The following is a 45,396-nucleotide window of genomic DNA, read 5'->3' as shown; positions in this document are numbered from 1 at the left end:
GCGACAGAAAGTGCGACCGGAACGGATGGGGTGACTCCTCCACGGGAGGGGGTTGAGTGAACACTGAACGCGTGTTAGGTTTTCGCGTGTTGAGTGCGCCGTGATCAACGGCGCCGTTCTCGATGAGGAGACGCGATGAAGCGATGGATGAGCACGCTGGCGACGGTCGGACTGGTCGTCTCGGGACTGGCCCTCGCGGGGCCGGCCGCAGCGGGAGACGGACGCCAGGGCAACGCGGAGCTCAAGCGCTGGGCGCAGGACACCTGGGGTTCCCTGGTGGCGATGACCGACGAGGAGACGGGTCTTCCCGCCGACAACATCACCGGCGATCTGCAGACATCCAGCGCCTACACCTCACCGACGAATATCGGCGGGTATCTGTGGTCGACCGTCACCGCGCGCGACCTCGGCATCATCAGTGCCGACGAGGCGCGGGGCCGGTTGTCCGCCACGCTCGACACCCTGCAAGGGCTCGAGCGCAACGAAGCGAGCGGGATGTTCTACAACTGGTACTCGCCGACGACGGGGGAGAAGCTGACGACCTGGCCCGATTCCGGGGACCCCGTGCATCCGTTCCTCAGCACCGTGGACAACGGGTGGCTGGCCGCAGCTCTACGCATCGTCGGTGAGGCCGATCCCGCGCTGGCTGCGCAGGCGGACGCCCTTTACGACTCGATGGACTTCGCCGCGTTCTTCGACCCTGCCGGTGCCGCAGGTCTCCCCGCCGGCACGAACCGCGGCGGCTTCTGGGAGCAGGCCCCGCCGGACTGCAGCGTTGCAGCTCCGATGTACAACGGATCGGGGGAGACCGCGTACTACACCTGCCACCACTACGACACGACCGTGAGCGAGAGCCGCATCGCCACCTACCTCGGCATCGCCAACGGGCAGATTCCGGCGACGGCGCTGTACGGCACGCACCGCACAATGCCGCCCGGCTGCGACTGGGCGTGGCAGGAGCAGCTCCCGCAAGGGGAATACCGCACCTACAGCGGAGTCGAGGTCTGGGAAGGCGCATACAGCTACGCGGGGATGTCGTTCGTTCCGAGCTGGGGTGGCAGCATGTTCGAGTCGCTGATGCCCGATCTCCTGGTCCCGGAGACGAAGTGGGGGCCGAAGTCCTGGCGGCTCAATCATCCGATCACCGTGGCCGTGCAGAAACAGCACGGTCTCGACGAGGCCGGATACGGGTACTGGGGGTTCTCGCCCGCGAGCAACCCGTTCGGTGGCTACGCGGAGTACGGCGTCGACATCGCGGGAATGCGGTCCGACGGCTACACGTCCGACGCCGAGAAGACCGACGTCGACATCGATCGGCCGGGGTGCGCGGCGGGCACGAATCCCTCCCCGGATTTCGGGGACGGCGTGGTGACCCCGCATGCGGCGTTCCTCGCGCTCCCCTATGACCGCAAGGGCGTGCTGAGCAACCTCGAGAGCATCGAGAACGACCTCGGCGCCTATGGTCCCGGCGGCTTCTATGACGCGGTCGCCGTGAAGAGCGGCACGATCGCCGAGCGCTATCTCTCGCTCGACCAGTCGATGATCATGGCGGCGATCGGCAACGAGCTCACGAAGGATAAGCTCAAGGATTACTTCGTGGATCGCGAGATGGAGAAGCTCCTGCGTCCCGCGATGCGACAGCAGGACTTCAGCTCGTCGTGGGGTGCGGGAGGCGACGGTCACCAGGGCTGAGCCCTCGCTTCCTCGCGTCGACAGACAGGAGCGCGCGGTGGGAACGGACGGGCAGTCGACGGCGGGGCGAGGCTCTCGCGGCCCCTACGCAACGGGGCAGGCGCGGCGGCAGGCGATCGTCGACGAGGCGCTGGTCGTCTTCTCTCGGACCGGGTTCCACGGCGGATCCCTGCGGGAGATCGCGAAGCGCGTCGGCGTGACACCCGCCGGGCTCCTGCATCATTTCGCCGACAAGGAGGAGCTGTTCACCGAGGTGCTGCACCAGCGCGACGAGAAGGTGCGGGCGGCGGCAGGCGACCCCGCCGAGCACACCCTGGTCGAGCAGGCCAAGCGGGTCGTCGCGCACAACCAGACCTCGCGCGGTCTCACGTCGCTCTACGCCATCGTGTCTGCCGAGGCGACCGACCCCGAGCATCCGTCGCATGCCGATTTCGCCGCGCGCTATCGGGCGCGTGCCGATGAAGCCGTGGAGATCCTCCGTCGCGGGCAGGAGGCCGGAGAAGTCCGGGATGACATCGACCCCGCGCTCGCCGCACGTCTGATCAGTGCGGTCATGGACGGCATCCAGCTGCAGTGGCTTCTCGATGAGTCGGTCGACATGGTTCCCCTCTTCGACGAGTTCGTCAGCCGCTACCTCTACCCGGCTGACGCGCCCCAGTCCTGACTCGCCCCGCTCCCGCTTCGCCCCGCTCCCGCTTCGCCCCGCGTCCTCGAGCGCACGGGATCCTGCCGAGTGCACCGCCTATTCGCGTCAACACGCCGTGCGCTCGGCGCGAAGCCGTGCACTCGACGTCTGGGCGGGCGGGGGTGCACGCGTTCCCGCCCCGTTTAGTTTGATCTTGCTTAGTCAATCTTGACTATGTTACTTTCGACGAGCCATCAATGACGAACGGCCGAGAAGGGACCCTCATGGCTACTTCCTCTGCGGAAACCCGATTCCGCATCACTGCCACCCTGACGTGCGTTCTCGCTGCCACGCTGACGCTCGGAGCATGCTCCGCGCAGACGCCAGGCGGCGATTCCGCCCCCACGAGTGCGAGCGACACCGACGCCTGCAAGCGCAATCAGGATGCCGGCACCATCACCTACATCTCCGGCTACGGCTACTCCGCCAGTGCCGGCCAGCTCGACGTGTTCCTCGCCGAGGAGCTGGGCTACTTCGACGACCTCTGCCTCGATGTCGAGATCAACGCCTCCGGGGCGAACGGGCAGCAGCTCGTGGCATCCGGTCAGGCGCAGTTCACGGCTCTCGGCTCGGCATCCGACGTGATGCTGGCAGCCGCGAACAGCAAGAACCTCACGGCAGTCGCCACCTACGGCACGACCCCGCCGTTCTCGATCTTCGGCAACGAGAAGCTCGAGAGCCTCAAGGATCTCGAGGGCGGATCGCTCGGCTACTTCATCAACCTGACCCCGATCGCCTCGGCCATGCTCGACGAGGCCGGTGTCGACGTCTCGAAGGTCGAGATGGTGAAGATGACCAACTACGACCCGACGGTCGTCGTCCGTGAGCAGGTCGACGCGATCGTCGGCTACGCCTCCAACCAGCCGCAGTCGCTCAAGGCGCAGGACCTGCCGTTCAGCGAGTTCCTCCCCGCCGACCTCGGCGTCGAGGGCACCTACAACGTGATGGAGGTCAACTCCCGATTCCTCGACGAGCACCGTGAAGTCGCCGCCGACTTCATGCGCGCGAGCCTGAAGGCGCTGCAGTACTGCCTCGACGAGTCGGATGCCTGCATCGACAAGCTCGCGAAGCTGGCGGAGGACAACAACCAGGGTGCCGCGTTCCCGCGCGATCAGTTGGCCCGCACGTGGGAGGTGGAGTCCGCCTGGGTGCGCGAGAGCGCCGGTGGCAACCCCGGTGTGCAGAACGAGTCCATGTGGGAGCCCGAGTACGCACTCGTGAAGAAGTACGGCGGCGTCAAGGACCTGCCCGCGATCGCCGACATGATGGACGCCGACCTGGTCGCCGACCTGTACGACGGCGACACCCTGACCTGGACCGCGAAGTGATGTCGGTCGCACAGGGAGCAGGCGTCGAGGTCAGAAACGTCTCGAAGTCCTTCGGCGTCGACGGTGCTCGGGTCACGGTGCTCGACGACGTGAGCCTCACGATCGGCATGGGCGAGTTCGTTTCCGTGATCGGCCCGAGCGGCTGTGGCAAGTCCACGCTGCTCAAGGTGGTCGCGGGTCTCCTCGACGCCGATTCCGGGACCGTCACGATCGATGGGGAGAGCGTCACCGCGGCTTCGCGCGACAAGAAGATCGGGCTCGTGCCGCAGTCTCCGGCGCTGCTGCCGTGGAAGACGGTGCGCGAGAACGTCGAGCTGCCGGTGCGCATCAACGCCAAGGCGAACTCCGGACGCGCACTGCGCGACCCGGCCGAGCTGCTGGCGACCTTCGGGCTCGGTCAGGCGATGAAGAAGTACCCCGGCCAGCTCTCGGGCGGCATGCAGCAGCGCGCCGCGATCGCGCGGGCGTTCGTGTTCGACCCGGCCATCATGCTGATGGATGAGCCCTTCTCGGCCCTCGACGAGATGAACCGCGACCTGCAGCGGATCGCCCTGCTGGAGTTCTGGCAGTCGAACCGCAAGGCCGTCATGTTCGTCACGCACTCCGTGCCGGAGGCGATCATGCTCTCCGACCGCATCGTGGTGATGGCCGCCCACCCGGGGCGCATCGCCCAGGTGATCGATGTGAACCTGCCGCGGCCGCGCACCGAGGAGGCCTACGCGACGGACGAGTTCCGCGAACTGGAAGCAGTCGTGCGCGGTGCGCTGCGCGCGCAGACGGAGAAGGCCCATGTCTGAGCTGACGATGAGAGACACCACCGCGACCCTCGCGACCGCCCGCCTGAAGGCGCAGCCCCGCCGCGGCGTTCCGACCTGGCTGCGCTGGGGATCGTGGGGACCCACACTGATCACCTTCGTTATCGCCGCTCTCCTCTGGCAGGTCGTGGCCTGGACCAACCCGTACGTGCTCCCGACGCTGGAGGCGATCGGCGTGAGCCTCGTCGACGACGCCGGCATGTACTGGTCGAACTTCCTCGTCACGCTGCTCGAAGTCGTGGTCGGCGCTTCCGCCGGCATCCTCGCCGGCTTCCTGTTGGCCGTGGTCATGGCCGAGTTCCAGATCATCGAGCGCGCCGTGATGCCGCTCGTGATCATCGTGATGGTGACCCCGATCGTGGCGATCGCCCCGGCGCTGGTCGTGGCGTTCGGCTTCGGCATGGTGCCGAAGTTCATCGTGACGGGGCTCGTGGTCTTCTTCCCGATGCTCGTGAACTCGCTCGCGGGGCTCCGTGACGTCGACCAGAAAGCGCTCGACGTCTTCAAGACGCTGCACGCCTCGCGGTGGGAGATCTTCCGCGAACTGCGCTTCCCCGGCAGCATGCCCTACGTGTTCGCGGGACTCCGCATCGCCCTGCCTCTCGCCGTCGTCGGCGCCGCGGTCGCCGAGTTCGTCGCTGCGGGACAGCAGGCCGGACTCGGCTCGCTCGTCACGACATCGGCTGCGCAGGCGAACCTGGCCGTCACCTGGGCCAGCATCGCCCTGCTCTGCCTCCTCGGCGTGCTCCTGATCATCGTGCTCGCCCTGGTGCGCAAGCGCGTGCTCTGGTGGAGCGACGGCGAGGTCACGGCGAAGGGCTGACGCGGCATCCGCATCCCGGGACGGACCCCCGTCCGTCCCGGGGTTCCTCCGGCGTGCCCGGAATCACTCCACAACGAACAGATCCACCCCCAAGGAAGGCACCCGCACATGACCGATCAGAACACCGTCAAGCAGCTGCGTCTCGGCCTCTTCGAGAACGCGCAGGCGAACGACTCCGGCACCGCGACCTGGCGGCACCCCGATAACGGGCGCTACCTGTTCGACAAGCTCGAGTACTGGCGCGACACCGCGCGCCTGGTCGAGGACGCCGGGTTCGACTTCCTGTTCCTCGCGGATGCCTGGGGCTGGGCCGACGTCGCGGGCGAGCGTCCGGACATCTGCTCCGTCGAGGGCCTCGATCTGCCGCGTCTCGACCCGGCGATCATCCTGGCCGCGCTCATCCCCGAGACCACGCGCCTGGGGCTGGTCGCCACCGGATCCACGCTGCTCGAGCCGCCCTACTCGTTCGCGCGCCGCATGGCGACCCTCGACATCCTCTCCGGCGGACGCATCGGCTGGAACGTGGTCACCACCGGCACCGCCGACACGGCGGTGCAGGGCTTCGGCGTGCCGATGGTCGGCCACGACGAGCGCTATCTGATGGCCGACGACTTCATGCAGCTCGTCTACAAGCTCTGGGAGCAGGCCTGGGAGGACGGGGCGCTGGAGCGCGACAAGTCCGGTCGCTTCGCCGACCCCTCCAAGGTGCACCGGATCGCACACGACGGCCCCTACTTCCGCTCGCACGGCTACGGCAACACGCAGCGCTCGCCGCAGGGCACCCCGGTGCTGTTCCAGGCCGGCGCATCGCCGGCTGGCCGCGAGTTCGGCGGCAAGCACGGTGAGGCGATCTTCGTGGGCAGCGGGTCGGTCGAGCAGCTCCGCGCGCACTCCTCGGCGATCCGCGAGGAGGCCGTGAAGAACGGCCGTGGAGCCGACGAGGTCAAGATCATGTCGGCGTTCGCCGCGATCGTCGGCAGCACAGAGGAAGAGGCGCAGCGCAAGTACGCCGAGGTCGCCGACGCGCAGAACCCCGACGTCACCGTCGCCTCCTACGCCTGGTTCACCGGCCTCGACCTGTCGGCCTACGCGCCGAACACGCCGATGTCCGAATTGAGCACCGAGCTGTCGCAGACGCAGGTCGCCCGCTTCGCCGACAAGACCGTCGGCGACGTGCTCGGAGACTGGCACGCGCACGGTGTCGGCGCCCGCCCGATCGTCGGGACCCCCGAGCAGGTGGCGGACCGGATGATCGAGCTCGCCGACGGCGCCGACCTCGACGGGTTCCTCTTCGCCCCCGTCATCCCGCCGGCATCGACCGTCGACTTCATCGAGCACGTGCTGCCGATCCTCAAGGAGCGCGGCGCGATCGTCGAGCCGTCGGCCGAGCCGCAGTCGCTGCGTGAGCGCCTGATCGGCACTCCGACGCCCGCACTCGCCGACTCGCACACCGGATCGCAGTACCGGCGGACGATGTCGCGTGTCTGACACCCTCATCGGTGTCGCCGTCGTGGGGAGCGCGAACCTCGACCTCGTGGTCGAGGTCTCGCGCCCCCCGCGCGTCGGCGAGACGCTCCTCGGTCGGGCGGGAGGCCGCTTCTCCGGAGGCAAGGGGCTGAATCAGGCCGTCGCATCCGCCCGCAGCGGAGCACCGACCCGATTCTGCGCGGTGGTCGGTGACGATGAGGCCGCTGACGTGCTGCTGCAGACCTTGACGGATGCCGGGGTGGGGGCGTCCGTGCGACGCAGTGCCACTGTTCCGACCGGCGTCGCCCACGTGTTGGCGTTCGACGATGGGGACAACAGCATCATCGTCGCGGCCGGCGCGAATGCGGAGCTGACGCCCGAAGATGCCGCGGCGGGAGTCACGGACGCGGCGGTCGTGCTCGCGCAACTGGAGGTGCCCGTCGCCAGCGTGGCTGCCGCGCTGCGGGCGGGCCGGATGGCCGGAGCGGTCACGGTCCTCAATGCCGCCCCCGCGCACCGGGCAGCCATCGAGATGCTCCCGGATGTCGACGTACTGGTCGTCAACGATACCGAATGCGCGGAGCTCGGCGGCATCGACGGATTGCACGCGTCGGGCGCGCAGACCGTCGTGCTCACCCAGGGGGCCGGGGGAGTGACGCTGCATCGCGCAGGGCAGGGCGCCGTGCACGTCGCCGCCTTCCGGATCGATCCGGTGGATACCACGGGGGCTGGTGATGCATTCTGCGGCGCGCTCGCCGCGGCCCTCGCGCAGGGTGAGGCCGTCGAGGCCGCCCTGGTCCGCGCCAACGCGGCCGGGGCGGTCGTCGCGCAGCATCGCGGCGCGACGACGCCGGAGCTCTCACCCGCATCGATCGCGGCGCTCGTGGCCTCGCGCTGAGTGGCTACTTCGAAGACGCGGCGTCGGTCGGTGCTGCACCCTCGGCGGCCTCGCCCGCGAATGTGTACTCGCCGGCGCGGAGTCGCTCCAGCAGGTCGAGCAGCCATTGCTTCTCGGCCGTGAGGCGGGCGGTGGAGAGGTCGAAGATCTCCCGCACGTACTTCGGGGTCGTCTCGGAACGCAGGGTGTCCTGCACGTCGAAGCCGTTCTGCGTGATGATCGCGTCGCTCTTGATGAGGCGGTGCTCCAGGCCGGCGATCACCTCCTGGCGGCTCAGCACGAACATGAACGAGGCCACGGTCATGATCGCCTGCGTGTCGAAGGCCGCGACGTTCCAGAGGTTCTCGCGCAGCATCCGTTGCAGCTCCACCTCGCCCGCCGGAGTGATGCGGTAGGTCGTGCGTGCGGGGCGTTTGCCCTCGCTCTCGGTTCCGCTCTCGGCGATGTAGCCGTCGACCTCCAGGGCGCGCAGGGCGTTGTAGATCGACCCGGGCTGGATGTGAGCCCATTCATCGACGTGCCAGGTCATCAGCTCGCGACGGAGAAAGTATCCGTGCACGGGCTGGAACTGCTTCACAGCGCCGAGGACGACGAGGCGGGTGGTCGACATGTCCCTCATGCTAACGGCAGCTCTCGCGCATTCCTGTTGTTTGCAGGATCAAACTTGGCTATTATTCAAACTAGTCAAAGTTGACTATGGAAGGAAGCCAGAATGATGACTGCCGTGACCGACGCTCTGCCGCGAGACCTCTCCCTCCGCCGGGCCTTCTCGGTGTACCCGACCGGTGTCGTGGCTCTCGCCGCGCACGTCGACGACCGCGCCGTCGGAATGGCGGTCAACTCCTTCACCTCGATCTCGCTCGAACCCGCGCTCGTCGCGATCAGTGCCGCCCGGACGTCGAAGACCTGGCCGGTGCTCCGTGAGGTGCCCGAGCTCGGCATGAGTGTGCTGGCCGCGCACCACGAGCCGCTCAGCCGCTCGCTCTCGGCGCGTGAGGGTGACCGGTTCGGCGGACATGAGTGGCAGCGCACCGACGGGGGAGCCGTGCTGATCGCGGATGCGGCGCTCTGGCTTACCTGCCGCCTGCACAGCATGTTCGACGGCGGGGATCACGAGATCGCCCTGTACGAGATCGGCGACGTCACGCTCTTCGACGATGTCGAGCCCCTCGTCTTCCACCAGAGCCGCTATCGGTCCATCGCAGGATCCGAGAGCGCGTGAGCGCTCCGCCGCTCACGACCATCGTCGGCGTGGTCGTGCCCGGCGATGGTCGGGGGCGCGAGCTCGGCTTTCCGACGGCGAACCTGGCGATCGACCTCGACGACCTGCCCGCCGATGGGATCTACGCGGCATGGACGCGTATCGACGATGGCCCCGAGGTATGGCCGGCGAGCGTCAGTGTCGGGACGAATCCGACTTTCGCGGGCGACCGGGGGAGGCGGGTCGAGGTGCACCTGCACGATGTGGACCTCGATCTGTACGGTCGGACGCTGGCGGTGACGCTCGTCGCCCATCTGCGCCCCACGCTGCACTTCGAGGGGATCGAGGCGCTGGTCTCGCAGAGCGAGGACGATGTCAGTCGGTGTCGTGTGCTCCTGGCCGGTCGCGATCGAGAGGGGGTACGTGACGCGTCGCGCTCGCGCGACCGCTGAGCGGAGGGCCGCGAGCACGGGGCAGGAGCAGGGGATAGTACTGTTTTACATTTCACTCCTGTGGTACTTTCACCGGATCACCCACATCCGGAGGAATCCCCATGCTCGTTCGCCAGAAGACCACCTGCCTCGCATCCGCCGTCGTGGCGCTCACCCTGTCGCTCACGGGCGTATCGTCGGCCTCTGCTGCGACGGGTCACGCCGCATCGGAGGTCACTGCCGCGACGAGCTCCGGCGTGCACGCCGCGGCGCTCGGTGCCACTCTCGATCCGCGCCTCGCCTCCTCGACCGATCTGGATCTGCTGATGCTGATCATGACGGGGCGCGGGACCCTGGCCGATGCGTACCCCGAGCTGATCGCCGAGCTCGGCATCACCGTCTCCGCTCAGTCGGAAGCGGACGCGATGGCACCCGTCGCCCAGCAATTCCTCGCCGTCTCGCCGGCGTTCTCCGCCAACTGGGCGCCCGCGATCAGGAGCACCGACCCGGCCGTGGTCGCCGAGGGCATATCGGGGTTCATGACCGACTTCCTGGCCTACGTCCAGTCGTACTGCCGACCCTCGTGCACCGTCTGAACCGGGCATCCGGCCTCAGCCGTGCTCATGCCGACGCAGTCCCGGGCGGATCGTGCCGAGCGCGATCCTCGCGGCGACGTGCCTCCGTGCTCGCCGGTCCACCGGGGGCCGGAGGGCGGGGCACCCTCCAACGCGCCACGGTTCCCCGCTCCGTCTGCTGATCCAGCGTGAACGTGCCTCCGTGCAGCGCAGCGCGCTCGGCGAGGTTCTCCGTGCCGCCGGGGTCGCCGGGCGATGCGGCGACCCCCTTGCCGTCGTCCTGCACCGCGACGACCACCTCGTTCTCCGAGACGGTGAGGATGACCGCGCTGTTGCGAGCCCGCGCATGGTGGGCGACGTTGGCGAGGGCTTCGCGGACGACGGCGATCACGTCGTCGGCGAGTTTCCCGGTGACGACCGGGTCGACCGGACCGACGAACGTGATCGTGGGTGCCGACGGCAGCGCGGGAGTCAGCTCCGTGATCACGTCGAGCACCCGCTTGCGCACCGGGCGGTCCTTGCGTTTCCCGTGGCGCGTACGGAGCGAGAAGATCCCCGACCGGATGTCGGTGATGGCGGCGTCGATCTCTGTGACGTGCTGCTCGAGCTCCTCCGCGTGGCCCGGCTGGGTGGCGGCGAACGCCTGCAGGCTCATTCCCGTCGCGAACAACCGTTGGATCACGTTGTCGTGCAGATCGCGGGCGATGCGGTTCCGCTCTTCGATGATGTCGAGCTGCTGCCGATCCTCCCGGGCCCAGGCGAGCGAGGTCGCCACACCCGCCTGGACGACGAACTCGGAGATGGCATCGATCTCGCTCGGAGAGAAGCTGCCACCCGATGCCCCACGAGTGACGCACAGGGCTCCGATCGCATGACCGGCAGCGACGAGCGGGACGGCCACGGTCGGCCCCGCGGCATCCTGGTTTCCGGCGAGGTTCGTGTGCGTGGCTTCGTCGGTGAGGCGTCCGCTCGACATGTTCCCGCTCGCGATCGCGCTCGCGGCGATCGACGTCTCCGCAGGGAGCACTCCGTGCTCGAAGGCAGCGGACAGCGGCCCATGAGCCGCGTCGATGCGGAGGTGGTCGGCGTCCGCATGGACGACGACCGTGACGAGGTCGCAGGACACGACGTGGGTGACGCATTCGGCGATGACGTCCAGGATGTCTTCGCGCTCCGGGGTCAGCAGGGCGGCGCGGAGATCGGACAGCGCCCGACTCAGCCGCCGTTGACGGCGGGCTTCCTCGTGCTCGCGCGCATTGCGGATCGTGAGGCCGGCCGTCGCCGCCAGGGATCCGATGAGCTCTTCATCCTCGAGTGTGAAGACCCCTGTGCGGCGGTTCGTCAGCACGAGGACGCCGCACACCTCGCCCTGCGACCGGATCGGGACCCCGAGGAAACCCTCCCGGGGCGGATGATGCACGGGAAAGCCCGGGGACCGAGGATCATCGCTCAACTTGTTCAGTCGGATGGTACGGCCGCTGTCGAGCACGGCGTTGACCAGACTGCCCGGTTCCGGCAGGTCGGCGATCGTCTGCGCGCTTCCCTTGTCCACGCCCACATGGACGAAACGCTCGACGGCTCCGGCCGCATCGATCACGATGAGAGCTCCGTCGCGCGCTTCGATGAGATCAGCGGCCGCGCGGACGATCCGGTTGAGAGTCCTGTCGGCATCGGGTTCGGGGCCGGATGCATCCGGCGTGGAGTCGTGAAGGCCGCGAAGCTGGCGGCGAGTGGCGAGGAGCCGGGTGGCGCGTGTCACGGGAGCATCGTTCCCGTCGTCCTGCTGATGGCGGGGCGTGATATGCGTTTGTGTCGGCATCTGTCCTGCATCCCTCCACCTTCCCCGGAGACCGACCGGTCTGCAACGCTCAGCCGGTATATGGCAGACGCGTCGCCGACCGCGTACGCGACCGGCGACCCGCGTACCCGATCGGCGGGGACCATGGTCCCCACTTATGCGACGACAGGGCCGTTAGGGTGCCAGGGGCGCCGACGGGCGACCCCGGACGAGCGGCCGGCAGGAACAGGAGCGAGTGGGCGATGACGGCAGTGTTCCTTGTCGATGATCATGAGATGGTGCGAAGGGGCGTCGCCGGTGTGATCCAGGCGACCCCGGACCTCGAGGTCGTCGGGGAGGCGGGAGCCTGCCGGGAGGCGACGCGACGGATCGCGGCCACGCTTCCTGACGTCGTGGTGCTCGATGTGCACCTCCCCGACGGCAGTGGGATCGACCTGTGCCGAGCGATCCGACAGAGGCACCCTGCGATGCGGTGCCTGATCCTCACGGCCTATGACGACGATGACGCGGTGATCGCGGCCGTTATGGCCGGCGCCGACGGTCATCTCCTCAAGACCGTCCGTGCGGCGGACTTGCCGGATGCGGTGCGCGCTGTCGCTGCGGGCCGCCGGTTGCTCGACCCGGCGGCGGTGCGTCGAGCGACCGGGCAGGTCACTCCCGGATCGACTGATTCGGCCGATCCGCGATTCGCGTCCCTGAGCCTGCGCGAACGGCAGATCCTCGCGCTCATCGCCGATGCGCTGACGAACCGACAGATCGCGGACCGTCTGGGTCTCGCCGAGAAGACGATCAAGAACTACGTCACGTCGATGCTCGGGAAGCTCGGATTCACCCACCGGACCCAGGCGGCGGTCTTCGAGCTCTCGCGGATCCATGACGACGGCTGACGGTCGAGGGACGAAGGGCCCTACGGCCGTCTTCCTCCTGAGCGAGGGTGGCAGAGGGCGATCGACGCCCGACGAAGGGGCGAGACCGTGAGCAGTGTGATCCACAGCGAATCCGCTGGGCTGCGCACGATCGGGATGAAGGGCGGCGCGAACGGATATGGGGGCGTTCGACCGGTGATGGGGACTGCGCGGTCGGCCAGGGGGAGCCGTCCGAGTGGTCGCGGGGCCGTACGGGTGGCTGTGGGAGCCGCGCGGATGGCTGTCCGGGGTCGCGGACGGCGGGGGAGCCGTCCTGGGGATGTGGACGGCTGTGGGAGTCGTCCGGGGATGGAACGGGTGGCTGTGGGGGCTGTCCGGCAGCGAGGGGCGGGGAGGGCGCCCGCCCCTCGCTGATCGCCCGCGCGGGCCGGTGCAGGTGTCAATCCCGGGCGGTCTGCAGGAGCGTCCACAGCTCGGCGCGAGCGGGGAACGTCGACAGATCGATGTCGAGCAGGCCGCTCGCCTGCGCGATGCGGGAGCGCAGGGTGTGCCGATGCACGCCGAGGGTGGCGGCTGCGGCTTCGGCCCGGGCATCGTGTTCCAGCCAGGTGCGCAGTGAACGCTCCAGCTCGGCGCCGGTGCGGACGTCATGCTCGCGCAGCGGCGCGAGCCGGGACTCCGCGACGAGACGAGCCTCATCGGTGGCGAGCGCGGTGAGGATGTGGGAGCCCACCGTCTCGGAGTACCGCGCCACCCCGTGCGTCCCCTGCTGGCGGAGCGCCGTGAGAGCCTGTGCATGCGCACGGGCGAACGAGTCGTAGGCGTCGGGGTCGGAGACGCCGATGCGGATGCCGAAACGGGTGGCGACCTCGTCGAGCAGGGCATCCTCGCCGGCGGAGATGCACATCGTCACGCCGTCCGCGGACTCGGCGAGGAAGACCGGGGTGCCGTGTTCGGCGCGGTGCCGCTCCCACCAGTCGGAAAGCGGGCCGGCGGGGGCATCCGCGGTGACGGCCACGACGATCGGGGCAGGAGGCAGACCGCCCAGCACCCTCCGCGCCAGGGTGGGGTCGTCGGTGAGCAGCGACCCGAGCAGCTGGGCGTGCAGCCGCCGCCGGCTCCTGGCGAGCTGCTCGCTCTGCTCCATCGCGAGTCCGGCCATCGCGATCACCGAGGTGACCACCGAGCGTGCCTCGGGGTCGAGCGCGTCGACCGCCAGGGCGAGCACCCCGCGCAGGTGGCCCCCGCGCCCCACGGTGAACAGCATGAAGGTGCTCTCCCCGAGAGTGAGGGACTGCCCTGCCTCGAGACCGCGGGTGAGGATGTCCATCACACGCTCGCCCAGTGCGTCGCGGACCGCGGCATCCAATCGGTCGCGAGGATGCGAGGCGATCACCGCTCCCGCCGCGTCGAACATGCCCGCCCAGACCCCCAATCGTCGTCCGAGCTCTGCGATGGTCGCTTCGAGTCCGCTCGGGCGCAGCGCCGCGAGTGCGAGTGCGCGCTGGGCGTCCAGTGCCCACGACCGGCGCGAGTACGCCTGGGCGGCGATCGCCTCGGCGTGTGCGCGGGCGACAGCGATGAACGGGGTGCGATACGGCACCGAGAACAGGGGGATCCCTCTCTCCGCGCAAGCGACGACGAGCTCCTCCGGAATGCCGGAGCGGTGCACCTCGGTGCCGAAGCCGAGTCCGAGGATGCCGCGATCGGCGAGGCGGGCGACATACGTGTCGATGTCGACGGCGTCGTCGAACTGGGTGCCGGTGGTCAGCAGCGCCAGGTCCTCGGAGAGGAACGGGGTCGGATCGGCGAGATCCGAGCTGTGCACCCAGCGCAGCGGGCGGTCGAGCGCGCCTTCCGGCAGGTCGTCCTCGAGCGGCACGAGCACGAGCCCGAGATCGCGACGGTGAAGCAGCGCCCGCAGGGTCGGATGTTCAGTGACGGCCATGACCGATCTCCCGGATGTACAGTGTGGCGAAGAGCCTGCTTAGATTGTACAAGTCGGCGAGTGCGAGGGTCTCGGTCGCGGCCGTACGCTCGCGAACATGGCACTCCTCGACACCGCAGCACCCGCAGTCCCTCTCGGTGGACCCGACCTCCCGCAGGAGCGTCGCCTGGTCACGGACCTTCCCGGCCCTCGCTCGGCCGAGATCCTCGCACGCAAGGCCGATGCCGTCGCAGCCGGTGTGGGCCACACCGTGCCGATCGCGGCCGTGGCCGCCGGCGGCGGAGTGATCGTCGACGCCGACGGCAACTCGCTCATCGACCTCGGCTCCGGCATCGCGGTGACCACGGTCGGCAACGCGCACCCGAAGGTCGCCGCAGCCGTGGCGGCGCAGGCCGCGCAGTTCACCCACACCTGCTTCATGATCTCGCCCTACGAGTCGTACGTCGGCGTCGCCGAGGCCCTCAACCGCGTCACCCCCGGTGACTTCGCGAAGAAGAGCGCCCTGTTCAACTCGGGAGCAGAGGCCGTCGAGAACGCGATCAAGATCGCCCGCAAGCACACCGGCCGTCAGGCGGTCGTCGCCTTCGACCACGGCTACCACGGCCGCACGAACCTGACCATGGCGCTCACCGCCAAGTCGATGCCGTACAAGAGCGGTTTCGGCCCGTTCGCCCCCGAGGTGTACCGCGCTCCGATGTCGTACCCGTTCCGCGACGGGCTCGACGGCCGTGAGGCTGCCGCCCGCGTCATCCTCCAGCTCGAGAAGCAGATCGGCGCAGACAACCTCGCCGCGGTCATCATCGAGCCGATCCAGGGCGAGGGCGGCTTCATCGTCCCGGCCGACGGCTTCCTGCCGGCGATCGTCGACTGGTGCCGCGCGAACGGGGTCGTCTTCATCGCCGACGAGGTGCAGACCGGCTTCGCCCGCACCGGGCACATGTTCGCGAGCGAGATCTTCGGCATCGAGCCCGACCTGATCACCACGGCAAAGGGCATCGCCGGCGGCCTCCCGCTCGCGGCGGTCACCGGTCGCTCCGAGATCATGGACGCCTCGCACTCCGGCGGCCTCGGCGGCACCTACGGCGGCAACCCGATCGCCTGCGCCGCCGCCCTCGCGTCCATCGACGTGTTCGAGAACGACGGCGTGATCGAGCGCGCCCGGGAGATCGGCGTGATCCTCACGGAGCGTCTCACCGCGATCCAGCAGAACGACCCGCGCGTCGGCGACGTCCGCGGACACGGTGCGATGATCGCCGCCGAGTTCGTCGATCCCGAGACCAAGGCTCCGGATGCCGCCCTCACGGCCGCCGTCGCGAAGGCGTGCATCGCCCAGGGCGTCGTCGTCCTCACCTGCGGAACCTACGGGAACGTCATCCGCTTCCTCCCCCCGCTCTCGATCGGCGACGATCTGCTGAACGAGGGACTCGACATCGTCGCCGCGGCGCTCGCCGCGGCCTGACCCCCCTGTCCGGTCGCGACCCCGATCGGGGGATTTCGGGTCGCGACCGGCACTACTTCCCCCAACGAAGGAGTTGCAGATGGCTGAGATCACTCGCGACGTACTGATCGTCGGTGCCGGAGCCGCAGGGCTCACGGCGGCGAACGACCTCCGCAAGGCCGGCCTGTCGGTCGCCGTGCTGGAGGCCCGCGACCGCGTCGGCGGGCGCCTGTGGACCGACGTCATCGAGGGCGCCATGCTCGAGATCGGCGGCCAGTGGGTCTCGCCCGACCAGGACGCGCTCAAGGACACGATCGAGGAGCTGGGGCTCGAGACGTACAGCCGCTACCGCGAAGGCGACAGCGTCTACGTCGGCCCCGACGGACAGGCACACCGCTTCACCGGCGAGATGTTCCCGGTGTCGCCGGAGACCGAGGCCGAGATCGCCAGGATCACCGAGATCCTCGACGCGCTGGTCGCCGAGATCGACCCGGACCGTCCCTGGGCCCACCCCAACGCCGAAGACTGGGACACGATCACCTGGGACGCCTGGCTGCGCTCGCAGACCGACGACGACGAGGCCGTGCGCAACCTGGCCTTCGCCACGGGGTCGGCGATGCTCACCAAGCCCACGCACTCCTTCTCGCTGCTGCAGTCGCTGCTGATGGCGGCATCCGCCGGGTCGTACTCGAACCTCGTCGACGCGGACTTCATCCTCGACAAGCGCGTGGTCGGCGGACTGCAGCAGGTTCCGCTGCGGCTCGCGGAGCGCCTCGGCGACGACGTGCTGCTGAACCAGCCCGTGCGCAGCCTGGAATGGTCGGACCCTTCGACGGGCTCAGGGACCCAGGCTGTGGTGGCCACCACCGACGAGCACACGGTGCGCGCCCGCCACGCGATCCTCGCGCACGCGCCGGTGCTCTACAGCCGCATCGCTTTCGACCCGCCGCTGCCGCGCCGACAGCACCAGTTGCACCAGCACCTGTCGATGGGGTTCGTCATCAAGGTGCACGCCGTGTACGACCGGCCGTTCTGGCGCGAGCAGGGCCTCAGCGGCACCGCCTTCAGCCCGTACGAGCTCTCGCACGAGGCCTATGACAACACCAACCACGGCGACGAGCGCGGCACCCTCGTCGGCTTCGTCTCCGATGCCAACGCCGACGGCGTGTTCGAGCTCTCGGCCGAGGAGCGCAAGGAGCGCATCCTCGAGTCGCTCTCGCACTACTACGGCCCCGAGGCCAAGAACCCCGTCGTCTACTACGAGAGCGACTGGGGCAGCGAGGAGTGGACGCGGGGCGCGTACGCCGCGAGCTTCGACATGGGCGGTCTGCACCGCTACGGCGCCGACCTCCGCACCGCGGTCGGGCCGATCCACTTCGCCTGCAGCGACATGGCCGGCGCCGGATACCAGCACGTCGACGGGGCGATCCGCATGGGTCACCTCGTGGCATCGAACATCGTCGACGCGAGCCGTGACACGGGCTCCGCTGAGAGCGGCAGCTGATGACCGGCTCTGTCGTCGTCGGATACACGGCGACGGATGCGGGAGCGGATGCCGCGGCGCTCGGCGCCCGGCTCGCCCGCAGCCTCGGTGCGACCCTGCACCTCGTGATCGTGCTGCCGAACGAGGGCACGCGCAGTGCGGCCGTTCCGCCCGAGCGCGCGTATGAGGAGCACCTCAGATCGCAGGCGAGGAAGTGGCTCGCGGACGCTGTGGTCCGGCTCCCTCAGGAGCTCACCCGCAGCGGTCACGTGCGCTTCGCCGAGTCGTTCGCCGAGGGGCTGATCGCCGCCGGTGAGGAATTCGGCGCGCGGGTGATCGTCATCGGCGCCGCGGGCGGGGGCATCTTCGGCCGTCACCGGCTCGGCAGCGTCGCCTCCGAGCTGCTGCACTCGTCGACGATCCCCGTCGCGCTCGCACCCGTCGGCGTCGCCCAGCAGGACGATCACATCCTGCCGCGCGTCACGGTCGCCGTCGGGTCCCGGCCGGGTGCCGATGCCCTCCTCGACGAGGCCGTGGCGCTCGCGGCGGACAGCGGCGTCGACCTGCGGCTCGTGTCCCTCGTGCCCTTCGACGTGCCCCCGGGACTCGACACCGGAGCGATCCGCACGGTCGGTGACACGCACGGCCAGGAGGTGCTCGCGGTCGCGTCGGAACTGCTGCCCGACGGCCGTTCCGCCGCGGTCGAACAGGCACCGGGCGACTCCGTCGAAGACGCCGTCGCCCACCTCTCCTGGCTTCCGGGCGAGGTCGTCCTGGTCGGCTCCAGCAGGCTGGCGCAACCGCGCCGTCTGTTCCTGGGCTCCACGGCGGCGAAGATGCTGCACGAGCTGCCCGTTCCCATGATCGTCGTCCCGCGTACCCGCAACGAAGCAGGAGACCGCTGATGAGCAGCACGAACCGGGCGACGGAGCCCGAATCCGGTGTCACGACCGGCATCTCCACCAAAGGTCTGAGCGCCGGAACGGTCGGCCTGATCGGCGCGGTCGTGATCGGCATCTCGTGCATCGCCCCCGCCTACACCTTCACCGCCGCCGTCGGCCCCACGGCATCCGAGGTCGGAGCCCAGATCCCGGCGATCATCCTCGTCGGCTTCATCCCGATGCTCCTCGTCGCCTTCGGCTACCGCGAGCTCAACAACCGGATGCCGGACTCCGGCACGTCCTTCACCTGGGCGGCCCGCGCGTTCGGCCCGTGGGTCGGCTGGATGGCCGGCTGGGGTCTGGTCGTCGCGACGATCCTGGTGCTGTCGAACCTCGCCGGCGTCGCGGTCGACTTCCTCTTCCTTCTGCTGTCGCAGATCACCGGAAATCCGGAGATCGGCGACCTCGCCGGTGTCACCTGGATCAACATCGGCGTCTGCCTGCTGTTCATGCTCGGGGCGACGTGGATCTCATATCGCGACATGCAGACGACGCAGAAGCTGCAGTACTGGCTCGTCAGCTTCCAGATCCTCGTGCTGGTGTTCTTCGCCGTCGCTGCCATCGTGCAGGCGGTGAACGGCAACGGCTTCGACTACCAGCCGTTCGACCTGAACTGGTTCAACCCGTTCGCGATCTCCTCCTTCAGCGCGGTCGCCGCCGGTCTCTCGCTCTCGATCTTCATCTTCTGGGGCTGGGACGTCACGCTCACCATGAACGAGGAGACCAAGGACCCTGAGAAGACGCCGGGCCGCGCGGCCACCGTGACGGTGCTGACGATCGTCTCGCTGTACCTGCTGCTCGCGGTCGCGATGATCATGTTCGCCGGCGTCGGCACCGGGGCGCTGGGGCTCGGCAACGAAGACATCCAGGAGAACGTTTTCTTCCACCTCTCCGGACCGATCCTCGGACCGCTGGCCTTCCTGGTGTCGCTGGCGGTGTTGACCAGCTCGGCGTCGTCGCTGCAGTCCACGTTCGTGGGTCCCGCGCGGACCCTGCTGGCGATGGGGCACTACGGCGCCCTGCCGAAGGCGTTCGCGAGGGTCAGCCCCCGCTTCTTCACCCCCGGGTACGCGACCATCGTCTCGGCGATCGTGGCCTCCGCGTTCTACGCCGTGATGCGCGTGGTCAGCGAGGACACGCTGTGGGACACCATCCTCACCCTCGGCATGATGATCTGCTTCTACTACGGGATCACCGCGTTCGCGTGCGTCTGGTATTTCCGCAAGCAGTGGTTCGACTCGACGCGGAACTTCTTCTTCACATTCCTCTTCCCGCTCGTCGGCGGCGCGATCCTCGCGGTGCTGTTCTTCACGACCCTGATCGACTCGATGGACCCGGAATACGGCTCCGGATCGCAGATCGGCGGGGTCGGCATCGTCTTCATCCTCGGGATGCTGATCATCGTCGTCGGCATCGCGGTCATGATCTGGAACGCGGTCCGTCGGCCCGCCTTCTTCCGCGGCCAGACGCTGGGCATCGACGCACCGCCCAGCCGACGCAAGCGCGCATAGCCCTCCTCACAGAAAGAGAATCATGAGCACTCAAACCGAACAGGCGCTCCTCGACAGCATCCCCACCGGCCTCTTCATCGGCGGCCAGTGGATCGACGGCGAGACCGGCGGCACCTTCGACGTGCAGGACCCGGCGACCGGTTCCGTGATCCGGACCATCGCCGACGCGACACCGGCCGACGGCATCCGTGCCCTCGACGCCGCGGTCGCCGCTCAGGACGAGTGGGCGGCCACCGCGCCGCGCGTCCGCAGCGAGATCCTCCGCAAGGCGTTCGACCTCGTGCAGGAGCACAAGGAGGATCTGGCGCTGCTCATGACGCTCGAGATGGGCAAGCCGCTCGCGGAAGCCCGCGGCGAGGTCGTCTACGGCGGCGAGTTCCTGCGCTGGTTCAGCGAGGAGGCCGTGCGCATCAGCGGCCGCTACGGCATCAACCCCGAGGGCACCGGCCACATGGTCGTGTCGCAGCGTCCGGTGGGCCCGTCGTTCTTCGTGACGCCGTGGAACTTCCCCTTCGCGATGGCCACCCGCAAGATCGCCCCGGCACTCGCGGCGGGTTGCACGGTCGTCATCAAGCCCCCGGCACTGACCCCGTTGACGACGATCTTCTTCGTCTCGCTGCTCGAGAAGGCAGGGCTCCCTGCCGGTGTCGTCAACGTCGTGCAGACGTCGAAGTCCAGCGCGCTGTCCGCCCCGATCATCGCCGACCCGCGTCTGCGCAAGCTCTCCTTCACCGGATCGACCGAGGTCGGACGCAAGCTCATCGCGCAGGCGGCCGAGGGCGTGCTGCGCGTGTCGATGGAGCTCGGCGGCAACGCGCCGTTCGTGGTGTTCGACGACGCCGACCTGGACAAGGCCGTGGAGGGTGCACTCGCCGCGAAGTTCCGCAACATCGGCCAGGCGTGCACCGCGGCCAACCGCTTCATCGTGCACAAGGACGTCGCGGGTGAGTTCGCCAAGCGGGTCACCGAGCGGGTCAACGGGATGAAGATCGGCCGCGGCACCGAAGAGGGCGTCGCGATCGGACCGCTCATCGACGCGGATGCCGTCGCCAAGGCGGGCGAGCTCGTCGGTGACGCCGTGGACCGTGGTGCGACGCTGCTCGCCGGCGGCAAGGCCGTGGAGGGCACCGGCACGTTCTACGAGCCCACCGTGCTCACCGACGTGGTCGCGGGCAGTGCCATCCTCCGCGAGGAGATCTTCGGCCCGGTGCTGGCGATCGCGACCTTCGAGACCGAGGACGAGGCCGTGCACCTCGCGAACGACACCGAGTACGGACTCGTGTCGTACGTGTTCACCGAGAACCTGCAGCGCGGCCAGCGGATGATCGACAAGCTCGAGACGGGCATGATGGGACTCAACGTGGGCGTGGTCTCCAACGCCGCGGCCCCCTTCGGCGGCGTCAAGCAGTCCGGCGTCGGCCGCGAGGGCGGGTTCGAGGGCATCCACGAGTACCTGTCCACCAAGTACACGCTGATCCCGGTCTCCTGACCGAGCAGCCAGAGGAGGAGAGAACATGACCGACTACGCCGTCATCAACCCCGCCACCGGAGAGACGCTGGCGTCCTTCGACACCTTCACCGACGCTCAGATCGACCAGGCGGTCGCTGCCGCCGACGAGGCCCACCGCGAGTGGTCGCGCTCGTCGACGGTCGCCGAGCGCGCGGCCCTCGTGCGCCGTGCGGCCGAGCTGCACCGCGAGCGTCGCGAGGAGCTCGCCGACATCTTCGTGCGCGAGATGGGCAAGCCCCGCGAGGCCGCCCTCGGCGAGGTCGACTTCGCCGCGGACATCGCCGAGTACTACGCCGACCAGGCGGAGTCGATCATGGCCGACCAGCCGATCGCGATCCTGGGGGAGGGGTCGGCGATCATCCGCCGCTCCTCGCTCGGCCCGCTCGTCGGCATCATGCCGTGGAACTTCCCGGCGTACCAGATCGTGCGCTTCGCCGCTCCGAACCTGATCGTCGGCAACACGATCCTGCTCAAGCCCGCGCCGCAGTGCCCGGAGTCGTCGACCGCGATCGAGAAGATCTATCACGACGCCGGTTTCCCGAAGGGCGCCTATCAGAACGTGCTCGCCACCAACGAGCAGATCGCGACGATGATCGCCGACCCGCGCGTGCAGGGCGTCTCGCTCACGGGGTCCGAGCGTGCCGGTGCCGCGGTCGCCGAGATCGCCGGTCGCAACCTCAAGAAGGTCGCGCTGGAGCTGGGTGGCTCCGACCCCTTCATCGTGCTCTCCACCGACGACCTCGATGCGACCGTGCAGGCCGGCGTCGACGCGCGCCTCGACAACAACGGTCAGGCGTGCAACGGTGCGAAGCGCTTCATCATCGTCGACGGTCTCTACGACGCGTTCGTCGAGAAATTCACGGCGGCGATGGCGGCGGTCGAGGCGACCGACCCGATGCTCGACGACACTGTCCTCGGTCCGGTCTCGTCGGAGACGGCGGCGGTCAACCTGCAGAAGCAGGTCGACCAGGCCGTCGAGCAGGGCGCGACGCTGCTGACCGGCGGCACCCGCGACGGCGCGTTCTTCGCGCCGACCGTGCTCGCCGATGTGACACCCGAGATGAACGTGTACCGCGAAGAGCTCTTCGGCCCCGCCGCGGTCGTGTACCGCGTGGCGGACGAGGACGCGGCGGTCGAGCTCGCGAACGACACGACCTTCGGCCTCGGCTCCTACGTCTTCACGACGGACGCCGAGCAGGCCGAGCGCGTCGCCGACAAGATCGAGGCGGGCATGGTCTACGTCAACCTCGTGCTGGCCGACAGCCCGGAGCTGCCGTTCGGCGGCGTCAAGCGCAGCGGCACCGCGCGTGAGCTGGGGCACTTGGCGGCGGACGAGTTCGTCAACAAGAAGCTGATCCGCATCGGCTGAGTAGACCTCATTCCGGTCGCACTTTCTGTCGGTCACAGCGGCATTTTGCGACAGAAAGTGCGACCGGAATGCGCGTGAGGCACAATGGCGGCATGAGTGCGCAGACAGACCCCATCGAGACGCTGTCCCCTGACCAGAGCTGGGAACTGCTCGGCACCCAGGAGCTGGCACGACTCGTCACCCACGTGGGCGACACGATCGACATCTTCCCGGTGAACTATGTGATCGATGGCGACGGAATCCTGTTCCGAACGGCGCCCGGCAGCAAGCTCTTCGAGCTGACGGTGAACGCCGATGTGGTCTTCGAGGTCGACGACCACACGGACACGGATGCGTGGAGTGTCATCGTCCGCGGCCATGCAACCGCGTTGGAGACGGATGCCGACGTGCTGCGTGCGGAAACCGCTGGTCTGCGGCCGTGGATCCCCACGCTCAAGCACGTGTTCGTGCGCGTCGCGCCGATCTCGGTGACCGGGCGGGCTTTCCGTCGCACTCCGGAGCCGGAGCGCGACGGGGCCCAGGAGTACTGAGCGCGCTCAAGCCGAGAAGAGTCTCAGCTCGTCAGCGGTGAAGTAGTTCTGGGTCACATCCGTGATTCGTACGAGGTACTTCCCGCGCTTCTCATCGATCGAGACGACGGTTCCGACGTTGCCGGTCATCGTCGGTCCGGTGACCTGCACGGTGTCTCCGATGGCGAAGTCGCTCATCCTGCATTCTTTCGTCACGCCGCGGCTCCAGGTGGAGCGGAGCAGCATCGGCTCTTGCTGATGCTTCGAGGCTAGATCGCGCACTCCAGCGAGGACAGTGCCGCATGTCGGCACTCCGGATTGCATCTGTCACGCCTGTCAACGCCCGAGCCGCCACCGCTGCTCGGGCGTAGGGTCGAAGCATGGCCAACGTCGCTGAGAACATCGTCAAGACTCTGCACGCCAACGGGATCGACCGTGTGTACGGCATCCCCGGGGACTCGCTGAACGGCTTCACGGACGCGCTCCGCAAGGACGGCACGATCCGCTGGGTGCATGTGCGGCACGAGGAATCCGCCGCCTTCGCCGCCGCCGCGGATGCCGCCACCACGGGAGAGCTCGCGGTCGTCGCCGGCTCCTGCGGTCCGGGCAACCTCCACCTGATCAACGGCCTCTACGACGCCAACCGCTCGCGCGTGCCCGTGCTCGCGATCGCGGCGCACATTCCGACCACCGAGATCGGAACCGGGTACTTCCAGGAGACGCATCCGCAGGAGCTGTTCCGCGAGTGCAGCGTGTACGTCGAATACGTCGCCGACCCGAAGCAGATGCCGCGGTTGCTCGAGATCGCCATGCGTGCCGCGATCGAGGAACGCGGTGTCGCGGTGCTCGTGATCCCCGGCGACGTGGCTCTCGCCGACATCGCGGACGACCGAGCCGTCGTGATCGAGCGGGCACGACCCGTGGTGGTCCCCAACGCGGCGGAGCTCGAGAAGGCGGCCACTCTGCTCAATGCAGCAGCGAAGGTCACGATCCTCGCCGGAGCCGGCGTGGAAGGCGCACACGACGAGGTCATCGCCCTTGCCGACAAGCTCGGCGCCCCCATCGTGCACGCCCTCCGCGGCAAGGAGTTCATCGAGTACGACAACCCCTTCGACGTCGGCATGACGGGGCTGCTGGGCTTCGCCTCGGGATTCCGGGCCATGGAAGCCGCCGACACCCTGCTGGTGCTGGGCAGTGACTTCCCGTACGAGCAGTTCTATCCGGATCACGCCAAGACCATCCAGGTCGATATCCGCGGCGCGCAGCTCGGGAAGCGGCATCCGCTCGATCTCGGCCTGGTCGGCGACGTGCGCGCGACTTCCGAGGCGCTCCTTCCGCGGGTGGCGAGGAAGGACGACCGCGGCCACCTCGAGGATGCCATCGCGCACTACCGCAAGACGAGGAAGAAGCTCGACGAGCTCGCCGTGCCCGCGAAGGGCAAGCGCCCCATCCACCCCCAGTACCTGGCCCGGCTCCTGGACGAGTACGCGGCCGACGACGCGATCTTCACCGCCGACGTGGGGTCGCCGACCGTGTGGGCCGCTCGGTACCTCTCGATGACCGAGGATCGCCGTCTGATCGGCTCGTTCACCCACGGCTCGATGGCCAACGCTCTGATGCACGGCATCGGCGCGCAGGTCGCGCACCCCGACCGTCAGGTGGTCGCGCTGGCCGGCGACGGCGGACTCGCGATGATGCTCGGCGAGCTCCTCACCCTCACCCAGAACAATCTGCCGGTGAAGACGATCGTGGTGAACAACTCCTCGCTGAACTTCGTCGAGCTCGAGATGAAGGCCGCCGGCTTCGTCACCTACGGCACCGGGCTGGAGAACCCGAGCTTCGCGGCGATCGCGGAAGCCATGGGCATCTTCGCGCGCCGGGTGGAGCGCAGCGAAGACCTCCCGGATGCCGTGCGCGAGGTGCTCGCGCACGACGGACCCGCCCTGCTCGACGTCGTCACCGAGCGGCAGGAGCTGTCCATGCCGCCGGCGATCGAGGCCGCGCAGGTCAAGGGCTTCGCCCTCTATGCGATCCGTACGGTGATGTCCGGCCGCGGCGACGAGCTCCTCGACCTCGCCAAGGCCAACTGGCGCCAGCTGTTCTGACCGTCAGCTCTGCGCGAGAGTGCGCACCTCGGCCGCCTCGCCGTGACGCCCGAGCGACTCGAGGACGTTGCCGAGCTCGAGGGCTGCCACCTGGAGCAACGGCGGGTGGCCGGCGGCGTGGTCGATCGCGCTGCGGTAGACGGGCACGGCGTCGGCTGAGCGGTCGTTCCCGGCCAGGACGCGCCCCGCGAACAGCTCGGACCCACCGGCCGAGCCGAGATCTCCGAGTGCGGCGAAACCGTCGGCCGCGGTGAGCGCGGCCGCGACCGCCTCGTCGATCCGGCCGAGCTCGGCGAACGCCCGACCCCGCGAATCGGTGACGTCGGCGAGCAGCCACTCGGCCTCATGCTGCTGAGCGAGGGCGGCGACCTCGTCGAAGAGCGTGAACGCCCGCTCGTCGCCGCGTCCGCCGTATGCCTGTCCGAGGCTGTGCAGCACTTCGGTCACGGCTCCCACGGCATCCGGGGCCCGGCGTACGATGTCGGCCGCCGATTCGAGCAGGCCGATCGCGTCGTCGTGCTCGTCGAAGCGCGCGAGGATCTTGGCCTGCTCGGTCATCGACATCGCCTGGTCGGCGTGCTCCTCCGCCTGCCCGAACAGCTCGGAGGCGTAGCCGTGAGCACCGACTGCTTGGCCGAACTCACCGGCGGCGCTCAGCGAGCGCGCCAGCATCGAGGCGGTCATCGCGCGCGAGCCGGCGGCCACCTCTGCCTCCTCCTCGCGCTGCAGCACGTCGCCGAACAGCTCTGCTGCCTCTTCGGCGTCGCCGACGCGCAGCATGGTCCGGGCGAGCCGGAAGTCCACGCCGGTCGAGTCGCCGTCGCCCTCGCTCGCGATGCGCGCGGCGACGCGGTAGCGGGAGACGGCCTTCTCCGGCTCATCCGCGTCTTCCCAGAGTGCTCCGGCGAGAAGGTGGGCCTCACCGAGGGCGCGCGTCGCGCCCAGCTCGGCGAGCAACCGGCACACCTCGTCGGCGTCGACCGCGCCTTCCGCATAGGAGTCGCTTCCGCCGCGCACGCGCGCCCTGGTCTGCAGCGCCTGCGCCCGATGCCCGGTGCTGAGGTCGTCCTGTGCGAGGAAGCGGTCGAGCAATGCGGTCGCCGCCTCCATGTCGCCCTTTCTCAATACGGCCGAGATCGCCATGAGCGTCGTGGTGTTGGCGAGACGGGCGTCATCGGCCTCGGCGAACGAGCGCGCGGCGAGCTCGGCGAGGTCGAGCGCGGCATCCGCTTCCCCCGCTCGCAGGTGCAGCGCGGCGCGGCTGATGGCCAGGTCGCCGCGCGACCAGGCGGGCAGCGATGCGGCATCGGCGATCGCATCCTCCAGGTCGGCGGTCGCCTCGGGGGTGTCGATCCCGAAGGTCGCGAGCCCGAGGCGCTCCTCCAGGTCGGCCTGCTCGTCGCGGCCGGCGGCGCGGAGGGCGGCGACCCGCTGCGGAAGCAGTTCCAGGGCCTCGTCGGCGCGTTCGAGGGCGATGAGGATCCCGATGCGCATCGAGAGCAGCTGGGCGCGCTTGTAGGGGTCTTCCACCTCGAGGGCGCGGGGGAGGGCTTCGAGGGTCTCGTGCTCCGCTCCGAACTGGGCGAGCTGCATGGCACGCTCGAACCAGCCGTCGGCGTCCACGGGCGTGTTCGAGGGGGTCGGAGCCACGAACGCGTCCGATCGGATCGGCACGTCGTACTGCTCATCGGCGAGTGCGCGCATGCGGGCCAGGCTGCGTGCGTGGCCATCGGTCCCGTCGCGCTCGTCGAACGCGGCGGCGATGCGGTCCGCCGCCGACCAGGCGGACGCCGCGAGCTCGGCAGCGCTCCAGCGGCCCTCATGCTCTCCGAAGAAGGGGACGAGCGCGGGTGACTCCGCTCCGCGCACGGGGGTGTCGCCGTGGCCCACTGCCGTGACCCGATCAAGGGCGACGGCGAGGGCGGCGAGGGCGGCGAAGTGCGCGTCGACGTTCAGTCCGTCATGGGCGAGCCAGGCGATGTGCTTCTCGACGAGCGCGAGTGCACGGGCCTCGTTGCCGGTGAGCGCCGTGAACACGATGTTGTTGGCGACGATGCGGAGGTTGTCGGGGTTGTCCTTGGCCAAGCGGTAACTGCGCAGGTGCGCGGTCTTCGCCTCGTCGAAGCGTCCGGCCCGGAGGTACGGGAGGAGCACGCGCGAGAGGGCGTGCTCGGGTTCTTCCCCGCAAGAGAAGCCGCCCTCGATCATCTCCTCCACCAGGACGATGGCCTCCGCGTCGCGGTCGGTGTCCGCGAAGAAGCCCGCGATCTGGCTCCGGCCGCAGGCGTCGCAGTGGCTGTGGTCGTCGCGCGGCGTGGCCGCCAGCTGCACGCGCAGCGCCTCCGCCTCGTCCATGCGTCCGGCATCCCAGGCATCCTCGAAGCGGGCGGTGAGCACACCGCTCACTCCGAGGCCGCCGGCGCGGTAGTGCTTCTCCATGTCATCGAGCACCGCGGCGATCTGCTCCTGGGAGAACGCCGGCGAAGAGCGCAGGGATGACGCCATCCACTTGAACTGCCACATCAGGTCGGCGCCGCCGTTGTCGAGGTCGGCGGGGAATCGCTGCGGGTCGGCCTCGTGGTGCGCGAGGCACCAGGCGAACGAGTTCAGCATCACATCGGTCGCGCCGCCCATGTTCGCCGACGCCGTCTGCCGCATCCGTGCCTCGTACTCGAGCCGCTCATCGCCGATCTCGATCGCGAGGGCCACCGCTTCCGCGACGAGGGCCTGCTCGGCGGGCCCCCACGGGGTGCGGTCGATCTCCTCGATCAGCTGCTGGAAGCGCTTCTTCGGACGTGCCATGGGGGATCCTTCGGTGGGATGTGTCAGCGGCCTTCGACGAACGGGATCTGGTCCCCTTCGATGCCGGCCGAAAGGGAGACGAGGTCGGCGAGTGCGCTGGTCATCAGGGCACGATCGGCGTCGGCGAGCGGATGGTGCCCGGCGAGCAGCGCCTGGATGTAGAGCAGCTGCACGGTGCGGGCGAAGACGGCGTCGTCCTGCACGCGCACCAGGGCGCGGACCACCCGGTTCGACCAGTTCAGGCACAGGCGGGCGCGGAGGTCGTCTTCGCGCGCCGAGGACATCGTCTTGTCGATGCGGTCCAGCACGCCGCCCCAGAGCGCGCCGGTGACGCCCTTGGTGCGTCCGCGGTCGATCGCGCGCAGCACCTCAGGGTCGGCGACGTAGAGTCCGGCGAGGTCGGGGCGGTCGATCGAGCGCACGACCACCGAGCAGTCGGATGCGGCCAGCACAGCGCCCGCGCGCGTCTCCAATGCCACGGCGGCATCGCGGTCGTCGAGCGGGGGAGGGTCGAGGCGGTCGAGCTCTCCGGTGACGTCGACCTTCTCGACGGTGACGTGCGGGTAGAGGTCGGGCAGCATCCGGATCAGGTCGGCGTCGTAGAGGTATCCGCCGTTGACGAGCACCTCGTCGGCGGGGGAGATGCCGGCCACCTGGCGGAACTCGTCGACGGTCTGCGCATACCGCACGTGCGGGTATCGCTCCGCGAGGTCGCCGATCCGCATCGTGCCGTGCGTGGTCTCGACGGTCAGCCAGCGGGAGATGAAGTGGGCAAGCTCCTCGTCGTGGCGCACGAGCGACTTGAGCCCGACCTCGTGCACGGCCACGAACTGCGCGAGACGATGCGGCTCGCTCAGGCCCAGCTCCAGGACCCAGCGGCGGATGCCGGCGCCGAGCTGTTCACGCACGCGCTCGAGCGCCGCGTCCTCGACCAGAGACTCCCGGCTCGCGGTGGGGGCGAGGCCGGTGGAGTCGATCACGGCGCGGACGAAGAACGCCCACTCGGGGAGCACGTCGTCGACGCGCTCGGAGAGCAGCATCCGTCCCAGATACATGCGCGTCGCCTGACGTGCACCCGGCGGCGGGGCGTAGGGCAGCACGTACGCGAGGCCGCGGGTCCCGGTGGCGGGCTCGCCCAGCTCGATCACGTCGAGCGGGCCCGCGCCGAGGAGGTCGCGCCCGTACTGCACGGCGGCCTCGGGGTCGCGGGCGGCATCGAGGAAGGGCGCATCCCTGGTGATGTCGATGTCGCCGCCGGGGCCGTCGAGCGTGACCCGCACGGGCAGGAACTCGCCGAACGTCGTCGCCAGCTCGTGCACGGCGGCAGGGCGCAGGAGCTCGTCGGCGTCGAAGCGCGGCACGAGGTGCACGCTGGTGCCGATGGGAAGCTCCTCGTCGATCTCGGCCACCTGGAACGTGCCGTCGGCGCTTCCCGTCCATTCGACCGACGCGCCGCCGCGGGCGCTGCGGGAGCGGATGACGATGGTGTCGGCGACCATGAAGCAGCTGAGCAGACCGATGCCGAACTGCCCGAGATAGTCGCTGCGTGGGAGGTCGAAGATGTCGCGCTTGGAGCTGCGGCCGACGGTGGCCAGCAGATCCGCCACCTCCGTCGCGGTGAGACCCACGCCGTCGTCGCGCAACACGAACTCGCCGTTCTCCGCGGTCAGCGGGGTGATCCGGATGCGTCCGCCTCCGCCGTCGACCTCGCGGCGTGCGGTGATCGCGTCGCGGGCGTTCTGCAGCAGCTCCCGCAGGTACACCCGTGGACTGGAGTAGATGTGTCTGCTGAGCAGATCGACCACCCCGCGCAGATCCACCTGGAACTGCTGCACCTCAGCGCTCACCGGCGCTCCCTCCTCCTGCATACGCTCGCTGAGCCTAACAAGAACACGCCTTCGCGATCCCGGTTCGGCGCCACCGGATCGATGCCGTATGCTTGTGGGGCAGTTGTTCTCTGCATTCTTTCGCCATGCCTGGGGTCTCCTGATCACAGTCACGGTGGCAGAGTGGAGAGAGAACCCCGAGACCTCCCGGTCTCTAGGGCGGTAGCTCAATTGGCAGAGCAGCGGTCTCCAAAACCGCAGGTTGCAGGTTCGATTCCTGTCCGCCCTGCGCGTCAGCGCAACGCTGACACACGAAAGGTACATTCAGGATGGATCAGGACGAACCGCGCGGCGAGGTCGTCGCGGCCGGCGCCACCCGCGAGAAGAAGGGCAACCCCTTCTCACGGTTCTTCGGGGGTATCGCCCTGTTCATCCGCCAGGTCATCGCCGAGCTCCGCAAGGTCGTCACTCCGACTCGCAAGGAGCTGTTCAAGTTCACCCTGGTGGTGCTCGTCTTCGTTCTGATCGTCATGGGCATCGTCTACGGCTTGGACACGCTGTTCGCGTTCTTGACGCACTGGGTGTTCGGAATCCCTGGCTGATGACCCCCGCGGCTCGCGCCGCAGCTATGGAGAAGAAACAACGTGTCTGAACGATATTCCGACGACGCCGACTGGGCGACCGCCGCAGAGCAGTCCAGCGAGGAAGACGAAGCCCAGGAGGGCAACGTCCTCGCCGAGGAAGAGCTCTCGGCCACTTCGGCCGAGCACGTCGCCGTCCACGTCGAAGACGAAGACGGCGAAGCGGATGACACGGCTGACATCGACATCGACATCGACGACCCGGAGGCGGACGCGATCGTGAACGACGCTCTGAACCTGGACGAAGCGGCTGAGTCTGAGGCTGCCGCTGAGGTCCTCAACGAATCTGTGGCCGAAGAGGCCGCCGACCTCGACGCGGCTGCGGCCGACGAGGTCACCCCCTACGACGGTCCGGATGTCAACGGCGACGAGGACTCCTCCGCCGATGACGAGGACTCCGCAGACGCCGACGACGAGGACGCAGAGGAAGACCCGTACGAGGCCTTCCGCATGGACCTCCGCATGCTCCCGGGCAAGTGGTACGTCATCCACTCCTACGCCGGCTTCGAGCGCAAGGTGAAGGCCAACATCGAGCAGCGCAAGTCGACGCTCGAGGTCGAGGACGAGATCTACCAGATCGAGGTCCCGATGGAAGACGTGGTCGAGATCAAGAACGGCCAGCGCAAGATGGTCACCCGCGTGCGCATCCCCGGCTACGTGCTGGTGCGCATGGAGCTCACGGAAGACACCTGGTCGGTCGTGCGTCACACCCCGGGTGTCACCGGCTTCGTGGGCAACGCCCACAACCCCACGCCGCTGCGCTTCGAAGAGGCCTTCAACATGCTGAAGTCGCTCGTCGAGGTCAAGGACGTCCCCACGGCCAAGAACATCGCGTCGAAGGGCGGCGTCGCCGTCGCTCGTCCGCTGCCGGCCGAGGTCGACTTCGAGGTCGGCGAGACCATCACGATCAAGGAGGGCTCGTTCGCGGGTCTTCCCGGTTCGATCAGCGAGATCAAGCCCGAGAGCGGCAAGCTCACGGTCCTCGTCTCCCTCTTCGAGCGCGAGACCCCGGTCGAGCTGTCGTTCGACCAGGTCACCAAGATGGTCTGACCCACACATCCTCACGAGAACGGCCGTCCCTTCCGGGGCGGCCGTTCTTGCGTTGCGCCGCGCGTTGATTCAGTTCCGGTCGCACTTGATGTCGCCTTATCGTCCGCGAGGCGGCAGCAACTGCGACCGGAACGGCACCCCCGTCAGTGCTGTGCGGCCCAGTGCGGGCTCTGGATGAGTCCGATCAGGTTGCCGAACGGGTCGCTGACCGATGCCGACCACCAGCCTTCACCGCGCTGGGTGACCGGGTCGAAAGCCGTGGCGCCGAGTTCGAGGAGCCGGGCCACCTCCGCGTGGATGTCGTCGACGTGCATGCTCACCAGCGCGCCACCCGGCTGGGGAAGCGCGGGGCGGAAGCGGGCATCCATCAGGGCGAACTCGTCTTCGTCGTCGCCGAACCGCCACTCCGCGTATTGTGCGGGACCGGCCTCGGGGCGCGTGAAGTAGGGGCCCGATCCGAAGACCGCGGTGTACCAGGCGACGGCGGCGGGCATGTCCTCGGCGACGAGGTTGAGATTTGCGAGACCACGGAACATGGGATTCTCCTTCTGAGTGGGTACTTCTGCTGATGGGCTTCTTCTTCTATGCTCGCGGTTGAAGTGATCACCAAATGATCACTTCTGAAAAGAGGTTCTGATCCGCGCCGACCGCCTCATCCAGGCGCTTCTGCTCCTGCAGGGCAGAGCGCACATCACGGCTGCGCAGCTCGCGGCCGAACTCGAGGTGTCGGTGCCGACCGCGCGCCGCGACCTCGAAGCCTTGGCGATGTCCGGGGTGCCCATCTATCCGAGTCGGGGGAGAGGCGGCGGGTGGCGGCTCATCGGCGGCGCGCGCACCGATCTCACCGGCCTCACGCAGGGAGAGGTGACGTCGCTGCTCGTCGCACTGACCCAGAGCGGTGCAGCGACCCCGGAGCGGATCGCCGCCACGCGCAAGCTCGTCCGCGCGCTGCCGGAGCCGTTCCGTGAGGGCGCTCAGCGCGTCGCTGCCACGACGGTGCGCGATGCCCCGTGGGGCGTGACCGAGACCGACGCGGTGCCGCCGTCGGTCGCGGAGCTCCAGCGGGCGATCGCGGGAGGGTTCCGTGTCGAGCTGCGCTACGAAGGAGCATCCGGATCATCCTCCTTCGAGGTCGTCCCCCTGATGGTCGGCAGCCGTGGGCCGCGCTGGTACTTGCTCGCCGCGTCGGCGACCGCCGGGACGGACGACGCCGACGAGGAGGCGTTGCGCACATATCGGGCGGATCGGATCGTGGAGGTCCGTGTGCTGTCGTCTCGCGGTTCCGCTCCTGCCGGTTTCGACCACTCGCGGGCGTGGTCGGAGATGGTCGAGCGAGTTGAGGAGATGCGCGGGGCAGCTCGGGCTGTGGTCGGCGTGGAACCCTGGGCGGTGAAGGCGCTGCACGACCGGTTCGGCGCGCAGGCGCGGATGCTCCCCGATGAGCCAGGCGCCGATGGGCGCGTGCGGATGGAGGTCAGCGCGCACCGTGTCGATGCGCTCGCGGAGCAGCTGGCGGGCTGGACGGGCGCCGTGGAGGTCATCGAACCCGCCGCCGTCCGCGCCGCGCTCCTGGCGCTCGGCGTGCGGATCGTGTCCCAGTACGGCGATGATGGCCGGGGTCCGCGCGACTCGTCCTGATCGGGTAGACTTGTGTGGTTTGTGTGCCGCTTCGGCGTGCGCAGAGACGACCACGGTCCGGAAACGCCGGATCTGTGGGAGAAGCGGATGCTCCGGCATCCGATTCGATGAAAGGAAAGAGAATGGCACCGAAGAAGAAGGTGACCGGCCTGATCAAGCTTCAGATCAACGCCGGTGCAGCCAACCCGGCGCCGCCGATCGGCCCCGCGCTCGGTCAGCATGGCGTCAACATCATGGAGTTCTGCAAGGCGTACAACGCCGCGACCGAGTCGCAGCGCGGCAACGTCATCCCCGTCGAGATCACCGTCTACGAGGACCGCAGCTTCACCTTCGTCCTGAAGACCCCGCCGGCGGCGGAGCTCATCAAGAAGGCCGCAGGCGTCCCCAAGGGCTCTGCGACCCCGCACACCGTCAAGGTCGCGAAGATCACCAAGGACCAGGTCCGCCAGATCGCCGAGACCAAGCAGGCCGACCTGAACGCGAACGACATCGAGGCCGCGATCTCGATCATCGCCGGCACCGCCCGCTCCATGGGCATCACGGTCGAGGGCTGAGGAGAATAATCATGGCTACCAAGTCCAAGGCTTACAAGGCTGCCGCCGAGAAGATCGAGGCAGACCGTTTCTACACCCCGACCGAGGCAGTCGCCCTCGCGAAGGAGACCGGCTCGTCGAAGTTCGACTCGACCGTCGAGGTCGCGCTGAAGCTCGCCGTCGACCCCCGCAAGGCAGACCAGATGGTGCGCGGCACCGTCATCCTGCCCCACGGCACCGGTAAGACCGCCCGCGTCATCGTCTTCGCCACCGGCCCCGCGGCCGAGGCAGCGATCGCCGCAGGTGCAGATGAGGTCGGCGGCGCCGAGCTCATCCAGAAGGTCGCCGATGGCTGGACCAACTTCGACGCCGCTGTCTCCACCCCGGAGCTCATGGGCCAGGTCGGTCGTCTCGGAAAGGTGCTCGGACCGCGTGGTCTGATGCCGAACCCGAAGACCGGCACCGTGACCCCGAACCCGGCCAAGGCCGTCGAGGAGATCAAGGGCGGAAAGATCGAGTTCCGCGTCGACAAGCACGCCAACGTGCACTTCGTCGTCGGCAAGGCATCGTTCACCGCTGAGCAGCTCGACGAGAACATCGGCGCAGCGCTCGAGGAGATCGTCCGCCTCAAGCCGTCGAGCTCGAAGGGCCGTTACATCCAGAAGGGTGCGGTGTCGACCACGTTCGGCCCCGGCATCCCGCTGGACGTCAACTCCATCTGACGCTTCGACAAGCTCAGCGACCCAGTCGCAGAGGAACGCCCCCGGGTCCGCCCGGGGGCGTTTCTGCGTTCATCCCCCACGAAACGAAACGTCATCGGATGCGGAGACGCGGCCCCGTCCGCGTACTGTGAGGGAGTTCCCGCGACGGTCGCGTAAACTCGCACCGCGCTTCTCACCCCAGGAGGGTCCATGTCCCGTCGTCTCATCGCCGTCACCGCACTCGTCGTCGCCGCCGCGGCGCTCACCGCCTGCAGCGGGTCGAGCACGCCCGCCAGCACATCCGACGGCGCAGAGGGTTCCGACTTCGGGCTGGTGCAGGAGGGCACGCTCACGGTCGCGACCGAGGGCACCTACCGCCCCTTCAGCTTCCACGGCGACGGCGGCTCGGGCGACCTCACCGGCTTCGACGTGGAGATCATCCAGGCCGTCGCCGACAAGCTCGGCCTCGAGGTGAAGTTCCAGGAGACGCAGTGGGATGCGATCTTCGCGGGCCTCGACGCGGGACGTTTCGACGTCATCGCCAACCAGGTCTCGATCAACGACGAGCGCGAGGCGAAGTACCTCTTCAGCGCCCCGTACACGGTCTCGCCCGGCGTCATCGTCGTGGCCGAGGACGACGACTCGATTTCCTCGTTCGACGACCTCGACGGCAAGACCACCGCACAGTCGCTCACCAGCAACTGGTACGAGCTGGCCACCGACTCGGGAGCGAAGGTGGAAGCGGTCGAAGGCTGGGCGCAGGCGGTGGAGCTGCTGCGCCAGGGCCGCGTGGATGCGACGGTCAACGACAAGCTGACCTTCCTCGACTACGAGACCACCAACAGCCCGACCGGACTGAAGATCGCCGCCGAGACGGATGAGGCCGGCGAGCAGGCCTTCGTGTTCACCCAGGACAAGGAGGCGCTCGTCGAGGCCGTCGACGGTGCCCTCGAAGAGCTCCGCGCTGACGGGACCCTGGCCGAGATCAGCGACAAGTACTTCGGCGAAGACGTCACGCAGTAGTCGATGGAGAGCCCCTGGCAGCTGTTCTTCGATTCGCTCGGGCCGATCGCCTGGGCGGGTCTGACGGCGACGGTGCCCCTCGCCCTGGTGTCGTTCGTCCTGGGGCTCGTCATCGCCGTCGGCGTCGCACTGATGCGGATCTCGGTGCACCCGGTCGTCTCCGGCGTCGCCCGGTTCTACATCTCGGTGATCCGCGGCACGCCCATGCTCGTGCAGCTGTTCGTGATCTTCTACGGCATGCCGTCGATCGGGATCACGCTCGACCCCTGGCCCAGCGCCATCATCGCGCTCTCGCTCAACGTGGGCGGCTACGGGGCCGAGGTGGTGCGCGCGGCGATCCTCTCGGTCCCGAAGGGGCAGTGGGAGGCGGCGTACACGGTCGGGATGAACCGCACCCGCACGCTGACCCGGATCATCCTGCCTCAGGCAGCACGTGTGTCGGTGCCGCCGCTGTCCAACACGTTCATCTCGCTCGTCAAGGACACCTCCCTCACCTCGCTGATCCTGGTGACGGAGCTGTTCAAGGTGGCGCAGCAGATCGCCGCGACGACTCTCGAGTTCATGGTGGTCTACCTCGCCGCGGCGCTGGTGTACTGGGTGTTCTGCCTGGTGCTCTCCTTCGGTCAGAGTGCTCTCGAAAGGAGGCTCGACAGCCGTGTCGCCCATTGACAGGAACACCGGGAGTGCCTCGGAGGCGCTCCTCACGGCCCGCGGTCTGCGCAAGAGCTTCGGGGACAACGAGGTGCTGCGCGGCATCGACCTGACGCTGCATCGTGGCGAGGTCGTCGTCCTCATCGGTCCGAGCGGTTCGGGGAAGACGACGGTGCTGCGCGCGCTCAACGGCCTCGAGACCCCCGACGCGGGAACCATCGCCGTCGCGGGAGGGCCCGAGATCGACTTCGCACCCGCCGCCAAGCCCGGGAACCGCGAGCAGAAGCAGAAGCGGCTCGCCCTGCGCGACCGGTCGGCGATGGTGTTCCAGCATCACAATCTCTTCCCGCACCTCACCGTCCTCGAGAACGTGATCGAGGGACCGTGGAGGGTGCAGGGGCGTCCCAAGGCCGAGGTCGTGACCGACGCTCTCCTCCTGCTCGACCGGGTGGGCCTGGCAGACAAGGCGCACGCGCGCCCGCATCAGCTCTCGGGTGGTCAGCAGCAGCGCGTCGGCATCGTGCGGGCGCTCGCGCTCAAGCCCGACCTGCTCCTCTTCGACGAGCCGACCAGTGCGCTCGACCCCGAGCTGGTGGGGGAGGTGCTGCTGGTGATCAAGGAGCTGGCGGATGAGAACTGGACCATGGCGGTCGTGACGCACGAGCTGAGCTTCGCGCGCGAGGCAGCCGACCATGTGCTGTTCATGGATGCCGGTGTGGTCGTGGAGCAGGGCCCGCCGGCCGAACTCTTCCGCGCGCCGAAGCACGAGCGCACGCAGCGTTTCCTCACGCGCATCATGCGTCCGCTCGACGGCGCCTGATCCCGCCCGGTCCTCGCCCTGCGCGCGGAACGGTGGAAGGATGCCGTGATGGGCACCGTCGACGACTACCTCGAAGAACTCCTCCCTGCGGACCGTGACGCCATCGACCGGGTCTATGCGGTCGCGCGACGGGAGGCGCCGGACGCGGAGCAAGGCAAGGGCTACGGGATGCCGGCCCTCGTGTATGGAGGCAAGCCGCTCCTGTCGGTGATGCGCGCCAAGAAGCACATCGGGATCTATCCGTTCAGCCCGGATGCGGTTGCGGCAGTTGCGAGCGCGCTGGAGGGACATCCGGGAGTGAGCGTCGACAAGGGGACCATCCGGTTCCAGCCGGAGCATCCGATTCCCGACGACGTGCTCGACCGCCTGGTCAAGGCCCGGCTCGCCCAGATCGACGGCAGCTGATCCGTCAGCCGCCCAGCACCGGCAGCACGAGGCTGATGGCGATGGCGATCATCACCACCGCGATCACGGCATCCAGGATGCGCCAGGAGCGCGGCGTGCGCAGCCATCGACCCAGATAGCGCGCGCCGAACCCCAGAGCCGTGAACCACAGGAGGCTGGCAGCCATGGCGCCGCCCGCGAAGAGCCAGCGGTCGTCGCCGTGCGTCGCCGCGATCGAGCCGAGCATGAGCACCGTGTCGAGGTAGACGTGCGGGTTCAGCCACGTGAGCGCGAGCGTGGTCAGGATCACGGGCGCCAGCCGGGTGCGGGTGGCGGTCGCCGTCGAGCCGACCGATGTCGTCGACCCGGGGGCGGGGGCATCCGCGACGTCCACCTGAAGCTCTTCGCCGCCGCGCCAGGCACGCCGCGCGGCCAGGATGCCGTAGCTCAGCAGGAAGAGCGCCCCCGCCCAGCGGGCCACGACGATGAGCCACGGAGCGGCCGACAGCACGAATCCGAGTCCGGCGACGCCGGAGGCGATGAGGGCGGCATCCGACAGGGCGCAGATGATCACGACAGCCCACACGTGCTCGCGGCGGATGCCCTGGCGCAGCACGAAGACGTTCTGCGCGCCGATGGCGACGATGAGGGAGAGGCCGAGTCCGAGGCCGGCGAGAACCGTGAGCATGGCTCCAGCCTAGGAATCCGCCAGCATGAAGAGAAGCGAAGATTCCTTCCGGGCCATTAGCATCGCTAATGTGAGGATCGATCCCGAACTGGCCGCCACGCTCGCCGCGATCGTCGACGAGGGCACGCTGGATGCCGCGTCGAGGCGAATGCAGATCACTCCGTCGGCGGTGAGCCAGCGCCTGAAGACATTGGAGCAGCAACTCGGTCGGATCCTGGTGGTGCGGACGAAGCCCGCGCGGCTGACCGAGGCGGGAGAGGCCGTCGTCCGTCTGGCCCGCCAGATCGCGCTGCTCGAACATGACGCGCTCATCGGGGTGGGCATCGATGAGGTGGCGGGCAGCCGGCGGATCACCATCCCGCTCGCCGTGAACGCCGATTCGATGGCGACGTGGTTCCTCGCGCCGCTGTCCCGGCTCGCGGCCGGCCACGACATCGACTTCGACCTGCACCGCGACGACCAGAACTTCACCGCGCGGCTCCTGGAATCCGGCACCGTGATGGCCGCGGTCACGAGCGAGGCCGCACCGGTCGCCGGATGCTCGGTGTCGCCCCTCGGCGTGCTCGAGTATCGGGCGATGGCGGAATCGGGGTTCGCATCGCGGTGGTTCCCTGACGGGGTGACGCCAGATGCCCTGACGGCCGCACCGTTCGTCGACTTCGACAGGCGGGACACACTGCAGCACGAGTGGCTCCGAGCGATGTCCGTCAGTGAGGCGGGGGTGCCGCGGCACTACGTCCCGGCATCGCACGACTATGCCGTCGCCGTCGCGCTCGGGCTCGGGTGGGGGATGGTCCCGCTCCTGCAGGAGTCGACCGGGCTGGTCCCGCTGGGTGGCCCGACCCTTCGTGTCCAGCTCTACTGGCAGCAGTGGAATCTGCGATCGGAGCTGCTCGACACCATCGCCGCCGAGGTCGCCCTCGAAGCGCGCCGCGTGCTCGCCGAGGCGCCCGTCACTCGGCCGCGGTCGCGTCCGGGCTCGCGCCCGAAGCCAGGGCGTGGAGCAGACGGGTGAGGCTACCGATGTCGGCGAGGCTCCAGTCTTCGAGAGTGCGCAGCAGCCTGCCCTCCTGAGGGAGCCGCGCGGCCGCGAGGCGCTCTTCGCCCAGGGGGGTGAGCTGCAGCAGGAAGGAGCGTCCGTCCGCGGGATCGGTCGAGCGCTCGACGAGCCCGAGCTCCTCGAGTTCCCGCACCATCCGGCTGACCTGGCCCTTGTCCAGCAGCATCCGCTCGGACAGCGCCGACACCGTGACCGTCTCGCATCGCGCGATCGTGGTGAAGGTCTTGTACGCGCCCGGCAGCAGACCGGGGCTCACGCGATTCGCGTTCTCCGAGATCACACGGCGGAAGTGCGTGATCAGCTCGCCGAACTCCGCCTCGAGGGCGCGGACCGCAGTGGCCCGCGCCTCGGGGGTATCGGAGAGGTGATCAGCGTCCGGCATCGGAGGCCGCATCGTCGTGGGCGCGACCGACCACGCCGACGGTGCCCGTCGTCGGTGCACCGGAGAGCGCTGCGGCATCGGCGATCGCGACGTCTGCCGCGTCGTCGACCGGAGTGCCGCTGCCGTCCGCGGCTGCATCCGACTTCGCTGCATCCGCCTGTGCGCGCTCGGTCGTCGTCATCGTGGTGAGCGGTCGGTTCGGCAGGAACAGGATCGCGATGAGGCTGATCACGGCGAGCGGGATGCCGATCAGGAAGGCGTGCGAGATGGCCTGCGCGTAGAAGTCCTCGACGATCGAGCGCACCGGCTCCGGAAGCAGCCGGACCTCGGGCAGCGTTCCGCTGGAGAGCTGAGCTGCGACCTCGGCGCCCTTGTCGCCGAGCCTCGCGATCGCGGTGCCCAGGCGCTCCTTCCCGTCGCTGAACAGGCCCGTGAGGCTGTTCGCGAGCACGGCGCCCATGACCGAGACGCCGACCGTGCCGCCGAGGCTGCGGAAGAAGGTGACGCCCGAGCTGGCGACACCCATCTCGCTGGGCTTCGCGACATTCTGCACGATGAGGACGAGGTTCTGCATGGTCATGCCGACGCCGGCGCCCATCACGAACATGTAGATCGAGACGAGGATGAAGTTCGTGTCGTAGTGCAGCGTCGACAGCATGACGGAACCGGCGATCAGCAGCACGGAGCCGAGGATCAGGTAGCCCTTCCACTTGCCGAAGCGGGTCACGAGCTGGCCGATCACCATCGACGAGATCAGAAGCCCTGCCATCATCGGCAGCGTCATGAGCCCCGCCTCGGTGGGCGTGGCGCCGCGCGAGAGCTGCATGTACTGCGCGAGGTACACCGAGGTGCCGAACATCGCGACGCCGATGGAGATCGACGCGAGCACCGACAGCGTGAAGGTGCGACCGCGGAAGAGCGTGAGCGGGATGAGCGGCTCGCGCACCTTGAGCTCGACGATGATGAAGGCGATGGCCGAGACGATCGCGCCGCCGACCATCAGCACGGTCTCGGTGCTCCACCAGTCGAACGTCGAGCCGGCGTTCGTGATCCAGATGAGGATCAACGAGACCGCGGCCGAGAGCAGCACGATGCCGACGTAGTCGATCGAGACCTTGCGGGTGCGCTCGGTGCTGATGTGCAGCGTCTTCTGCAGGATGATCAGCGCGGCGACGGCGAAGGGGAGCGCGACGAAGAAGTTCCAGCGCCAGTTCGCGACGTCGGTGATCCAGCCACCGAGCAGCGGACCGCCCACGGTGGCGACGGCCATCACGGCGCCGAACAGCCCCATGTACCGGCCGCGCTCGCGCGGGCTGATGATGTCGGCCATGATGACCTGGCTGAGGGCGGCGAGTCCGCCACCGCCGATGCCCTGGATCGCTCGGAAGGCGATGAGGGTGTTCGTGTCCTGCGCGAAGCCGGCGGCGGCGGTCGCACCGACGAAGATCACGATCGCGATCTGGATCAGCAGCTTGCGGTTGAAGAGGTCGGCGAGCTTGCCCCAGATCGGGGTGGAGATCGCGGTGGTGAGGAGGGTCGCGGTGATGACCCAGGTGTACGCGGCCTGGTCGCCGCCGAGATCGTGCACGATGACCGGCATCGATGTGGAGACCACCGTGGTGGCGATCATCGAGACGAACATGCCGAGCAGGAGACCGGTGAGGGCTTCCAGCACCTGGCGATGCGTCATCTTGACGGGGGAGTCCGTGGTCATGCGAGACCTTTCGCGGTCGGAAGGGAGGATGCTGCGACAGCTGTGGCGCGCACGAGATGGTTGAACTGGGTCAACTATATGACAATCGTTGATCTACGTCAACCATCGCGGGGTGGCGTCTCGAAGTGCGCGCGATGTGCGGGCAACGTGCGCGAAACCGCCTTGTTCTGTGGGAAGGCGTCAGTGAGGATGAGGGCACGGCGGGGATGCCGGGGCCACCGCGAGGAGGCCGTTCCCAAGCATTCACGCGGAACGCCTGATTCCTGAGGGGGACTCCGATGGCTACCAAAGACACGAAGCGCAAGGTTCTCGCCTTTCTGGCGGGTGGACTCGTCCTCGGGGTGGGGGCGGCGGTCACGCTCGCCGCCTGGAACGATTCCGAGTTCGCGAACGGGACCTTCACCGCCGGCTCCTTCACGTTCACGGGGTCGACGGATGGGACGACGTTCAGTGACCATGCCACCGACGATGCGGCAGCTGCGCTGACCTTCGAGCTCGACCCGACGAACCTCAGCCCGGGGGATGTGGTCTACGCGCCCTACGCCCTGCGGCTCGGCGGCACCTACGACGCGACGCTCGACTCGGTGGCCCCGGTGGGGGCGGGCGACTTCGCCACTGCCGGCAAGCTGACCTACGGCATCGTGTCCACGGGGGCGACCTTCGGATGCGATGCGACCGCGTTCGCCGCGGGAACCGCAGTGCCCGCGACGATGACTCCCGGAACGGACGTCAACCTGTGCATCCAGGTCACCGCCGCCTCCGGTGCGGGCGGGATCGAACAGGGCGACACGGGAACCGTCACATGGCAGTGGAACGCGACCTCGGTGCAGCCGTAGCGCCCACCCGTCGCTCGTTGCGTGCATCCGTCCGTTCGAAGCCCTCGCGCACCTTTCGACGCGTGCGGGCGCTGCTCGCCGGCGGGCTGGTGCTCGGTGTCGGCGCGACGATGACGATCGCGGCGTGGACCGACCAGGAACTCGCGACGACCACGGTCAGCGCGGGGAGCTTCTCGATCGCATCGCGGTCGGACCAGGGAGCGTTCGTCTCGCACGGACCCACCGAGACCGTGCTCACGGTGCCCCTGGACGCATCGGGCCTCTACCCGGGGGTGAAGAAGGCGGCGTACGTGCAGGTGCAGGCGTCGGGCACCCTGGGCGGTACCGTCAACCTCACCGGCGTCGCCGTGACGAACAATGCGGGCACGACGCCGACCGGGGCCGACCTCGCGCTGCAGAATGCGATCAGGGTCAACATCGCCGTGGTCGCGGCACCCGCCAACTGCACGACGGGTGCCACCGCGACGGCCGCGCTGACCGCTGTTCCCGCGCTTCCCGCGCAGCCCCTGACCGTGACCCCGCTCAACACGATCACGTACTGCATCGTGCTCGAGCTGCCGGCGGACGCGACCGGAACGGCGCAGGGTGGCACCGTCAAACCGACCTGGACCTTCACCGGAAGCACGAGCTGAGCGACGACATGGCCACCATCGCACGCGGCGCCCGCGCAGTGGGACGCGGAGTGCGCGAGGTGCTGCTCACCCTGGCGGCCATCGGCGGTGTGATCTGCATCGTGCTCGTGATCATGGCCTTCACCGGCGGCTATTCGCTCATCATGTTCAAGACCGGATCGATGACTCCGAGCATCCCGGCGGGGTCCGTCGCCCTCGTGCAGAAGATCCCCGCCTCCGACATCGCGGTCGGTGATGTCGTGACGGTGGATCGGGATGCGGCCCTGCCGATCACGCACCGCGTCACCGGCATCGAGCCGGCGGATGCGGGCGACATCCGGACCATCACCATGAAGGGCGATGCGAACGACGTCGAGGATCCGGCGCCGTACACGGTTTCCGATGTCCGTATCGTCCGCGGCTCGGTGCCCGCTCTCGCGAATGTGATCGTCTGGTTCGGCAGCCCGTGGGTGCTCGGCGGGGTCACGCTCGGCGCATCCCTGCTGGTGGTCTGGGCGTTCTGGCCGCGGAGGGAACGCGCGACGCTGGAGGGATCCTCCGGGGGCGTCGTAGAGCCAGCGGCTGACGAAGAGCCCGCGGCTCCGGAGGCGCTGGTCGCGGCGGGAACGCGGCGCAGGGATCGACGCTCATGAGACGCCTGAGCGCTGGAGTCGCCGTGCTCGCCTTGCTGCTCGGCTCGGCCGCTCCGGCCTGGGCGGCACCCACCACGGAGGTCATCCAGGGGCGCATCTTGCGACTGGTCTCGGTCGCGGACTGGGAAGCCGCCGGATCCCTGCTCCCCGGGCAGCAGGTGCGATGGGACGTCGCGGTCAGCGCAGAGGCGCCCGATCCGGGGATCGTCACGATCGCTCTGAGTGCCACGGGTGACGCGCCGCTCGTCCTCGACGTGTCGATCTGTCTGCGCGAATGGCAGGAGAACGGGTGCCCGGGTGGCGCCATGGTGGAGCGCTCGGCATGGCCGATCCCGCGCGACGGCGCGGAGGTGCAGCTCGGTGAGGTCGCCGACACCGATGTCGCGCATGTGCGGCTCTCCATTGGGCTCGGTGAGGGCGCGGGCACGGGTTCGACGAACGTCCGGCTCCATGCCAGGGGTGTCGGAGAAGACGTGACAGTGGGCCCCGGTGGGGGACTGGCTGCGACCGGACCATCGCCGCTGCCGCCCTGGGCGCTCGCTGGAGGGGCTGCGCTGGTCGTCGTCGGCGTTCTGCTCGTCGCTCGTCGTCGCGTCGTCGCGATCGGCGTCGTTTCGCGTGAACCGGGCGGTGACCGATGAGCCCGGCGAAAGGCCTGCGTTCGGCGGGCGCCGTGCTCGGGATCTCGCTGCTGGTCGCCGTCGGTCTCGTCCCGACCGTCCCCTCGACCGAGGCGGCGTGGACCGACGCCGAGCGGGCGACCGCGACGGGAACCTCGATCAACATCCCCGAACCCATCGCCTCGGGTTCCCCGGGGTGTGTGGCCAGCAGCGGGCTGCTGGGCGCCAACCCCCGGGTGACAATCTCGTGGCGGGCGCCCGCCGCCGCGACGGGATACGACCTCACGAAGGCGGAGTTCGGGCAGATCGCCAATCAGGGACTCCTCGAGCCGATCCTGAGCAACCTTCTCGGAAACGTCCAGACGTCGGGGAACGCAGCCGCCTACGTCACGGTCATCGACGGCGGGCTGCTCACGGGGCTTCTCGGGGCGACGAAGACCTTCGGCATCCGCTTCATCGGGCCGGGCGGGTGGCGGTCGGACTGGCTCGTCGCGAACGCGAGCATGGGGCTCCTCGGCGCGAACCCGCAGTGCGCGATGGCCACAGCGCGCAGCTATTAGGCGGAAGCCGACGGCTCAGTCGGCGAGTGCCAGCGCGCGGAACGCGTCGCGTTCGCGGAGCTGCTCGCGGCGGCTGGCCGCGGCGTCGTCCGGGGTCCTGCTCGGAACCTGCCGACCGGTGGTGCGTCGGTAGAGCTCGTCGATCAGGTTGGTGGCGAGGCCGACCAGCTTGGCGATCTCGCGGTCGTCGCGGTCGATCCACACGCAGCGCGGCTCGTCGTGGATCGGGGCGAAGTCGACGTGCTCCTCCCAGACGAACAGCGTCCGCTCGGCACCGAGGACGTGCTGCTGCCACCAGATCTGGCGGAGGTAGGTGCGGGGGATGCCGCGGAACGCCTTGTTCGTCGTCTTGATCTCGGCGAGCTTCACACGCCCGTCGGCGTCGACCGCGATGCCGTCGGGTGTGGCGAGGTGACGGTGCTCGATCTCGGCGCGGAACAGGGCGGACGAGGGGAGGATGCCGTGGGTCGCTGCCACCCATGCGGCGATCTCGGGTTCCCGTCGCCGGCCGTGGTCGGTGTAGGCGTTGCCGCCGAAGCGGGGGCCTCCGCCGAGCTTGGAGTCCGCGGCGCGGGCGATCGACTTCTCGGAGGTGAGCCCGGCGACGTCGGTGGCGGTGATGCCGCGGGATCGTGCCCGCATCCACGCCACGCGGTCGCGAGAGTCCGCGACGATGCGTGCAGCGAGTTCCGGGGTCACCTTACGACCCTAACCCCGCCCGCCGACCCTCCCTTCCCCACACGCCGCCCTCTCCGTCCCTCCCGCCTCTTCCTTCCCTCCCTCCCTCCCTCCCTCCCTCCCTCCCTTCCT

At 68.8% G+C, this 45,396-nt stretch carries 45 protein-coding genes and 1 tRNA gene; 35 read left to right on the top strand and 11 right to left on the bottom strand.

What is annotated here, in order from left to right:
• Window positions 1-135: 135 nt before the first annotated feature.
• The 7 genes from DW298_RS01490 to DW298_RS01460 all read left to right on the top strand — a co-directional run bounded on the left by DW298_RS01490 (window position 136) and on the right by DW298_RS01460 (window position 7,708).
• Entirely contained in the window at window positions 136-1,692 is a 1,557-nt protein-coding gene (locus tag DW298_RS01490) for a glucoamylase family protein (protein WP_136040728.1), read from the top strand.
• Between the two features lie 37 nt (window positions 1,693-1,729).
• Window positions 1,730-2,356 carry a TetR/AcrR family transcriptional regulator gene (locus DW298_RS01485; protein ID WP_136040726.1) on the top strand — a complete coding sequence of 209 codons (627 nt, stop codon included), beginning with the start codon at window positions 1,730-1,732 and terminating at the stop codon, window positions 2,354-2,356.
• A 245-nt stretch (window positions 2,357-2,601) separates the two neighbouring features.
• A complete protein-coding gene (locus DW298_RS01480) occupies window positions 2,602-3,705 on the top strand; it encodes an ABC transporter substrate-binding protein (RefSeq protein ID WP_240744969.1) in 1,104 nt (367 codons plus the stop codon).
• Window positions 3,705-4,502 (top strand): ABC transporter ATP-binding protein, encoded by a 798-nt coding sequence (locus DW298_RS01475; protein WP_136040722.1) that lies wholly within the window; start codon window positions 3,705-3,707, stop codon window positions 4,500-4,502. Before DW298_RS01480 ends, DW298_RS01475 begins: the two co-directional genes overlap by 1 nt.
• A complete protein-coding gene (locus tag DW298_RS01470; protein WP_136040720.1) occupies window positions 4,495-5,343 on the top strand; it encodes an ABC transporter permease in 849 nt (282 codons plus the stop codon). The genes DW298_RS01475 and DW298_RS01470 overlap by 8 nt, the downstream gene beginning before the upstream one ends.
• A 108-nt stretch (window positions 5,344-5,451) precedes the next feature.
• Entirely contained in the window at window positions 5,452-6,831 is a 1,380-nt protein-coding gene (locus tag DW298_RS01465; protein ID WP_136040719.1) for an NtaA/DmoA family FMN-dependent monooxygenase, read from the top strand.
• Window positions 6,824-7,708, top strand: a complete 885-nt coding sequence (locus tag DW298_RS01460) for a ribokinase (RefSeq protein ID WP_136040717.1) — start codon at window positions 6,824-6,826, stop codon at window positions 7,706-7,708. Before DW298_RS01465 ends, DW298_RS01460 begins: the two co-directional genes overlap by 8 nt.
• A gap of 4 nt (window positions 7,709-7,712) precedes the next feature.
• Here DW298_RS01460 and DW298_RS01455 read toward each other — a convergent pair whose 3' ends face one another.
• On the bottom strand, window positions 7,713-8,318 hold the full coding sequence (locus DW298_RS01455; protein WP_136040715.1) for a PadR family transcriptional regulator: 606 nt from the start codon (window positions 8,316-8,318) through the stop codon (window positions 7,713-7,715).
• Between the two features lie 102 nt (window positions 8,319-8,420).
• On the opposite strand from DW298_RS01455, the gene DW298_RS01450 reads away from it, so the two are divergent.
• The 3 genes from DW298_RS01450 to DW298_RS01440 all read left to right on the top strand — a co-directional run bounded on the left by DW298_RS01450 (window position 8,421) and on the right by DW298_RS01440 (window position 9,936).
• Window positions 8,421-8,930 (top strand): flavin reductase family protein, encoded by a 510-nt coding sequence (locus DW298_RS01450; RefSeq protein ID WP_136040713.1) that lies wholly within the window; start codon window positions 8,421-8,423, stop codon window positions 8,928-8,930.
• Window positions 8,927-9,361, top strand: a complete 435-nt coding sequence (locus DW298_RS01445) for a riboflavin kinase (protein WP_136040712.1) — start codon at window positions 8,927-8,929, stop codon at window positions 9,359-9,361. Before DW298_RS01450 ends, DW298_RS01445 begins: the two co-directional genes overlap by 4 nt.
• A 101-nt stretch (window positions 9,362-9,462) precedes the next feature.
• Entirely contained in the window at window positions 9,463-9,936 is a 474-nt protein-coding gene (locus DW298_RS01440; RefSeq protein ID WP_136040710.1) for a hypothetical protein, read from the top strand.
• Between the two features lie 25 nt (window positions 9,937-9,961).
• Here the strand turns inward: DW298_RS01440 and DW298_RS01435 are convergent, their stop codons facing one another.
• Window positions 9,962-11,674: a GAF domain-containing protein gene (locus tag DW298_RS01435; RefSeq protein ID WP_168429456.1), complete on the bottom strand. Its 1,713-nt coding sequence runs from the start codon at window positions 11,672-11,674 to the stop codon at window positions 9,962-9,964.
• 281 nt (window positions 11,675-11,955) lie between these two features.
• Here DW298_RS01435 and DW298_RS01430 point away from each other — a divergent pair, with 281 nt between their 5' ends.
• On the top strand, window positions 11,956-12,600 hold the full coding sequence (locus tag DW298_RS01430; RefSeq protein ID WP_136040708.1) for a response regulator transcription factor: 645 nt from the start codon (window positions 11,956-11,958) through the stop codon (window positions 12,598-12,600).
• A gap of 418 nt (window positions 12,601-13,018) precedes the next feature.
• On the opposite strand, the gene DW298_RS01425 is transcribed toward DW298_RS01430, so the two are convergent.
• Window positions 13,019-14,527 (bottom strand): PucR family transcriptional regulator, encoded by a 1,509-nt coding sequence (locus tag DW298_RS01425; RefSeq protein ID WP_136040707.1) that lies wholly within the window; start codon window positions 14,525-14,527, stop codon window positions 13,019-13,021.
• 97 nt (window positions 14,528-14,624) lie between these two features.
• Here DW298_RS01425 and gabT point away from each other — a divergent pair, with 97 nt between their 5' ends.
• The 7 genes from gabT to DW298_RS01390 all read left to right on the top strand — a co-directional run bounded on the left by gabT (window position 14,625) and on the right by DW298_RS01390 (window position 23,309).
• Complete coding sequence (gene gabT, locus DW298_RS01420) at window positions 14,625-15,986, top strand: 4-aminobutyrate--2-oxoglutarate transaminase (RefSeq protein WP_136040705.1); 1,362 nt, start codon at window positions 14,625-14,627, stop codon at window positions 15,984-15,986.
• 79 nt (window positions 15,987-16,065) lie between these two features.
• The gene (locus DW298_RS01415; protein WP_136040703.1) at window positions 16,066-17,469 is read left to right on the top strand and encodes an NAD(P)/FAD-dependent oxidoreductase; all 1,404 of its coding nucleotides are present in this window, start codon (window positions 16,066-16,068) and stop codon (window positions 17,467-17,469) included.
• Window positions 17,469-18,353 (top strand): universal stress protein, encoded by an 885-nt coding sequence (locus DW298_RS01410; protein WP_136040702.1) that lies wholly within the window; start codon window positions 17,469-17,471, stop codon window positions 18,351-18,353. Before DW298_RS01415 ends, DW298_RS01410 begins: the two co-directional genes overlap by 1 nt.
• Window positions 18,353-19,900, top strand: coding sequence for an APC family permease (locus DW298_RS01405; RefSeq protein WP_136040701.1), 1,548 nt, complete (start codon window positions 18,353-18,355; stop codon window positions 19,898-19,900). Before DW298_RS01410 ends, DW298_RS01405 begins: the two co-directional genes overlap by 1 nt.
• Before the next feature lie 22 nt (window positions 19,901-19,922).
• Complete coding sequence (locus DW298_RS01400; protein ID WP_136040700.1) at window positions 19,923-21,389, top strand: NAD-dependent succinate-semialdehyde dehydrogenase; 1,467 nt, start codon at window positions 19,923-19,925, stop codon at window positions 21,387-21,389.
• A 25-nt stretch (window positions 21,390-21,414) separates the two neighbouring features.
• On the top strand, window positions 21,415-22,779 hold the full coding sequence (locus DW298_RS01395; protein ID WP_136040699.1) for an NAD-dependent succinate-semialdehyde dehydrogenase: 1,365 nt from the start codon (window positions 21,415-21,417) through the stop codon (window positions 22,777-22,779).
• Between the two features lie 92 nt (window positions 22,780-22,871).
• Complete coding sequence (locus DW298_RS01390; protein WP_136040698.1) at window positions 22,872-23,309, top strand: pyridoxamine 5'-phosphate oxidase family protein; 438 nt, start codon at window positions 22,872-22,874, stop codon at window positions 23,307-23,309.
• 6 nt (window positions 23,310-23,315) lie between these two features.
• Here the strand turns inward: DW298_RS01390 and DW298_RS19180 are convergent, their stop codons facing one another.
• A complete protein-coding gene (locus DW298_RS19180) occupies window positions 23,316-23,486 on the bottom strand; it encodes a hypothetical protein (RefSeq protein ID WP_168429495.1) in 171 nt (56 codons plus the stop codon).
• A gap of 182 nt (window positions 23,487-23,668) precedes the next feature.
• Here DW298_RS19180 and poxB point away from each other — a divergent pair, with 182 nt between their 5' ends.
• Window positions 23,669-25,393, top strand: a complete 1,725-nt coding sequence (gene poxB / locus DW298_RS01385) for a ubiquinone-dependent pyruvate dehydrogenase (protein ID WP_136040697.1) — start codon at window positions 23,669-23,671, stop codon at window positions 25,391-25,393.
• A 3-nt stretch (window positions 25,394-25,396) separates the two neighbouring features.
• On the opposite strand, the gene DW298_RS01380 is transcribed toward poxB, so the two are convergent.
• Window positions 25,397-28,195 (bottom strand): hypothetical protein, encoded by a 2,799-nt coding sequence (locus DW298_RS01380; RefSeq protein ID WP_136040696.1) that lies wholly within the window; start codon window positions 28,193-28,195, stop codon window positions 25,397-25,399.
• A gap of 23 nt (window positions 28,196-28,218) precedes the next feature.
• Window positions 28,219-30,042, bottom strand: a complete 1,824-nt coding sequence (locus tag DW298_RS01375; RefSeq protein ID WP_168429494.1) for an HSP90 family protein — start codon at window positions 30,040-30,042, stop codon at window positions 28,219-28,221.
• Between the two features lie 195 nt (window positions 30,043-30,237).
• Between DW298_RS01375 and DW298_RS01370 the strand changes: the two genes are divergently transcribed.
• The 3 genes from DW298_RS01370 (at window position 30,238) to nusG (ending at window position 31,712) form a co-directional block, all read left to right on the top strand.
• Window positions 30,238-30,310, top strand: a tRNA-Trp gene (locus DW298_RS01370).
• Between the two features lie 40 nt (window positions 30,311-30,350).
• Window positions 30,351-30,623, top strand: coding sequence for a preprotein translocase subunit SecE (secE, locus tag DW298_RS01365; protein ID WP_029260992.1), 273 nt, complete (start codon window positions 30,351-30,353; stop codon window positions 30,621-30,623).
• Between the two features lie 42 nt (window positions 30,624-30,665).
• Window positions 30,666-31,712, top strand: coding sequence for a transcription termination/antitermination protein NusG (nusG, locus tag DW298_RS01360; RefSeq protein WP_136040694.1), 1,047 nt, complete (start codon window positions 30,666-30,668; stop codon window positions 31,710-31,712).
• A 143-nt stretch (window positions 31,713-31,855) separates the two neighbouring features.
• Here nusG and DW298_RS01355 read toward each other — a convergent pair whose 3' ends face one another.
• Window positions 31,856-32,248: a VOC family protein gene (locus DW298_RS01355; protein ID WP_136040693.1), complete on the bottom strand. Its 393-nt coding sequence runs from the start codon at window positions 32,246-32,248 to the stop codon at window positions 31,856-31,858.
• A 97-nt stretch (window positions 32,249-32,345) separates the two neighbouring features.
• Between DW298_RS01355 and DW298_RS01350 the strand changes: the two genes are divergently transcribed.
• The 7 genes from DW298_RS01350 to DW298_RS01320 all read left to right on the top strand — a co-directional run bounded on the left by DW298_RS01350 (window position 32,346) and on the right by DW298_RS01320 (window position 37,483).
• Window positions 32,346-33,350 (top strand): WYL domain-containing protein, encoded by a 1,005-nt coding sequence (locus tag DW298_RS01350; protein ID WP_342589070.1) that lies wholly within the window; start codon window positions 32,346-32,348, stop codon window positions 33,348-33,350.
• Between the two features lie 122 nt (window positions 33,351-33,472).
• On the top strand, window positions 33,473-33,904 hold the full coding sequence (rplK, locus tag DW298_RS01345; protein WP_017829145.1) for a 50S ribosomal protein L11: 432 nt from the start codon (window positions 33,473-33,475) through the stop codon (window positions 33,902-33,904).
• An 11-nt stretch (window positions 33,905-33,915) separates the two neighbouring features.
• On the top strand, window positions 33,916-34,605 hold the full coding sequence (gene rplA / locus DW298_RS01340; protein WP_029260994.1) for a 50S ribosomal protein L1: 690 nt from the start codon (window positions 33,916-33,918) through the stop codon (window positions 34,603-34,605).
• Between the two features lie 189 nt (window positions 34,606-34,794).
• Window positions 34,795-35,607: an amino acid ABC transporter substrate-binding protein gene (locus tag DW298_RS01335; protein ID WP_136040691.1), complete on the top strand. Its 813-nt coding sequence runs from the start codon at window positions 34,795-34,797 to the stop codon at window positions 35,605-35,607.
• Between the two features lie 3 nt (window positions 35,608-35,610).
• Window positions 35,611-36,276, top strand: coding sequence for an amino acid ABC transporter permease (locus tag DW298_RS01330; RefSeq protein WP_136040690.1), 666 nt, complete (start codon window positions 35,611-35,613; stop codon window positions 36,274-36,276).
• Window positions 36,263-37,078 carry an amino acid ABC transporter ATP-binding protein gene (locus DW298_RS01325; protein ID WP_275087535.1) on the top strand — a complete coding sequence of 272 codons (816 nt, stop codon included), beginning with the start codon at window positions 36,263-36,265 and terminating at the stop codon, window positions 37,076-37,078. Before DW298_RS01330 ends, DW298_RS01325 begins: the two co-directional genes overlap by 14 nt.
• 48 nt (window positions 37,079-37,126) lie before the next feature.
• On the top strand, window positions 37,127-37,483 hold the full coding sequence (locus tag DW298_RS01320) for a DUF1801 domain-containing protein (protein WP_136040689.1): 357 nt from the start codon (window positions 37,127-37,129) through the stop codon (window positions 37,481-37,483).
• A 4-nt stretch (window positions 37,484-37,487) separates the two neighbouring features.
• Here the strand turns inward: DW298_RS01320 and DW298_RS01315 are convergent, their stop codons facing one another.
• Entirely contained in the window at window positions 37,488-38,150 is a 663-nt protein-coding gene (locus DW298_RS01315; RefSeq protein WP_136040688.1) for a LysE/ArgO family amino acid transporter, read from the bottom strand.
• Window positions 38,151-38,220: 70 nt separating this feature from the next.
• Here DW298_RS01315 and DW298_RS01310 point away from each other — a divergent pair, with 70 nt between their 5' ends.
• Complete coding sequence (locus DW298_RS01310) at window positions 38,221-39,165, top strand: LysR family transcriptional regulator ArgP (RefSeq protein ID WP_205820205.1); 945 nt, start codon at window positions 38,221-38,223, stop codon at window positions 39,163-39,165.
• Here DW298_RS01310 and DW298_RS01305 read toward each other — a convergent pair.
• Both DW298_RS01305 and DW298_RS01300 read right to left on the bottom strand, forming a co-directional pair.
• Complete coding sequence (locus tag DW298_RS01305; protein WP_136040686.1) at window positions 39,104-39,592, bottom strand: MarR family transcriptional regulator; 489 nt, start codon at window positions 39,590-39,592, stop codon at window positions 39,104-39,106. The two genes, DW298_RS01310 and DW298_RS01305, sit on opposite strands and share 62 nt — an antisense overlap.
• Window positions 39,579-41,306: an MDR family MFS transporter gene (locus tag DW298_RS01300; RefSeq protein WP_136040685.1), complete on the bottom strand. Its 1,728-nt coding sequence runs from the start codon at window positions 41,304-41,306 to the stop codon at window positions 39,579-39,581. Before DW298_RS01300 ends, DW298_RS01305 begins: the two co-directional genes overlap by 14 nt.
• A 278-nt stretch (window positions 41,307-41,584) precedes the next feature.
• Between DW298_RS01300 and DW298_RS01295 the strand changes: the two genes are divergently transcribed.
• From DW298_RS01295 to DW298_RS01275, 5 genes are read left to right on the top strand one after another with little or no spacing between them, the layout of a single operon-like run.
• Window positions 41,585-42,142 (top strand): SipW-dependent-type signal peptide-containing protein, encoded by a 558-nt coding sequence (locus tag DW298_RS01295; RefSeq protein ID WP_136040684.1) that lies wholly within the window; start codon window positions 41,585-41,587, stop codon window positions 42,140-42,142.
• A complete protein-coding gene (locus DW298_RS01290; protein ID WP_136040683.1) occupies window positions 42,109-42,774 on the top strand; it encodes a SipW-dependent-type signal peptide-containing protein in 666 nt (221 codons plus the stop codon). The genes DW298_RS01295 and DW298_RS01290 overlap by 34 nt, the downstream gene beginning before the upstream one ends.
• An 8-nt stretch (window positions 42,775-42,782) precedes the next feature.
• A complete protein-coding gene (locus DW298_RS01285; RefSeq protein ID WP_136040682.1) occupies window positions 42,783-43,406 on the top strand; it encodes a signal peptidase I in 624 nt (207 codons plus the stop codon).
• Window positions 43,403-44,047: a hypothetical protein gene (locus DW298_RS01280; RefSeq protein WP_136040681.1), complete on the top strand. Its 645-nt coding sequence runs from the start codon at window positions 43,403-43,405 to the stop codon at window positions 44,045-44,047. The genes DW298_RS01285 and DW298_RS01280 overlap by 4 nt, the downstream gene beginning before the upstream one ends.
• Window positions 44,044-44,586, top strand: coding sequence for a hypothetical protein (locus tag DW298_RS01275; protein WP_136040680.1), 543 nt, complete (start codon window positions 44,044-44,046; stop codon window positions 44,584-44,586). Before DW298_RS01280 ends, DW298_RS01275 begins: the two co-directional genes overlap by 4 nt.
• 15 nt (window positions 44,587-44,601) lie before the next feature.
• On the opposite strand, the gene DW298_RS01270 is transcribed toward DW298_RS01275, so the two are convergent.
• Entirely contained in the window at window positions 44,602-45,285 is a 684-nt protein-coding gene (locus DW298_RS01270) for a YqaJ viral recombinase family protein (RefSeq protein ID WP_136040679.1), read from the bottom strand.
• Window positions 45,286-45,396: the final 111 nt, after the last annotated feature.

Origin of the sequence: Microbacterium sp. A20, assembly GCF_004794515.1 — a bacterium.
Classification (GTDB): domain Bacteria; phylum Actinomycetota; class Actinomycetes; order Actinomycetales; family Microbacteriaceae; genus Microbacterium.
This window is presented reverse-complemented; position numbering and strand designations above follow the sequence as displayed.

Coding starts and splice junctions, on each gene's coding strand:
- DW298_RS01285 (WP_136040682.1), top strand. CDS start 42,783: ATGGCCACCATCGCACGCGGCGCCCGCGCAGTGGGACGCGGAGTGCGC.
- secE (WP_029260992.1), top strand. CDS start 30,351: ATGGATCAGGACGAACCGCGCGGCGAGGTCGTCGCGGCCGGCGCCACC.
- DW298_RS01320 (WP_136040689.1), top strand. CDS start 37,127: ATGGGCACCGTCGACGACTACCTCGAAGAACTCCTCCCTGCGGACCGT.
- poxB (WP_136040697.1), top strand. CDS start 23,669: ATGGCCAACGTCGCTGAGAACATCGTCAAGACTCTGCACGCCAACGGG.
- DW298_RS01300 (WP_136040685.1), bottom strand. CDS start 41,306: ATGACCACGGACTCCCCCGTCAAGATGACGCATCGCCAGGTGCTGGAA.
- DW298_RS01405 (WP_136040701.1), top strand. CDS start 18,353: ATGAGCAGCACGAACCGGGCGACGGAGCCCGAATCCGGTGTCACGACC.
- rplK (WP_017829145.1), top strand. CDS start 33,473: ATGGCACCGAAGAAGAAGGTGACCGGCCTGATCAAGCTTCAGATCAAC.
- DW298_RS01490 (WP_136040728.1), top strand. CDS start 136: ATGAAGCGATGGATGAGCACGCTGGCGACGGTCGGACTGGTCGTCTCG.
- DW298_RS01480 (WP_240744969.1), top strand. CDS start 2,602: ATGGCTACTTCCTCTGCGGAAACCCGATTCCGCATCACTGCCACCCTG.
- DW298_RS01430 (WP_136040708.1), top strand. CDS start 11,956: ATGACGGCAGTGTTCCTTGTCGATGATCATGAGATGGTGCGAAGGGGC.
- DW298_RS01280 (WP_136040681.1), top strand. CDS start 43,403: ATGAGACGCCTGAGCGCTGGAGTCGCCGTGCTCGCCTTGCTGCTCGGC.
- DW298_RS01355 (WP_136040693.1), bottom strand. CDS start 32,248: ATGTTCCGTGGTCTCGCAAATCTCAACCTCGTCGCCGAGGACATGCCC.
- DW298_RS01475 (WP_136040722.1), top strand. CDS start 3,705: ATGTCGGTCGCACAGGGAGCAGGCGTCGAGGTCAGAAACGTCTCGAAG.
- DW298_RS01390 (WP_136040698.1), top strand. CDS start 22,872: ATGAGTGCGCAGACAGACCCCATCGAGACGCTGTCCCCTGACCAGAGC.
- gabT (WP_136040705.1), top strand. CDS start 14,625: ATGGCACTCCTCGACACCGCAGCACCCGCAGTCCCTCTCGGTGGACCC.
- DW298_RS01410 (WP_136040702.1), top strand. CDS start 17,469: ATGACCGGCTCTGTCGTCGTCGGATACACGGCGACGGATGCGGGAGCG.
- DW298_RS01395 (WP_136040699.1), top strand. CDS start 21,415: ATGACCGACTACGCCGTCATCAACCCCGCCACCGGAGAGACGCTGGCG.
- DW298_RS01305 (WP_136040686.1), bottom strand. CDS start 39,592: ATGCCGGACGCTGATCACCTCTCCGATACCCCCGAGGCGCGGGCCACT.
- DW298_RS01455 (WP_136040715.1), bottom strand. CDS start 8,318: ATGTCGACCACCCGCCTCGTCGTCCTCGGCGCTGTGAAGCAGTTCCAG.
- DW298_RS01380 (WP_136040696.1), bottom strand. CDS start 28,195: ATGGCACGTCCGAAGAAGCGCTTCCAGCAGCTGATCGAGGAGATCGAC.
- DW298_RS01425 (WP_136040707.1), bottom strand. CDS start 14,527: ATGGCCGTCACTGAACATCCGACCCTGCGGGCGCTGCTTCACCGTCGC.
- DW298_RS01275 (WP_136040680.1), top strand. CDS start 44,044: ATGAGCCCGGCGAAAGGCCTGCGTTCGGCGGGCGCCGTGCTCGGGATC.
- DW298_RS01440 (WP_136040710.1), top strand. CDS start 9,463: ATGCTCGTTCGCCAGAAGACCACCTGCCTCGCATCCGCCGTCGTGGCG.
- DW298_RS01415 (WP_136040703.1), top strand. CDS start 16,066: ATGGCTGAGATCACTCGCGACGTACTGATCGTCGGTGCCGGAGCCGCA.
- DW298_RS19180 (WP_168429495.1), bottom strand. CDS start 23,486: ATGAGCGACTTCGCCATCGGAGACACCGTGCAGGTCACCGGACCGACG.
- DW298_RS01290 (WP_136040683.1), top strand. CDS start 42,109: ATGGCAGTGGAACGCGACCTCGGTGCAGCCGTAGCGCCCACCCGTCGC.
- DW298_RS01335 (WP_136040691.1), top strand. CDS start 34,795: ATGTCCCGTCGTCTCATCGCCGTCACCGCACTCGTCGTCGCCGCCGCG.
- rplA (WP_029260994.1), top strand. CDS start 33,916: ATGGCTACCAAGTCCAAGGCTTACAAGGCTGCCGCCGAGAAGATCGAG.
- DW298_RS01315 (WP_136040688.1), bottom strand. CDS start 38,150: ATGCTCACGGTTCTCGCCGGCCTCGGACTCGGCCTCTCCCTCATCGTC.
- DW298_RS01470 (WP_136040720.1), top strand. CDS start 4,495: ATGTCTGAGCTGACGATGAGAGACACCACCGCGACCCTCGCGACCGCC.
- DW298_RS01330 (WP_136040690.1), top strand. CDS start 35,611: ATGGAGAGCCCCTGGCAGCTGTTCTTCGATTCGCTCGGGCCGATCGCC.
- DW298_RS01465 (WP_136040719.1), top strand. CDS start 5,452: ATGACCGATCAGAACACCGTCAAGCAGCTGCGTCTCGGCCTCTTCGAG.
- DW298_RS01295 (WP_136040684.1), top strand. CDS start 41,585: ATGGCTACCAAAGACACGAAGCGCAAGGTTCTCGCCTTTCTGGCGGGT.
- DW298_RS01400 (WP_136040700.1), top strand. CDS start 19,923: ATGAGCACTCAAACCGAACAGGCGCTCCTCGACAGCATCCCCACCGGC.
- DW298_RS01450 (WP_136040713.1), top strand. CDS start 8,421: ATGATGACTGCCGTGACCGACGCTCTGCCGCGAGACCTCTCCCTCCGC.